This window comes from Streptococcus oralis (assembly GCF_019334565.1).
Taxonomy (GTDB): domain Bacteria; phylum Bacillota; class Bacilli; order Lactobacillales; family Streptococcaceae; genus Streptococcus; species Streptococcus oralis_CR.
The window spans coordinates 1,816,290-1,873,960 of record NZ_CP079724.1 but is presented as its reverse complement, the minus strand read 5'-3'; the positions used below and the strand labels follow the sequence as shown (position 1 = coordinate 1,873,960).

At 42.8% G+C, this 57,671-nt stretch carries 48 protein-coding genes and 2 pseudogenes; 39 read left to right on the top strand and 11 right to left on the bottom strand.

Annotation, left to right across the window (positions count from 1 at the left end; translation table 11 throughout):
• The first annotated feature begins 234 nt into the window (after positions 1–234).
• The 12 genes from KX728_RS09060 (at position 235) to KX728_RS09005 (ending at position 14,629) form a co-directional block, all read left to right on the top strand.
• Positions 235–525, top strand: a complete 291-nt coding sequence (locus KX728_RS09060; RefSeq protein ID WP_215804221.1) for a thiamine-binding protein — start codon at positions 235–237, stop codon at positions 523–525.
• On the top strand, positions 488–1,246 hold the full coding sequence (locus KX728_RS09055; protein ID WP_215804222.1) for an ABC transporter permease: 759 nt from the start codon (positions 488–490) through the stop codon (positions 1,244–1,246). The genes KX728_RS09060 and KX728_RS09055 overlap by 38 nt, the downstream gene beginning before the upstream one ends.
• A gap of 37 nt (positions 1,247–1,283) precedes the next feature.
• Positions 1,284–2,291 (top strand): ABC transporter substrate-binding protein, encoded by a 1,008-nt coding sequence (locus KX728_RS09050; protein WP_215804223.1) that lies wholly within the window; start codon positions 1,284–1,286, stop codon positions 2,289–2,291.
• Positions 2,291–3,019: an ABC transporter ATP-binding protein gene (locus tag KX728_RS09045; RefSeq protein WP_215804224.1), complete on the top strand. Its 729-nt coding sequence runs from the start codon at positions 2,291–2,293 to the stop codon at positions 3,017–3,019. The genes KX728_RS09050 and KX728_RS09045 overlap by 1 nt, the downstream gene beginning before the upstream one ends.
• Positions 3,020–3,222: 203 nt before the next feature.
• Complete coding sequence (locus tag KX728_RS09040; protein WP_223335667.1) at positions 3,223–7,008, top strand: Spy0128 family protein; 3,786 nt, start codon at positions 3,223–3,225, stop codon at positions 7,006–7,008.
• 171 nt (positions 7,009–7,179) lie between these two features.
• Positions 7,180–7,638 carry a CtsR family transcriptional regulator gene (locus KX728_RS09035; RefSeq protein WP_215804226.1) on the top strand — a complete coding sequence of 153 codons (459 nt, stop codon included), beginning with the start codon at positions 7,180–7,182 and terminating at the stop codon, positions 7,636–7,638.
• Position 7,639: 1 nt separating this feature from the next.
• The gene (locus tag KX728_RS09030; protein WP_215804227.1) at positions 7,640–10,072 is read left to right on the top strand and encodes an ATP-dependent Clp protease ATP-binding subunit; all 2,433 of its coding nucleotides are present in this window, start codon (positions 7,640–7,642) and stop codon (positions 10,070–10,072) included.
• 145 nt (positions 10,073–10,217) lie between these two features.
• Entirely contained in the window at positions 10,218–11,276 is a 1,059-nt protein-coding gene (locus KX728_RS09025) for an AAA family ATPase (protein WP_215804228.1), read from the top strand.
• Positions 11,277–11,285: 9 nt separating this feature from the next.
• Positions 11,286–12,065 carry a nicotinamide riboside transporter PnuC gene (gene pnuC, locus KX728_RS09020; RefSeq protein ID WP_215804229.1) on the top strand — a complete coding sequence of 260 codons (780 nt, stop codon included), beginning with the start codon at positions 11,286–11,288 and terminating at the stop codon, positions 12,063–12,065.
• 1 nt (position 12,066) lies between these two features.
• Positions 12,067–12,840: an NUDIX domain-containing protein gene (locus KX728_RS09015; protein WP_215804230.1), complete on the top strand. Its 774-nt coding sequence runs from the start codon at positions 12,067–12,069 to the stop codon at positions 12,838–12,840.
• Between the two features lie 292 nt (positions 12,841–13,132).
• On the top strand, positions 13,133–13,816 hold the full coding sequence (locus KX728_RS09010) for a hypothetical protein (RefSeq protein ID WP_084877196.1): 684 nt from the start codon (positions 13,133–13,135) through the stop codon (positions 13,814–13,816).
• 126 nt (positions 13,817–13,942) lie between these two features.
• The gene (locus KX728_RS09005; protein ID WP_215804231.1) at positions 13,943–14,629 is read left to right on the top strand and encodes a YoaK family protein; all 687 of its coding nucleotides are present in this window, start codon (positions 13,943–13,945) and stop codon (positions 14,627–14,629) included.
• 56 nt (positions 14,630–14,685) lie between these two features.
• Here the strand turns inward: KX728_RS09005 and dusB are convergent, their stop codons facing one another.
• Both dusB and hslO read right to left on the bottom strand, forming a co-directional pair.
• On the bottom strand, positions 14,686–15,666 hold the full coding sequence (gene dusB / locus KX728_RS09000) for a tRNA dihydrouridine synthase DusB (RefSeq protein ID WP_215804232.1): 981 nt from the start codon (positions 15,664–15,666) through the stop codon (positions 14,686–14,688).
• On the bottom strand, positions 15,653–16,525 hold the full coding sequence (gene hslO, locus KX728_RS08995) for an Hsp33 family molecular chaperone HslO (RefSeq protein ID WP_215804233.1): 873 nt from the start codon (positions 16,523–16,525) through the stop codon (positions 15,653–15,655). Before hslO ends, dusB begins: the two co-directional genes overlap by 14 nt.
• Before the next feature lie 286 nt (positions 16,526–16,811).
• On the opposite strand from hslO, the gene KX728_RS08990 reads away from it, so the two are divergent.
• The 11 genes and pseudogenes from KX728_RS08990 to KX728_RS08940 all read left to right on the top strand — a co-directional run bounded on the left by KX728_RS08990 (position 16,812) and on the right by KX728_RS08940 (position 29,273).
• Entirely contained in the window at positions 16,812–16,943 is a 132-nt protein-coding gene (locus tag KX728_RS08990) for a teichoic acid D-Ala incorporation-associated protein DltX (protein ID WP_008276434.1), read from the top strand.
• Between the two features lie 20 nt (positions 16,944–16,963).
• Complete coding sequence (gene dltA / locus KX728_RS08985) at positions 16,964–18,514, top strand: D-alanine--poly(phosphoribitol) ligase subunit DltA (protein WP_215804234.1); 1,551 nt, start codon at positions 16,964–16,966, stop codon at positions 18,512–18,514.
• A pseudogene (gene dltB, locus KX728_RS08980) lies at positions 18,511–19,754 on the top strand (D-alanyl-lipoteichoic acid biosynthesis protein DltB). The gene dltA and the pseudogene dltB overlap by 4 nt, the downstream one beginning before the upstream one ends.
• A gap of 13 nt (positions 19,755–19,767) precedes the next feature.
• The gene (gene dltC / locus KX728_RS08975) at positions 19,768–20,007 is read left to right on the top strand and encodes a D-alanine--poly(phosphoribitol) ligase subunit DltC (protein ID WP_000351972.1); all 240 of its coding nucleotides are present in this window, start codon (positions 19,768–19,770) and stop codon (positions 20,005–20,007) included.
• A pseudogene (gene dltD, locus KX728_RS08970) lies at positions 20,000–21,267 on the top strand (D-alanyl-lipoteichoic acid biosynthesis protein DltD). The gene dltC and the pseudogene dltD overlap by 8 nt, the downstream one beginning before the upstream one ends.
• 142 nt (positions 21,268–21,409) lie before the next feature.
• Complete coding sequence (nt5e, locus tag KX728_RS08965) at positions 21,410–23,461, top strand: cell surface ecto-5'-nucleotidase Nt5e (RefSeq protein WP_215804235.1); 2,052 nt, start codon at positions 21,410–21,412, stop codon at positions 23,459–23,461.
• Positions 23,462–23,610: 149 nt separating this feature from the next.
• Positions 23,611–24,051, top strand: coding sequence for a zinc-dependent MarR family transcriptional regulator (adcR, locus tag KX728_RS08960; protein ID WP_215804236.1), 441 nt, complete (start codon positions 23,611–23,613; stop codon positions 24,049–24,051).
• On the top strand, positions 24,051–24,755 hold the full coding sequence (locus KX728_RS08955) for a metal ABC transporter ATP-binding protein (RefSeq protein WP_215804237.1): 705 nt from the start codon (positions 24,051–24,053) through the stop codon (positions 24,753–24,755). The genes adcR and KX728_RS08955 overlap by 1 nt, the downstream gene beginning before the upstream one ends.
• Positions 24,748–25,554, top strand: a complete 807-nt coding sequence (locus KX728_RS08950; protein WP_000950023.1) for a metal ABC transporter permease — start codon at positions 24,748–24,750, stop codon at positions 25,552–25,554. The genes KX728_RS08955 and KX728_RS08950 overlap by 8 nt, the downstream gene beginning before the upstream one ends.
• Before the next feature lie 9 nt (positions 25,555–25,563).
• Positions 25,564–27,069, top strand: coding sequence for a zinc ABC transporter substrate-binding protein AdcA (locus tag KX728_RS08945; protein WP_215804238.1), 1,506 nt, complete (start codon positions 25,564–25,566; stop codon positions 27,067–27,069).
• Between the two features lie 524 nt (positions 27,070–27,593).
• Positions 27,594–29,273 (top strand): alpha-L-fucosidase, encoded by a 1,680-nt coding sequence (locus KX728_RS08940; RefSeq protein WP_215804946.1) that lies wholly within the window; start codon positions 27,594–27,596, stop codon positions 29,271–29,273.
• A gap of 36 nt (positions 29,274–29,309) precedes the next feature.
• Here the strand turns inward: KX728_RS08940 and KX728_RS08935 are convergent, their stop codons facing one another.
• Positions 29,310–31,397 carry a GH92 family glycosyl hydrolase gene (locus KX728_RS08935; protein ID WP_215804239.1) on the bottom strand — a complete coding sequence of 696 codons (2,088 nt, stop codon included), beginning with the start codon at positions 31,395–31,397 and terminating at the stop codon, positions 29,310–29,312.
• Between the two features lie 158 nt (positions 31,398–31,555).
• Between KX728_RS08935 and KX728_RS08930 the strand changes: the two genes are divergently transcribed.
• The 12 genes from KX728_RS08930 to KX728_RS08875 all read left to right on the top strand — a co-directional run bounded on the left by KX728_RS08930 (position 31,556) and on the right by KX728_RS08875 (position 47,215).
• Positions 31,556–32,902: a hypothetical protein gene (locus KX728_RS08930; RefSeq protein ID WP_215804240.1), complete on the top strand. Its 1,347-nt coding sequence runs from the start codon at positions 31,556–31,558 to the stop codon at positions 32,900–32,902.
• Between the two features lie 128 nt (positions 32,903–33,030).
• Positions 33,031–34,311, top strand: coding sequence for a glycoside hydrolase family 125 protein (locus KX728_RS08925; RefSeq protein ID WP_215804241.1), 1,281 nt, complete (start codon positions 33,031–33,033; stop codon positions 34,309–34,311).
• Positions 34,312–34,597: 286 nt separating this feature from the next.
• Positions 34,598–37,243: an alpha-mannosidase gene (locus KX728_RS08920; RefSeq protein WP_215804242.1), complete on the top strand. Its 2,646-nt coding sequence runs from the start codon at positions 34,598–34,600 to the stop codon at positions 37,241–37,243.
• A 96-nt stretch (positions 37,244–37,339) separates the two neighbouring features.
• A complete protein-coding gene (locus KX728_RS08915; protein WP_206283831.1) occupies positions 37,340–38,209 on the top strand; it encodes an ROK family protein in 870 nt (289 codons plus the stop codon).
• Complete coding sequence (locus KX728_RS08910) at positions 38,203–40,083, top strand: beta-N-acetylhexosaminidase (RefSeq protein ID WP_215804243.1); 1,881 nt, start codon at positions 38,203–38,205, stop codon at positions 40,081–40,083. The genes KX728_RS08915 and KX728_RS08910 overlap by 7 nt, the downstream gene beginning before the upstream one ends.
• Positions 40,084–40,440: 357 nt before the next feature.
• Positions 40,441–41,370: an ABC transporter permease gene (locus KX728_RS08905; RefSeq protein ID WP_000714584.1), complete on the top strand. Its 930-nt coding sequence runs from the start codon at positions 40,441–40,443 to the stop codon at positions 41,368–41,370.
• A gap of 13 nt (positions 41,371–41,383) precedes the next feature.
• A complete protein-coding gene (locus KX728_RS08900) occupies positions 41,384–42,307 on the top strand; it encodes a carbohydrate ABC transporter permease (RefSeq protein ID WP_000818344.1) in 924 nt (307 codons plus the stop codon).
• Between the two features lie 108 nt (positions 42,308–42,415).
• Positions 42,416–43,900, top strand: a complete 1,485-nt coding sequence (locus KX728_RS08895) for an ABC transporter substrate-binding protein (protein ID WP_049501074.1) — start codon at positions 42,416–42,418, stop codon at positions 43,898–43,900.
• A 160-nt stretch (positions 43,901–44,060) separates the two neighbouring features.
• Complete coding sequence (locus KX728_RS08890; protein WP_219108641.1) at positions 44,061–44,750, top strand: CPBP family intramembrane glutamic endopeptidase; 690 nt, start codon at positions 44,061–44,063, stop codon at positions 44,748–44,750.
• Between the two features lie 68 nt (positions 44,751–44,818).
• On the top strand, positions 44,819–45,115 hold the full coding sequence (locus KX728_RS08885) for a bacteriocin immunity protein (RefSeq protein WP_000188106.1): 297 nt from the start codon (positions 44,819–44,821) through the stop codon (positions 45,113–45,115).
• 131 nt (positions 45,116–45,246) lie between these two features.
• Positions 45,247–46,233 (top strand): oxygen-dependent tRNA uridine(34) hydroxylase TrhO, encoded by a 987-nt coding sequence (trhO, locus tag KX728_RS08880; protein ID WP_215804245.1) that lies wholly within the window; start codon positions 45,247–45,249, stop codon positions 46,231–46,233.
• A gap of 121 nt (positions 46,234–46,354) precedes the next feature.
• Positions 46,355–47,215: a DUF4299 family protein gene (locus KX728_RS08875; protein WP_215804246.1), complete on the top strand. Its 861-nt coding sequence runs from the start codon at positions 46,355–46,357 to the stop codon at positions 47,213–47,215.
• Between the two features lie 62 nt (positions 47,216–47,277).
• Here KX728_RS08875 and KX728_RS08870 read toward each other — a convergent pair whose 3' ends face one another.
• From KX728_RS08870 to KX728_RS08850, 5 genes are all read right to left on the bottom strand, one after another.
• Complete coding sequence (locus tag KX728_RS08870) at positions 47,278–48,240, bottom strand: DUF6574 domain-containing protein (RefSeq protein ID WP_215804247.1); 963 nt, start codon at positions 48,238–48,240, stop codon at positions 47,278–47,280.
• A gap of 62 nt (positions 48,241–48,302) precedes the next feature.
• Entirely contained in the window at positions 48,303–49,238 is a 936-nt protein-coding gene (locus tag KX728_RS08865) for a DUF4097 family beta strand repeat-containing protein (RefSeq protein WP_215804248.1), read from the bottom strand.
• Positions 49,231–49,824, bottom strand: coding sequence for a DUF1700 domain-containing protein (locus KX728_RS08860; RefSeq protein ID WP_049504588.1), 594 nt, complete (start codon positions 49,822–49,824; stop codon positions 49,231–49,233). The genes KX728_RS08865 and KX728_RS08860 overlap by 8 nt, the downstream gene beginning before the upstream one ends.
• Positions 49,811–50,137, bottom strand: a complete 327-nt coding sequence (locus KX728_RS08855) for a PadR family transcriptional regulator (protein WP_000273860.1) — start codon at positions 50,135–50,137, stop codon at positions 49,811–49,813. The genes KX728_RS08860 and KX728_RS08855 overlap by 14 nt, the downstream gene beginning before the upstream one ends.
• Before the next feature lie 135 nt (positions 50,138–50,272).
• Complete coding sequence (locus KX728_RS08850; protein WP_215804249.1) at positions 50,273–51,439, bottom strand: CynX/NimT family MFS transporter; 1,167 nt, start codon at positions 51,437–51,439, stop codon at positions 50,273–50,275.
• A gap of 221 nt (positions 51,440–51,660) precedes the next feature.
• On the opposite strand from KX728_RS08850, the gene KX728_RS08845 reads away from it, so the two are divergent.
• From KX728_RS08845 to KX728_RS08830, 4 genes are all read left to right on the top strand, one after another.
• The gene (locus tag KX728_RS08845) at positions 51,661–52,491 is read left to right on the top strand and encodes a glycosyltransferase (protein WP_001114305.1); all 831 of its coding nucleotides are present in this window, start codon (positions 51,661–51,663) and stop codon (positions 52,489–52,491) included.
• Between the two features lie 75 nt (positions 52,492–52,566).
• Positions 52,567–54,417: a nucleoside-diphosphate sugar epimerase/dehydratase gene (locus KX728_RS08840; RefSeq protein WP_198464284.1), complete on the top strand. Its 1,851-nt coding sequence runs from the start codon at positions 52,567–52,569 to the stop codon at positions 54,415–54,417.
• A 249-nt stretch (positions 54,418–54,666) separates the two neighbouring features.
• Positions 54,667–55,095 (top strand): DUF805 domain-containing protein, encoded by a 429-nt coding sequence (locus KX728_RS08835; protein ID WP_215804250.1) that lies wholly within the window; start codon positions 54,667–54,669, stop codon positions 55,093–55,095.
• Positions 55,070–55,285: a DUF805 domain-containing protein gene (locus KX728_RS08830; protein WP_215804251.1), complete on the top strand. Its 216-nt coding sequence runs from the start codon at positions 55,070–55,072 to the stop codon at positions 55,283–55,285. The genes KX728_RS08835 and KX728_RS08830 overlap by 26 nt, the downstream gene beginning before the upstream one ends.
• 87 nt (positions 55,286–55,372) lie before the next feature.
• On the opposite strand, the gene KX728_RS08825 is transcribed toward KX728_RS08830, so the two are convergent.
• The 3 genes from KX728_RS08825 to sdaAB are packed head-to-tail and all read right to left on the bottom strand — an operon-like array spanning position 55,373 to position 57,582.
• Complete coding sequence (locus tag KX728_RS08825; RefSeq protein WP_215804252.1) at positions 55,373–56,002, bottom strand: HAD-IA family hydrolase; 630 nt, start codon at positions 56,000–56,002, stop codon at positions 55,373–55,375.
• A gap of 27 nt (positions 56,003–56,029) precedes the next feature.
• Positions 56,030–56,902 (bottom strand): L-serine ammonia-lyase, iron-sulfur-dependent, subunit alpha, encoded by an 873-nt coding sequence (gene sdaAA / locus KX728_RS08820; protein ID WP_000500031.1) that lies wholly within the window; start codon positions 56,900–56,902, stop codon positions 56,030–56,032.
• Between the two features lie 8 nt (positions 56,903–56,910).
• On the bottom strand, positions 56,911–57,582 hold the full coding sequence (gene sdaAB / locus KX728_RS08815; protein WP_000555868.1) for an L-serine ammonia-lyase, iron-sulfur-dependent subunit beta: 672 nt from the start codon (positions 57,580–57,582) through the stop codon (positions 56,911–56,913).
• Positions 57,583–57,671: the final 89 nt, after the last annotated feature.

Sequence of the window (57,671 nt, the reverse complement as noted above, 5' to 3'; positions counted from 1 at the left end):
TTTCATAGTTTTCTGTAAGCAGTTTCCTTGACTTTTCCTTGTATTTGAGTTACTATATTTCCATATAAGATATGGGAGTCTGTGTACAGTCTGAGAGGAGGTGTTAAACTTCGACCGCACCTGATCTGGGTAATGCCAGCGTAGGGAACGATACTTAGCCGAATTCTGCACCTTTTCCATATATGGAAGGGGTTTTCTTTTTGTCAAAAGGAAACCGGAGAAAAGGAGGTTTTTATGAAAGCAAGCATTGCCTTGCAAGTCTTGCCCCTATCGCAGGGGGTTGATCGAATTGCTATTATCGATCAGGTTATTACTTATCTGCAAGCTCAGTCCGTGACCATGGTAGTGACACCCTTTGAAACGGTATTGGAAGGGGAGTTTGATGAGCTCATGCGCATTCTCAAAGAAGCGCTGAAAGTGGCCGGGCAGGAGGCAGATAATGTCTTTGCCAATGTCAAAATAAATGTAGGAGAGATTTTAAGTATTGATGAGAAACTTGAAAAGTATACTGAGACGACACATTAGTCTATTGGGTTTTCTAGGAGTCTTGTCAATCTGGCAGTTAGCAGGAATATTCAAACTTTTACCCAAGTTTATCCTGCCAACCCCTTTTGAAATTCTCCAGTCCTTTGTTCGTGACAGAGAATTTCTCTGGCACCATAGCTGGGCGACCTTGAGAGTGGCTTTGCTAGGTCTAGTCTTGGGAGTCTTGATTGCCTGTATCATGGCGGTGCTTATGGACAGTCTGACTTGGCTCAATGATCTTATCTACCCTATGATGGTGGTTGTTCAGACCATTCCGACCATTGCCATAGCCCCTATCCTGGTCTTGTGGCTAGGCTATGGAATTTTGCCCAAGATTGTCTTGATTATCCTGACGACAACCTTCCCTATCATCGTTAGTATTTTGGATGGATTTAGGCACTGTGACAAGGATATGCTGACCTTGTTCAGTCTGATGCGAGCAAATCCTTGGCAAATCCTGTGGCATTTTAAAATCCCGGTCAGCCTGCCTTACTTTTATGCAGGACTGAGGGTCAGTGTCTCCTACGCCTTTATCACAACAGTGGTATCTGAGTGGTTGGGAGGCTTTGAAGGACTAGGTGTTTACATGATTCAGTCCAAGAAACTGTTTCAGTATGATACTATGTTCGCCATTATTATTCTGGTGTCGATTATCAGCCTTTTGGGTATGAAGTTGGTCGATATTAGTGAAAAATATGTTATTAAATGGAAACGTTCATAGGACAAGAATGTTTTAAAAAAGAAAAGAGGAAATCAAAATGAAAAAAACATGGAAAGTGTTTTTAACGCTTGTAACGGCTCTTGTAGCTGTCGTGCTTGTGGCTTGTGGTCAAGGAACTGCTTCTAAGGACAACAAAGAAGCAGAACTCAAGAAGATTGACTTTATCCTAGACTGGACACCAAACACCAACCACACAGGGCTGTATGTTGCCAAGGAAAAAGGTTATTTCAAAGAAGCTGGAGTGGATGTTGATTTGAAATTGCCACCAGAAGAAAGCTCATCTGACTTGGTAATCAATGGCAAGGCACCATTTGCTATCTATTTCCAAGACTACATGGCTAAAAAATTGGAAAAAGGTGCAGGAATTACTGCCGTTGCAGCTATCGTTGAGCACAATACATCAGGAATCATTTCTCGTAAATCTGACAATGTCACCAGTCCAAAAGACTTGGTTGGCAAGAAATACGGTACTTGGAATGACCCGACTGAGCTTGCTATGTTGAAAACCTTGGTAGAATCACAAGGTGGAGACTTTGAAAAGGTTGAAAAAGTACCAAACAACGACTCAAACTCTATCACACCAATTGCCAATGGCGTTTTTGACACTGCTTGGATCTACTACGGTTGGGATGGTATTCTTGCCAAATCTCAAGGCGTAGATGCTAACTTCATGTACTTAAAAGACTATGTCAAGGAGTTTGACTACTACTCACCAGTTATCATCGCAAACAACGACTATCTAAAAGACAACAAGGAAGAAGCTCGTAAAGTCATCCAAGCCATCAAAAAAGGATACCAATACGCCATGGAGCATCCAGAGGAAGCAGCAGATATCCTCATCAAGAATGCACCTGAACTCAAGGAAAAACGTGACTTTGTCATCGAATCGCAAAAATACTTGTCAAAAGAATACGCAAGCGACAAGGAAAAATGGGGACAATTTGACGCTGACCGCTGGAATGCCTTCTACAAATGGGATAAAGAAAATGGCATCCTTAAAGAAGACTTGACAGACAAAGGCTTCACTAACGAATTTGTGAAATAATGACAGAAATTAGACTAGAACACGTAGGCTATGCCTATGGCGCTGAAAAGATTTTAGAGGACATCAACCTGCAGGTGACTTCGGGTGAAGTGGTTTCTATCCTAGGTCCAAGTGGTGTAGGAAAGACCACCCTCTTTAACCTAATCGCTGGGATTTTAGAAGTCCAGTCTGGGCGGATTGTGCTTGATGGTGAGGAGAATCCCAAGGGGCGCGTGAGTTATATGTTGCAAAAGGATCTTCTCTTGGAGCACAAGACGGTGCTTGGCAATATTATCCTGCCCCTCTTGATTCAAAAGGTGGATAAGGCGGAAGCTATTGCCCGAGCAGATGAAATTCTTGCGACCTTTCAGCTAACGGCGGTACGGGACAAGTATCCTCATGAACTCAGTGGAGGGATGCGTCAGCGTGTGGCCTTACTCCGGACCTACCTTTTTGGGCACAAGCTCTTTCTTTTGGATGAGGCCTTTAGCGCTTTGGATGAGATGACCAAGATGGAACTCCACGCTTGGTACCTTGAGATTCATAAGCAGTTGCAACTAACGACCTTGATTATCACGCATAGTATCGAAGAGGCCCTCAATCTCAGCGACCGCATCTATATCTTGAAAAATCGTCCTGGACAAATTGTTTCAGAAATTAAACTAGATTGGTCTGAAGGTGAGGACAAGGAAGTCCAAAAGATTGCCTACAAACGACAAATATTAGCAGAATTGGGATTAAATACGTAGCCTTTTAGGAAATTAGTATATATTAAATACAAGCGAAATTCTTGCTTGTATTTTTTGTTTCAAAGCTAATGAACATGCATGATTAGGCTTAATATTTAAAGAAATGGTAAGTTAATATAAAAATAATTAAATTTTAGTTGACATTTTGTAATGGAACTGTATAATATAATTGAACCATTATAGACAATAAGGAGGATAATGTGGTGAAAAAGAGAACTAGCAAACTCTTTCATGGCTTGATGGCCTTGCTACTGGTTGTGTCGGTCTTTTTGCCTGCACTTAAAGTTAGCAATGTTGTTAAAGCGGAGGAACTACCAGCGAGCAGTTACACAATGAAGACTGTTTCAAAAATCAACAATAACAAGCTTGTTGATGGCGCTAAGTACGGGGAAGGTAAATTCTATCTTCAACCAACTTATAGTTTCCCCAACGAAGTAACCCTTAAAGATGGGGATTACATGGTGTATCATGTTCCAAACGAATTTAAGATTGAAAAAGATTCTGTTACGGAATTGAAAGCACCAGATGGGCAAACAACTATTGCTGAATTGACAACTAGTAGAGCAGATAACACAGCTACTGTCAAAGTGACAAATGCTGCTTACTTTGCTAATTTGTCAGAGAACAAGGAGATTACTGCCCTATTTACAGTCGTTTGGGCAGATAGTGTTAAACTAAACACTCCTTATCAAATTAATATCCCAGGTGACCAAGTTTACACTTTGACTCGTATCGTCCCAGATGATGACCCAACTGGATTTACTAAATGGGGAGTTCAAGACTCAGACGATCCTAACTATGTAAACTGGCGTATCCGTGTTAACCGCTATGCAAAGTCTTACACAGGGGTTAAACTCGAAGATACTATTCCAGAAGGACAAGTTCTTGCAAGTGAAATTACTGGTTACTACTTTACTGAGTGGAACAAAGCTGAAGCTCGTCCAAGACTAGAAGCTGCCCATGTCAACGTTGTTGATGGAAATCACTTTACCATCACTCCAAACGGTGATGGTACAATGGACGGACAAGGTCTCTATATCCTATATAAAACTCGTCTAACTGCTCCAGTTGACAATGCAACTAAAAAAGCATTTAACGATGTTAAAGCGACAACAGATCAAGAAACATTTGATGTTCATGGATTTGCTCCTTTGACAACTACAGAAGGTATCGGTTCAGGTGCGAAGTCTGATGAGGTTGAATTCCAAGTTAAGAAAAAACTTGAAGGAAAAACTCTTGAGGCAGATGCATTTACTTTCCAATTGATTGCTCCAGATGGTTCTGTAACTGAAGCTAAAAACGATGCTGAAGGAAAAGTTAAGTTCCCAGCAGTTAAATTCTCTAATGAAGGTACATTCAAATACCAAATTAAAGAAGTAAATGACAACAAACCTGGCTATACATACGATGATTCAGTACTTGAAGCAGAAGTTACTGTAGCAAACGTGTATGGTCAAAAGATTGCAAGCGTTAAATATAAAGATTCTAAGAAAGAATTTACAAACTCGTACGCTGCTAAAGAAGCAAAACTTCAACTTGAAGCTAAGAAAGTCTTGAACGGTAAAGCTATCGAGGCTGGCCAATTTGAATTTGAGTTGAAAGAAAACGGAGCAGTTCTCCACACTGTTTCAAACGATGCAAACGGTAAGATTCAATTCCCAGAACTTACCTTCACAAAAGAAGAAACTCGTACATTCACTATCTCTGAAAAAGCTGGTGATGTAGCCGGAGTTGAATACGATCCAAATGCTTATGAAGTAAAAGTAGTCGTTAAAGATAACGGTCAAGGTCAACTTGTTGCAACACCAGATACAAAGAACATTACTTTCACGAACGTTTATAAAGCTAAACCAGATAAAAAAACTATCACAGCTACTAAAGTCTTGAACGGTAAAGAGCTTGAAGCTGATAAATACGAATTCGAACTTAAAAAAGATGAAGAAGTCGTTGCGACAGCTAAAAACGCTGCAGACGGAACTGTTACTTTCAAAGAAATTGAGTTCGCAACAGCAGGTGACTACACTTACACTATCACTGAAAAAGCAGGTAGCGAAAAAGGTGTGACATACGATACTGCTAAACACGAAGTTAAGGTAAAAGTTACAGATAACGGCCAAGGTCAACTTGTTGCAGCTGTTACAGGTAACAACCCAACCTTCACCAACACTTATAAAGCAGCTACAACAACAGCTACTATCACGGCTACTAAAGTCTTGAATGGTAAAGCTCTTGAAGCAGGTAAATATGAGTTTGAACTTAAAGAAGGTGACAAAGTAATCGGAACAGCGACAAACGCAGCAGACGGTACTGTTACTTTCGAAGATATCAAGTACGCAGCAGCAGGCAACCACACATACACTATCACTGAAAAAGCAGGTAGTGAAGCAGGTGTGACATATGACACTGCTAAACACGAAGTTAAGGTAGCAGTTACAGATAACGGTGCAGGCCAACTTGTTGCGACTGTAACTGATAACAACCCAACTTTCACCAACACTTATAAAGCAGCTAAAACAACAGCGACTATCACAGCTAAGAAAGTCTTGGATGGTAAAGCTCTAGAAGCTGACAAATATGAGTTTGAACTTAAAGAAGGTGACGAAGTAATCGGAACAGCTAAAAACGCAGCAGACGGTACTGTTACTTTCCCAGCAATCAGCTATGATGCTGCAGGCCCTCACACTTACACAATTACTGAAAAAGCAGGTAGCGAAGCAGGTGTGACATACGACACTGCTACACATGAAGTGACAGTAAACGTTACAGATAATGGTCAAGGCCAACTTGTTGCAACTGCAACTAACAACAACCCAACCTTCACCAACACATATAAAGCAGCTACAACAACAGCTACTATCACGGCTACTAAAGTCTTGAATGGTAAAGCTCTAGAAGCTGACAAATACGAGTTTGAACTTAAAGAAGGTGAAAAAGTCGTTGCGACAGCTAAAAACGCTGCAGACGGAACTGTTACTTTCGAAGATATCACGTACACAGTAGCAGGCAACCACACTTACACTATCACTGAAAAAGCAGGTAGCGAAGCAGGTGTGACTTACGATACTGCTAAACACGAAGTTAAGGTAGCAGTTGTTGATAACGGTGCAGGCGAACTTGTTGCGACTGTAACTGACAACAACCCAACCTTCACCAACACATATAAAGCAGCTTCAACAACTGTAAACATCACGGCTAAGAAAGTCTTGAATGGTAAAACTCTTGAAGCAGGTAAATATGAGTTTGAACTTAAAGAAGGTGACAAAGTAATCGGAACAGCTACAAACGCTGTAGACGGTACAGTTGCTTTCGCAGGTATCGAGTACAAAGAAGCTGGTGAGCACACTTACACTATCTCTGAAAAAGCAGGTAACGAAGCAGGTGTGACATACGATAAATCTACTCACAATGTAACAGTTAAAGTTGTTGATAACGGTGCAGGCAAACTTGTTGCGACTGTAACTGACAACAACCCAACCTTCACAAACACTTATGTTGCATCTTCAACACAAGTAATTTTCTCAGCTAAGAAAGTCTTGAAAGGTGATAAAAAGCTTGTAGAAGGTCAATTTAAGTTTGAACTTAAAGAAGGTGACAAAGTCGTTGAGACAGCTACAAACGCTGCAGACGGTACTGTTACTTTCAAAGCTATTAAGTACAACGAAGCAGGTAAGCACACTTACACTATTACTGAAGTAGATAGTAAGGAAGAAAATGTGACATACGATACTGCTAAACATGAAGTGACAGTTGAAGTGGTTGACAACGGTACAGGCCAACTTGTAACAACAGTTACAGGTAACAACCCAACCTTCACTAACACGTATACTGAACCGAAAAAAGAAGAACCTAAGGAAGGTCCTAAGGGTGAACAACCTAAGAAAGATTTGCCAAACACTGGTGGAGCAGACTTTACAGCATTCTCTACTATTCTTGGTCTAGTTCTTGCAGCTTTGGCAGGACTTGTATACCGTGCTAAAAAAGTTGACTAATCTTAACTTTGAATAAAGCAAAATGATGGTGACCGTTTTACGGTCCCATCTTTTTGTTTTGGATAGTTTATAATAATCTTCGCAACTCGTTCCCTTTTCCTTTAAAAAAATCAAAAATTTCGGTATAATAGTCAAAGATAGTCAAGGTTCAAAGAAGGAGTTTGATTTACTATGAGATTTAAAAATACATCAGATCATATCGAAGCCTATATCAAGGCTATTTTAGACCAATCTGGTATCGTGGAATTGCAACGGGGCCAGTTAGCAGATACCTTTCAGGTTGTACCGAGCCAGATCAACTATGTCATCAAGACCCGCTTTACGGAAAGCAGAGGTTACTTGGTTGAGAGCAAGCGTGGTGGCGGAGGCTACATTCGCATAGGGCGGATTGAATTTTCCAGTCATCATGAGATGCTCCGCGATTTGCTTTACTCGATTGGTGAGCGAGTTAGTCAGGAGATTTACGAGGATATTCTCCAGCTTTTGGTGGAGCAGGACTTGATGACCAAGCAGGAAATGACCTTGCTGACTTCAGTAGCAACGGATCGTGTCCTAGGAGAAGAATCCTCAGTTGTCCGTGCCAATATGCTCCGACAGCTATTACAAGAGGTAGATAGAAAAGAGAAGTAAGATGAACTATTCAAAAGCATTGAATGAATGTATCGAGAGTGCCTACATGGTTGCGAGCCATTTTGGAGCCCGTTACCTAGAGTCTTGGCATTTATTGATTGCCATGTCCAATCACAGTTACAGTGTGGCAGGTGCAACTCTAAATGATTATCCTTATGAAATGGATCGTTTAGAAGAGGTTGCGTTGGAACTGACTGAAACGGATTATAGCCAAGACGAAACTTTTACGGAATTGCCCTTTTCCCATCGTTTAGAAGTTCTCTTTGCAGAAGCAGAGTATGTAGCCTCAGTGGTCCACGCAAAGGTGCTAGGGACAGAACATGTCCTCTATGCGATCTTGCATGACGGCAATGCCTTGGCAACTCGCATCTTGGAGAGAGCAGGCTTTTCTTATGAAGACCAGAAAGATCAGGTCAGAATTGCTGCTCTTCGTCGTAATCTAGAAGAGCGTGCAGGATGGACAAGAGAAGATCTCAAGGCTTTGCGTCAACGTCATCGCACAGTAACTGACAAGCAAAATTCTATGGCCAATATGATGGGCATGCCTCAAGCTCAAAGTGGCGGTTTAGAGGATTATACTCATGACCTGACGGAGCAAGCGCGTTCTGGCAAGTTAGAGCCAGTTATCGGTCGTGACAAGGAAATCTCGCGTATGATTCAGATTTTGAGTCGGAAGACCAAGAACAATCCTGTCTTGGTTGGAGATGCGGGTGTCGGGAAAACAGCTTTAGCACTTGGGCTTGCCCAGCGTATTGCCAGTGGGGACGTGCCAGCTGAAATGGTCAAGATGCGTGTTCTAGAGCTTGATTTGATGAATGTCGTTGCAGGGACACGTTTCCGTGGTGACTTTGAAGAGCGTATGAACAACATCATCAAGGATATCGAGGAAGATGGCAAAGTGATCCTCTTTATCGATGAACTCCACACCATCATGGGTTCTGGTAGCGGTATTGACTCGACTCTGGATGCAGCCAATATCTTGAAGCCAGCCTTAGCTCGCGGAACTCTGAGAACAGTTGGTGCAACCACTCAGGAAGAATACCAAAAACACATCGAAAAAGATGCTGCCCTTTCTCGTCGTTTTGCAAAAGTGACGATTGAAGAGCCAAGTCTAGCTGACAGTATGACTATTTTGCAAGGTTTGAAGGCTACCTATGAGAAACACCACCGTGTGCAAATCACAGATGAAGCCGTTGAAACAGCTGTCAAGATGGCGCATCGTTACTTGACTAGTCGTCACTTACCAGACTCTGCCATCGATCTATTGGATGAAGCGGCAGCAACCGTTCAAAACAAATCCAAGCATGTGAAAGCAGACGATTCTGGTTTGAGTCCAGCTGACAAGGCACTTATGGATGGCAAGTGGAAACAGGCAGCCCAGCTAATCGCAAAAGAAGAGGAAGTACCTGTCTACAAAGACTTGGTGACAGAGTCTGATATTTTGACTACCTTGAGTCGCTTGTCAGGTATTCCAGTCCAAAAACTGACTCAAACGGATGCTAAGAAATACCTGAACTTGGAAGCTGAACTACACAAACGTGTCATCGGTCAAGATCAAGCTGTTTCAAGTATTAGCCGTGCCATTCGCCGCAACCAGTCAGGGATTCGCAGTCACAAGCGTCCGATTGGTTCCTTTATGTTCCTAGGGCCGACAGGAGTCGGTAAGACCGAATTGGCAAAGGCTCTGGCAGAAGTCCTCTTTGATGACGAATCAGCCCTTATCCGCTTTGATATGAGTGAATACATGGAGAAATTCGCAGCTAGCCGTCTCAATGGAGCACCTCCTGGCTATGTGGGCTACGAGGAAGGTGGGGAGTTGACCGAGAAAGTTCGCAACAAGCCATACTCCGTTCTCCTCTTTGATGAGGTAGAGAAGGCCCACCCAGATATCTTTAATGTCCTCTTGCAGGTTCTGGACGACGGTGTCTTGACAGATAGTAAGGGACGCAAGGTGGACTTTTCAAATACCATTATCATCATGACGTCAAACCTTGGTGCGACGGCTCTTCGTGATGACAAGACGGTCGGATTTGGCGCCAAAGACCTTCGTTTTGACCAGGAAAATATGGAAAAACGAATCTTTGAAGAGTTGAAAAAAGCTTATCGACCAGAGTTTATTAATCGTATTGATGAAAAGGTGGTCTTCCACAGCTTAGATAGCAAACACATGCAAGAAATTGTCAAGATTATGGTGAAACCATTGATTGCTAGCCTCGCTGAGAAGGGCATCGATTTGAAACTGCAAGCTTCAGCGTTGAAGTTACTAGCAAGCCAAGGATATGATCCAGAAATGGGAGCTCGCCCACTTCGCAGAACACTGCAAACAGAAGTGGAAGACAAGTTGGCAGAACTCCTCCTTAAGGGAGAACTGGTAGCAGGCAAGACCCTCAAGATTGGTGTCAAAGCAGGTCAGTTAAAATTTGATATTGCTTAAAAATGGAGAGTCAGGAGTAATCCTGGTTCTTTTTTGCTACTTTTTTATAAAAAATGATAAAAAACTATTGACAAAACAAAAATATAGTATATAATAAAAACATAGAAAATAAAAATATCAAAAATTATAAAAAGGTAAAACGTTTATGAAAAAGAAAACAGCAGTGGTATTTGGGACCTTTGCCCCTCTCCATCAAGGGCATATCGATCTGATCCAGCGAGCGAAGCGTCAGTGTGACCAGGTCTGGGTAGTCGTGTCAGGCTATGAGGGAGACCGAGGTGAGCAGGTAGGTTTAAGTCTGCAAAAACGATTTCGCTATATCAGAGAGGCTTTTCGTGATGACGAATTGACCTCTGTCTGCAAGCTGGATGAGACCAACCTTCCCCGTTACCCTATGGGCTGGCAGGAGTGGTTGGACCAGATGTTAGCGGAGATTTCCTATGATGAAACTCAGCAAGAACTGACTTTCTTTGTGGGAGAAGAAGAATACCAGCAAGAGTTATCTAAGCGTGGATTTGGCACTGTCTTGCAAGAAAGAAAGTTTGGTATCTCAGCGACTATGATTAGAGAAAATCCAAGCAAATATTGGAAATACATCGCTCAACCCTTCCGACGTCAGTTTACAAAGAAAGTCTTGATTATGGGAAGTGCCAGTAATGGGAAGACTACTCTAGCCAAGGATTTGGCAAGGTATTACGATGCGCCCGTTAGTCTGGAATACGCGCGTGAGTACCAGATCAAAAACAATGTCCGCGACGATGAATTGACTCCAAAGGATTATTATTATCTCCTTTTAGGGCAGTATGACCAGACCTCCAAGTTAATCGATAGCAATGCCAATCGAGGTCTAGTGATAGCCGATACCAACTCCTTGGTAACCAAGGGCTACTATGACTATTACATGGAGACTGAGGACCAAGGGGATTTATCAGGAGAAACCTTTGACAATCTCTTTGTTTCAATCTTGGCCAAGGAAAAATGGGACTTGATTCTCTTCGTGCAACCTGTCGGTTCCTATGTCAATGACGGATTTAGAGATATGACCATGGCAGAAGACCACATTCGCTACAGTTTTTCCCAGCATTTGGATCAGATGAGAGAGCGATATTTAACCACCATCCCACTAGTTTATCTAGCTGAGGATTATCTAGGTAATTATGAAGCAGCAAAAGTGGCTATCGATGCTATTTACCAAGCAGATTAGGAGAAAATTATGAAAACAGTAACTAAAAAAATCACACAATTTATCGAAAACTTTAACAATGTCCATGCCGAAGCCCGTAAGATTGGTTTTGCAGGAATCATGCGCTTGCTATGGAAAGATCTCTTTGTAGGCCGTAGCCTTTTCCAGTGGTTGTATCTCATCGCCTTGTCGAGTGTTCCCTTGATCTTGGAATTCACTCAAAATACGGAAAGCCATGACTGGTTGAGCTTGTTTGCATCCTGGACTGGGATTGTCTGTGTTATTTTAGTAGCAGAAGGTCGTGCAAGCAATTATCTCTTTGGGGCCATTAACTCAGCAATCTACTTGATCTTGGCCATGAATGCGACTTTTTATGGAGAAGTCTTGACGACTGTTTACTTCTTTGTCATGCAGCCGATTGGTCTCTATGCTTGGCTGTCAAATCGTATCAATGAACAGGAAAAACCAGAAGAATCCCACTTTGAAGCTAAGAAATTATCTGTGATTGACTGGCTCAAGTACTTAGCCTTGACTGCCATTATCTGGATTGGTATGGGCTTGGCTTATCAAAGTATCAATAGCGCTCGCCCTTTCCGTGATAGCGTTACTGATGCGACCAATGGTGTTGGTCAGCTCTTGATGACACGTCTCTACCGTGAGCAATGGATTTTCTGGATTGCAACCAATCTCTTTAGTATTTATCTCTGGTGGGGTGAAAATATTCACATCCAAGGGATGTACTGGGTTTACACACTCAATAGTCTAGTGGGTTGGTACCAATGGACTAAGGCAGTTCGAAAGGAGGCATAAGATGGCAGACATAAAGATTCCAGAAGGGATGACGGAAAAAGAGTATTATGAAATCCATGCCAGTCAGGAGGAGTTTTTAGACTGGTACTACAAGCAGGAACTCCCTCAATATGAAAAACCAAGTGTGACAGTGGATATGGTGGCCTACTGCTTTGTTGAAGGAAAGATCAAGCTCCTGCTGATCCGTCGCAAGGCTCACCCTTATCAAAACTGTTTGGCTTTGGTTGGAGGCTTTATGGATAAGGGAGAGGAAGCTGCGCATGCCTGTCAACGCGAGGTGAGAGAAGAAGTCAATCTCGATCTACCTTTGGAAAAAATCGAGCAATTGATGACGGTATCAACCCCCGGTCGTGATCCACGGGGGTGGACAGTGACCATTGCCCACTTGGTTTATCTGCCTAGTCGCGCATTAGACCTCGTTCAGGCTGGAGACGATGCTAAGGATGTGGTTTTTGTAGATGTGGATTTTCGGACGGGCAAGTGCTTCTTAGAGGGAGTAGAGTTGGAGGAGAGAGCCTTCGCCTTTGACCATTATGCTATTATCCAAGAGTCCATCAAACGAATCCAAGGCCGTCTCGATTGGAATCCGACCTTCCTTTATCTGCTGGAAGAGGAGTTCACTGTCTACGAAGGAACTGAACTAGTCAATCTCATCAACCCAGGTCGCCCAATCGTCAGCAATAACTTTCTCGTAAAATACGGCGAATATGTAGAAGAAGTCGGACTCAAACGAGTTCCCAAAAAGAAACCAAGAAAAACCTATCGATTGAAATAAAAAGTGAGGTCGGGAACTTTTCCCGACCTCTTTATGTACCATCATGAGATGGCTTTTTGTTGCGACTGTATTAGGGGTGGCTATCTTTCTTAGGATTACACAAGAGCGATGCAAAAATAGGGCTCTTATCTAAAAAATCTTCTATTTTTCTGTTTTATTACGAATAGAAATAGTAGAGAGAAATTTTTTTAAATAGTTTCTCTAAATAGTTGACAGATTCAAAGCCCGATGTTACAATTATATTACAAAAAGATTTCTTAACATTTCAAAAATGTTACAAAGGAGTAGAAAAATGAAAAAGAAAACCTATATCAAATTGATGGCAGCGACTGTATTGGCTTCTACCTTGCTACTAGGAGCTTGTGGAAATAAAAACGAAACCACTCAAACCAGCAGCTCTGCCAAGACAAGTCAATCATCCAGTTCTAAAGCAGCTTCTTCTAGCAAAGAAAGCAAGACACAAAAATCTTCAAGCTCAGCTTCATCTGAAAAGGCTCAGGCATCTTCTGGTCAGTCTTCTACAACGGCAGATCAGTCACAAGCGAAACCGACACCTGAATCAAGACAAGAACAAGCAGCTCCTAGTCAACAAGCTCCATCTCAGGCACCTTCAACTCAGCAAGGTTCTCAAGCTCAGTCTAACCAGTCAGGCTATGATCCAACAACTGACCGCCAACTTCAAGACAAGCAAGCAGAACACAACAAACGCTACAAGGGTGTTTTAACCATGGTCGATGGTGATTTCTCAGCAGCTGCAGGCAACTGGAAGGGAGCAAATGGCGAAACTATTACGGTTTCATCAGGGGGCCAGTTTACAGTAGAAACTGCAGATGGAAAGAAAGAAAACTATTCTATCAGAGGCTACTCTTATACTCTTGATGATGGCAAGTATAATGCCAAAATCGGTGGCGGAAAAATCATTCAAATTACAACAGGTGCGGATGGTAAAGTTTCGAGTGTTGCCTTGATTCAATAATAAAATTTGGTGCTTTAACTTTTACTAGAAATCGTGCTGTAAAAGAGTGAGCCAACTGTTTTTCACTTAGTTTCTCCAAGAGAAAGTGGTATAATCAAAAAATCAAAGGAAAACGAGTGATAGTACATGGCAGATAAATTAATCTTACCTCAAAACACACGACTGATGGGAGTATTTCTTGGGTTTGTAGGTGGTTCTTTGGATGTGTTTTGCCATATTCAATACCATAGTTTGGTAGCGACACAGACAGGGAATATTCTCCTACTTATATCTGACTGGCACGACTCAAATGTCATCAATACGATGCTGCGATTCTGCTCCATTATTTTCTTTTCTCTAGGATTTCTGTTTGCATTGCACATGAAAGAATACCGCAAAACGGCCTACTGGCGGGTTAAGATGTTGCTCCCCTTATTTATCGGGACCCTTATTTTGCCTTTCTTTTCACGATTTCCTCTATTAGAAGTTCCTTTTATTGCTTTTGGAACAGGAATGATGATGCTAACATTTACGGGTAGTTTGATAGAAGATCATCCCTATGTCATTTTTATGACGTCTGGAAATTACCGAAAGATGTTGACCGCTTTGTATCGCATCGCTAGAAGAGAAGGAAATATCCAAGAATACCGTCGTCAGGCCTTAAATTATGGGATTGTTGTGGGAAGTTTCATAGTGGGGGCAATCAGCTTGGCTGTATTGATGCATTTTCTTCATGAATGGTCTGTTTGGATTATCAGCCTCAATTTGTTTTTGATTATGTCCTACTATATAGCTAGAGTGAAGCGATTAGATTTACAAGATGAAAACATATAAAAAACGGCAAGACTCATTTTTGAGCTTTGCCGTTTTTGTAAGTTGTAGATGTGAGACTATACTTTGTCTAATTGCAAGAGGGCTTCAATCTCTGCCAGGGTGTTAGCTTGTGAAATGGCTCCACGAAGTTTGGCTGCGCCAGATGTACCCCGGAGATAGTGAGGAGCGAGGCCACGGAATTCACGAACGGCTACGTTTTCTCCTTTGAGGTTAATCAAGCGTTTCAAGTGCTCGTAGGCGATTTTCATCTTGTCTTCGAAAGTCAAGTCAGGGAGAATTTCTCCAGTTTCAAAATAGTGATTGATTTGGTTGAAGAGGTAGGGATTTCCCATAGCAGCGCGACCAATCATGACAGCGTCAGCCCCGACTTCTTCGATACGCTGTTTGGCTTCTTGGACCGTACGGATGTCACCGTTGGCGATGAATGGAATTTTTGTCAAAGCTTGAGCGACCTTGTGAAGGGTCTCAAGGTCTGCGTGGCCAGTATACATTTGTTCGCGGGTACGGCCATGCATAGCGAGGGCAGAGACACCTGCAGCCTCTGCAGCGAGGGCATTTTCCACGGCGAGGGATGGATCAGACCATCCTGTACGCATTTTGACAGTGAGGGGGATATCAAGGACAGATTGGACCTTGTTAATAATAGAGTAGATCTTGTCTGGGTCCTTGAGCCACATAGCGCCAGCTTCATTTTTCACGATTTTGTTAACTGGGCAACCCATGTTGATATCGACGATATCAGTCTTGGTATTTTCTTGTATGAATTCTGCTGCGCGTGCGAGGCTATCTTCGTCGCTACCAAAAAGTTGGATAGAAACTGGGTTTTCTCCTTCATCAATATGAAGCATGTGCAGGGTTTTTTCGTTGTTGTATTGGATTCCTTTGTCAGAGACCATTTCCATGACAACAAGTCCAGCTCCGAGCTCTTTTGCGATAGTACGAAAGGCTGAGTTGGTGACACCAGCCATGGGCGCTAGAACGGTACGATTGGGAATCTCAACATTGCCAATCATAAAAGGTGTATTAAGATTTGTCACGAATGAGTTCCTCCAGGTCGTTTTCATCAAAGTTATAAGTTGTTTGGCAGAATTGACAAGTGATTTCTGCCCCGTGGTCTTCCTCTTTCATTTCTTCAAGGTCTGAGCTTGGAAGGCTGGCAAGAGCGTTCATAAAACGGTCTTTGTTGCAGTCACATTGGAAACGGATTTCTTCTTCAGATAGACGTTTGTAAGATTCGTCACCATAGATGGCCTTGAGGAGGGCTTCGATATGGTCATCGCTTTCCAGAAGGGTTGAGATAGCGGGCATTTCTTGGATGCGTTTTTCAAAGCGGGCAATCTCTTCTTCCTTGGCCCCTGGCAATACTTGGAGAAGGAAACCTCCGGCAACTTTGACCTTGTCGTCTTTATCCAAAAGAACATTGAGGCCGACTGCTGAAGGGGTTTGTTGGCTTTCTGTCAGGTAGTATGCCAAATCTTCACCGATTTCTCCAGAGATGAGGGGAGTCATGGAGTTGTAAGGATTTCCAGTACCATAGTCTGTGATAACGAGAAATTGACCATTTCCGACAAAAGGACCGACTAGGACTTCACCCGTTGCAGTCTTTTTGATGTCAACACCAGGATTTTGAACGTAGCCTTTGACGTTACCCTTGGTATCTGCGACCGTGATGATGGCACCGAGAGAGCTGGTTCCAAGAACTTTAACTGTTAGCTTGGTATTTCCTTTTTCATTGGCTGCGAGAATTTGGCTAGCGATAAGGGTACGGCCAAGTGCAACAGTTGAACTAGCTTGAGTTTGATGTTTTTCTTGAGCAGTGCGGACGGTTTCAGTGCTATCAAGGACAAAAGCACGAAAGGCTCCGCTTTCTGATATAGTTTTAATAATTTTATCCATAGCTACTATTTTAGCATAAAAATGCCCAAAGGGGGAGCCGTGTGTTTGCTGTTAATTTTTTAACTGTTTAATTTGTGATAACTAGTATAGGGGATTTATAGTAATGGGATTTTTTATTGACGTCAACCATTAATATTTTAACTTATCTTAAAATAAGCTAAAACCAATTTTTAAGTTATGGTAAACAGTTGAAAAAAAGGTTGATAAAGTGGTAAAATGTTAGGAAGATAAGATGCTAACAATACATACTGATAGTTAATAGAAATAATATATTAATGGATAGCTTATGAAAAAACAACGAAATTTACATGTATTCTTAGGCCGGACGGCTCTATATTTTGTAATCTTACTTGGTTTGCTTTATTTTTTTAGTTACCTTGGTCAGAGCCAAGGCACCTTTATTTATAATGAGTTCTAGTTTAAAGGAGAAGAGGAACAGTGTCTAATAAACCGATAAAAGATATGATTGAAACGATTGAGCACTTTGCTCAAACGCAACCAACATATCCTGTCTACAATGTTTTAGGTCAAGAACATACTTATGGTGATCTGAAGGCTGATTCGGATAGTTTGGCTGCAGCTATCGACCAACTAGGTTTGCCTGAGAAATCTCCAGTCGTCGTTTTTGGTGGTCAGGAATATGAGATGTTGGCTACCTTTGTAGCGCTAACTAAGTCAGGTCATGCCTACATTCCAATTGATAGCCATTCGGCCTTGGAACGAGTTTCTGCTATCGTAGAAGTTGCAGAGCCAAGCTTGATTATTGCCATCTCAGATTTTCCATTAGAGCAAACTAGCACACCGATGCTGAATTTGGAGCAAGTCCATGAAGCTTTTGCTCAAGCTTCCAGCTACGATATGATCCATCCAGTCAAGGGAGATGACAACTACTATATCATTTTTACTTCTGGTACGACTGGTAAGCCTAAGGGGGTGCAGATTTCTCATGACAATCTCCTCAGCTTTACCAACTGGATGATTACAGATAAGGAATTTGCGACGCCAAGTCGTCCGCAAATGCTGGCTCAGCCACCTTATTCTTTTGACCTATCTGTCATGTACTGGGCACCGACTTTGGCACTTGGTGGCACGCTTTTCGCTCTTCCTTCAGACATTACTCAGGACTTCAAAAAACTCTTTGCAACTATCTTTTCACTTCCAATCGCTATCTGGACCTCAACGCCTTCTTTTGCAGATATGGCCATGTTGTCAGAAGACTTTAATAGTGAGAAAATGCCAGGAATCACGCATTTCTACTTTGATGGTGAAGAATTGACGGTCAAAACAGCTCAAAAACTGCGTGAGCGTTTCCCAAATGCTCGTATTATCAATGCCTACGGTCCAACAGAAGCGACAGTAGCCCTGTCAGCTGTTGCCGTGACAGACGAGATGTTGAAGACTCTCAAACGCCTGCCAATCGGCTATACCAAGGCTGATTCTCCGACCTTTATCATTGATGAGGAAGGTAAGAAAGTTCCTAATGGTGAACAGGGAGAAATCATCGTTTCTGGGCCAGCTGTTTCAAAAGGCTATATGAATAATCCTGAAAAAACAGCAGAAGCTTTCTTTGAGTTCGAAGGTCTTCCAGCCTACCACACAGGGGATGTAGGAACTATGACAGATGAGGGCTTGCTTCTCTATGGTGGACGCATGGATTTCCAGATTAAGTTTAATGGTTATCGCATTGAGCTTGAAGATGTCTCTCAAAACCTCAACAAATCTCGCTTTATCGAGTCTGCTGTTGCTGTCCCACGTTATAACAAGGACCACAAGGTACAAAATCTACTGGCCTATGTCATCCTAAAGGACGGTGTCCGTCAGCAGTTTGAGCGTGATATCGATATTACCAAGGCTATTAAGGAAGATCTAGCAGATATCATGATGTCTTATATGATGCCGTCTAAGTTTCTCTATCGAGACAGTTTACCGCTAACGTCTAATGGTAAGATTGACATCAAGGGCTTGATCAATGAGGTAAACAGCCGATGATGGAGCTTTATAAACAGCTACCTCATTTGGAACCTTATGGTGATCTTCAGTACTTTTTATACGTAATTGCTGCGACTTTACCTATCTTTATTGGTCTTTTTTCAAGAAACGTTTTGCCTTGTACGAGGTGCTCGTTAGTCTCTTCTTTATCGTCACCATGTTGGTCGGTGGAAAGACGAATCAAATAAGCGCTCTTATTCTTTATGTTATCTGGCAAGTACTTCTTGTATCTTTCTACAAAAGGTACAGGAAACAACGGGATAGTAAATGGATATTTTACCTGGTTAGTTTTCTATCCCTATTGCCTATCGTCTTTGTGAAAGTATCTCCTGCTATTCATGGACCTCAATCTTTGTTTGGATTTTTAGGGATTTCTTACTTGACCTTTCGTGCAGTTGGGGTTATCGTCGAGTTGAGAGACGGTGTCATCAAGGATTTAACGATTTGGCAATTCTTGCGTTTTCTTCTTTTTATGCCGACTTTCTCAAGTGGTCCCATTGATCGTTTTAAACGCTTCAATGAAAATTACGAGACCATTCCTGAACGGGATGAGTTGATGGACATGCTAGAAGAGGCTGTCAAATATATCATGCTTGGCTTCCTCTACAAGTTTATCTTGGCTCACATTTTAGGAGAGACATTATTGCCTCCGCTGAAAAATTTGGCCTTGCAGACAGGTGGTTTCTTTAACCTCTACGCTTTAGCGGTCATGTACACCTTTGGTCTGGAGCTCTTCTTTGACTTTGCGGGCTACTCTATGTTTGCCTTAGCTATTTCAAACTTGATGGGTATTCATAGTCCTATCAACTTTAACAAGCCCTTTTTGTCAAGGGATTTAAAAGAGTTTTGGAATCGCTGGCACATGAGTCTGTCTTTCTGGTTCCGTGACTTTGTCTTTATGCGGATGGTCATGGTGTTGACCAGAAAGAAGGTCTTTAAAAATCGCAATGTGACCTCAAGTGTAGCCTATATTCTCAATATGCTGATTATGGGATTTTGGCATGGTGTGACCTGGTACTACATCGCCTATGGACTTTTTCATGGGATTGGGCTGGTCATCAATGACGCTTGGGTTCGTAAGAAAAAAGCACTCAATAAAGAACGGAAAAAAGCTGGAAAGGGTTCCTTACCTGAGAATCGCTGGATTCAGTTGCTTGGCATGGTTGTCACCTTCCATGTCGTGATGGTTTCATTCTTAATCTTTTCTGGATTTTTGAATGATTTATGGTTTAAAAAATAAAAGGATATGAAAAATGGATATCAAATCAGAAGTTATTGAAATTATTGATGAGTTGTTTATGGAAGATGTTTCTGACATGATGGATGAAGATCTTTTTGATGCCGGTGTCTTGGATAGCATGGGAACGGTTGAATTGATTGTGGAGATTGAAAACCGTTTTGACATTCGTGTTCCAGTGACGGAGTTCGGTCGTGATGACTGGAATACGGCTAATAAAATCGTAGAAGGCATTACGGAGTTGAAGAATGCTTAAACGCTTGTGGCTGATCTTCGGGCCTATCTTCATTGCTGGATTTTTGGTTCTTCTACTCATTTTTTTTATCCAGGTACAACAAGCCATAATCTGACGGAGGAGAAATATTCGGCGGCTTCTGTTAGTGCAGAGAGTTTTAAAGAGAGAAGCCAGAAAGTAAGAGCTCTTACGGATCCAAATATGCGCTTTATTCCTTTTCTAGGGTCCAGTGAATGGATTCGATTTGATAGTGTACATCCAGCTGTTTTAGCGGAAAAATACCATCGTCCCTATCGTCCTTACTTTCTAGGTCAAGCAGGAGCAGCCTCTCTCAATCAATATTTTGGTCTACAGCAAATTTTGCCAGAAATAGAGAATAAGCAGGCTGTATTTGTGATTTCGCCTCAGTGGTTTACGGAGACAGATTATGAACCCGCAGCGTTTCAGAGATTTTTTAACAGTGACCAATTGACAGCTTTTTTGGGAAATCAATCTGGTGACATTGCTGCAAAGCATGCGGCTATTCGATTGTTAAAGCAGAATCCTAATGTTGCATTAAAAGGCATTGTTCAAAAACTGTCAAAGGGTGAAGAATTATCAGATGTTGATCAGGTTGCTATTGATATTTTTGCGCGATTCAACGAAAAACAATCCGCTCTCTTTGGACAATTCTCCATTCGAGGACAACTCAAGTACAAGGAACACGTGGAGAACTATTTAAAAGATCTTCCGGATCAATTTTCTTATGATGAGTTAGAAAAAATTGTTCGTAAGGATGCAGAGGCAAATACGACTAATAACGATATGGGGATGGAAAATCATTTCTATACGAGAGAGATTCAAAAGGATTTAAAAAAATGGGAAGGGTATCAAAAAAATTACAACTTCCTCAAGTCCTCTGAATACAATGATTTGCAGCTGGTCCTCAATCAATTTGCTAAGTCGAATGTCAATGTGCTCTTTGTCATCCAGCCGGTTAACAAGAAGTGGATGGAGTACACAGGGCTCAGCGAAGAGATGTACCAACATGCAGTGGAGAAAATTCGTTACCAATTAGAAAGTCAGGGTTTTACCAATATTGCTGATTTTTCAAAAAATGGAGGGGACCCTTATTTTGTTAAGGATACCATTCATCTAGGATGGTTAGGTTGGCTGACTTTTGATAAGGTTGTCAATCCTTTCTTGACGGATCCGAAACCAGCTCCAGACTACAAGATGAATGACCGCTTCTTTAGCAAGGACTGGGCGACCTATGATGGGAACATCAAAGATTTCCAATAAAATGAGCTAAAAGTTTGGGATTTAAACCCAAGCTTTTTTGTTTAAATGGCGAATATTTAAGATACAAATAGGTCAAAAGTTTCAAAATTTTTAGAAATAGCGTATAATATAAAAGAGAAAAAGAAAAGAAAGGGATTTTATAATGAACAAACGTTCTTTGTTACCTGTCTTGTCGACAGCCCTGTTAGCTCCAGCCTTCTTAGCTGGACAAGTCTATGCTGAAGAAGCAACGACTCCTGCAGAAAGTTCAGCTGTTGTAGCGACTCCTGCTATGTCGGCGACTCCAGCTCCTGTTGAGAGCCCTGCGGTACCGGAAACTTCGGCAACTTCAGAAGCAGATGCACCTGCAGAAGCTCCGTCAGCTCCTGCTGAATCTACTAAAGGCGAAGACAAGGACACCGTTATTTTACACACCAATGATGTCCATGGTCGTATTGTAGAGGAAAAGGGAGTAATTGGAGATGCCAAGTTAGCGACTGTCATTGAACAGGAGCGTGCGAAATCAAATCAAAATACTCTAGTTGTTGATGCGGGAGACGCTTTCCAAGGTTTACCGATTTCCAACTCTACTAAGGGTGAAGCGCGCGCTGAAATTCTCAATCAGATGCAGTATGATGCCATGGCAGTAGGAAACCATGAGTTTGACTTTGGTTTAGACGAAGCTAAGAAATACAAGGAAATCTTGAAATTCCCATTACTTAGTTCAAATACCTACGTCAATGGTGCTCGTCTCTTTGAAGCTTCTACAATCGTTGATAAAGATAAGACTGTGGAAGGTGATGAGTTTGTTGTAATCGGCGTGACAACACCTGAAACAGCTACCAAAACTCACCCTAAAAATGTCAAAGGGGTAACTTTTACAGATCCAATCTCTGAAGTCAATAAGGTCATCGAAGAAGTTCAAGCTAAGGCTCGTGCAGAAGGTAAGGACTACAAACACTACGTTGTGCTCGCTCACTTGGGTGTAGATACCACAACTCCAGTCGAGTGGCGTGGTTCAACCTTGGCAGAAGCTCTATCTAAAAATCCTCGTCTCAAAGGCAAACGTGTGACAGTTATTGATGGGCATTCTCATACAGTAGCTTCCACAACTTATGGCGACAATGTTACCTATAACCAAACAGGAAGTTACCTTCATAATGTTGGGAAGGTTATCTACAAATCACGTCAGCTTTTGGGCAATCCAACTCAGATTCCGGCTGCTGATGCTAAAAAATTACCAGCCAATCCAACAGTTGAAAAACTAGTCAAAGACATTAAACAAAAATACGATGCTGAAAATGCTGTTGAAGTCGTTTCAAACAGCCCTGTAGAACTCAACGGAGATCGTGAAAATGTTCGGGTTCGTGAAACCAACCTCGGAAACGTCGTAGCGGACTCCCTCTATCAGTACGGTCAGACAGGATTTAGCCATCCGACTGACATCGCTGTGACAAATGGTGGTGGCTTGCGTGAAACTATTGCAAAAGGCAAACCGATTACGAAAGGAAATGTCATTGCTGTTCTTCCATTTGGAAATACCATCTCACAAATCCAAGTGACGGGGCAACAAGTTTTGGATATGTTTGAAAAATCACTCGGATCTATCTTGCAGGTCGATAAGGATGGCAAGAAGGTCTTGGATGAGAACGGACAACCATTGCTAGAACCAAGTGGTGGATTCTTGCAAGTTTCAGGTGTGAAGGTCTACTATGATACCAACCTACCATCAGGTAAACGTGTCTTGGCCATCCAGGTTAAAAACCGCGCGACTGGTCGTTATGATCTCCTAGACCTCGCAAAAACTTACTATCTTGCAACCAATGATTTCTTAGCTGCGGGTGGTGATGGCTACACTATGTTAGGCGGCGCGCGTGAAGAAGGTCCTTCTATGGATGCAGCCTTTGAAGAGTATCTGAAAACCGCTGATTTGACCCAGTATGAAAAGATCAATCCGAACTCACGGACGATTTCTGTGGATTCTAAAAACTTTAGTCTACCAGTAGAAACACCTCAAACGAATGCGGCTGCTAACGATGCGACTACAAATGTGCCATTGACTTATGAGGTGGCAGGTCAATTTAGCAAGAAAGCAGTTGTCTCAGAAAAAGCCCTCCCAAATACAGGAAGCGAACAGTCCATCTTCTTGCTCTTAATGGGAATGGTAGCTGGTTTGGCAGGTATCTTGTCGAGTCGAAAACCAAAGCAAAAATAGGTTAAATTTCATATCTAGAAGAGTCTAGGGAAACGTTTTTACGCCTTTTTCCCTTGACTCTTTTTTGGTTTATGATATAATTAACCAGTAAAGAATCGGTGGCTATCTATGTTTTTTTACGAAAAAGATAGCTAGGGAAGGAGTAACACATGAGACAGCTTGCGCAGGAAATCGATAACTTTTTAAACGAGGTGATCTTGAGATCTGAGAACCAGCATGAAATTCTAATCGGGCATTGCACGAGTGACGTTGCCTTGACCAATACTCAGGAACACATCCTCGTGCTCTTATCAGAAGAATCCCTAACCAACTCGGAGTTGGCCCGTCGTCTCAATGTCAGTCAGGCGGCAGTGACCAAGGCTATCAAGTCTTTGGTCAAAGAGGGTATGTTAGAGACATCGAGAGATCCAAAAGATGCGCGTGTGATTTTTTACCAACTGACAGAACTAGCTCGACCAGTAGCGGCAGAACACCACCATCATCATGAACACACGCTCTCAGCCTATGAACAAGTGGCAAGTCAGTTTACTCCAAATGAACAAGAAGTTATCCAGCGGTTTTTAACTGCTTTAGTAGGAGAAATTAAATAATGCGGTATATTACAGTAGAGGACTTGTCTTTCTATTATGACAAGGAACCTGTCCTCGAGCATATCAACTACAGTGTTGATAGCGGGGAGTTTGTCACCCTGACTGGTGAAAATGGAGCTGCCAAGACGACGCTTATCAAGGCGAGTCTAGGCATCTTGCAGCCGAGATTTGGCAAGGTAACCATCTCAAAGATAAATACTCATGGAAAAAAGCTTAGGATAGCTTATCTTCCTCAGCAGATTGCCAGTTTTAATGCTGGTTTTCCAAGTACAGTTTATGAATTTGTCAAGTCTGGTCGCTATCCGCGAAAGGGCTGGTTCCGTCGCTTGAATGCCCATGATGAGGAACATATCAAGGCCAGTCTAGACTCAGTTGGTATGTGGGAACATCGTGACAAACGAATTGGCTCCCTCTCAGGAGGGCAAAAGCAACGAGCGGTTATTGCTCGGATGTTTGCTTCTGACCCAGATATCTTTGTCTTGGATGAGCCGACAACAGGGATGGATGCTGGAAGCAAAAATGAATTTTACGAACTCATGCACCACAGTGCTCATCATCATGGCAAGGCTGTTTTGATGATTACCCATGACCCTGAGGAGGTCAAGGACTATGCGGATCGCAATATCCATCTAGTCCGTAACCAAGACTCGCCGTGGCGTTGTTTTAACGTTCACGAAAGCGACCAGGAGGTGGACCATGCTTAGTTTGTTATCTTATGACTTTATGCAGCGGGCCTTCTTGGCTGTCATTGCCATGAGCCTCTTTTCACCAGTTCTTGGGACCTTCCTTATCTTACGTCGTCAGAGTTTGATGAGTGATACTCTTAGTCACGTTTCCTTGTCAGGGGTTGCCTTTGGTCTGGTTTTGGGGATTTCTCCAACTATTTCAACCATTGCTATTGTCCTGATCGCTGCTGTCTTTCTGGAGTATCTCCGTACAGTCTATAAGAACTTTATGGAAATCGGGACAGCTATCCTCATGTCAACAGGGCTTGCAGTCTCCCTTATCGTGATGAGTAAGGGGAAAAGTTCGAGTTCCATGAGTTTGGACCAATATCTCTTTGGGTCTATTGTGACTATTAGCCAGGAGCAGGTGATTTTCCTCTTTGCCATTGCTGCGGTCGTTTTGCTCTTGACTTTCTTGTTCTTGCGACCAATGTATATCCTGACTTTTGATGAGGACACGGCCTTTGTGGATGGCTTGCCAGTTCGTACCATGTCTATCCTCTTTAACATGGTGACAGGGGTGGCGATTGCCCTTATGATTCCAGCAGCAGGAGCTCTTTTGGTATCGACCATTATGGTCTTGCCAGCTAGTATTGCCCTTCGTCTGGGGAAAAACTTCAAATCCGTTATGTTACTAGCCAGCGCTATTGGCTTTTTGGGAATGGTGGCAGGACTTTATATTTCCTACTATGCGGAAACCCCTGCTAGCGCTAGTATTACCATTATCTTTGTAGCTGTCTTTTTGTTAGTCAGTCTACTGAAACGTTTTATCAAATAGGAGAATGAAATGAAAAAAATTAGCTTACTACTGGCTAGTCTATGTGCCCTGTTTTTAGTGGCTTGTTCCAATCAAAAACAGGCAGATGGGAAGCTAAATATCGTGACAACCTTTTACCCTGTCTACGAATTTACCAAACAAGTCGCAGGAGATACTGCTAATGTAGAACTTCTAATCGGTGCTGGTACAGAACCCCATGAGTATGAACCGTCTGCCAAGGCAGTTGCCAAAATTCAAGACGCAGATACCTTTGTCTATGAAAATGAAAATATGGAAACATGGGTTCCAAAATTGTTAGAATCCTTGGATAAGAAAAAAGTGAAAACTATCAAGGCAACAGGTGATATGCTCCTCTTGCCAGGTGGTGAGGAAGAAGAGGAAGGGCATGATCATGGCGGTGAGGGTCACCATCACGACTACGATCCCCACGTTTGGCTTTCACCAGCACGCGCCATCAAACTGGTAGAGCATATCCGTGACAGCTTGTCAGCAGATTATCCTGATAAAAAAGAGACTTTTGAGAAGAATGCGGCTGCCTATATTGAAAAATTGCAAGCCTTGGACAAGGCCTACACAGATGGCTTATCTCAAGCGAAACAAAAGAGCTTTGTGACCCAGCACGCTGCCTTTAACTACCTTGCCTTGGACTACGGTCTCAAGCAAGTATCTATCTCAGGTCTCTCACCAGATGCAGAACCATCAGCAGCACGTTTGGCAGAATTGACAGAGTATATCAAGAAAAACAAGATTTCTTATATCTACTTTGAAGAAAATGCCTCACAAGCCCTCGCCAATACACTTTCAAAAGAAACAGGTGTCAAACTAGACGTGCTCAATCCGCTAGAAAGTCTAACAGAAGAAGCAACCAAGGCCGGTGAGGATTATATCTCTGTGATGGAGAAAAACCTCAAGGCTTTGAAACAAACAACGGACCAAGAAGGACCAGAAATCGAGCCAGAGAAGGAAGAAAACACTAAGACAGTTCACAACGGTTACTTTGAGGATGCAGATGTCAAAGATCGTACCTTGAGTGACTATGTTGGCAACTGGCAGTCAGTTTATCCTTTCCTTGAGGATGGAACCTTTGATCAAGTCTTTGACTACAAGGCTAAGTTGACTGGTAAGATGACCAAGGATGAGTATAAGGTTTACTATAGAAAAGGCTATCAGACAGATGTGACTAAGATCAACATCTCGGACAACACTATGGAATTTGTTCAAGGTGGTCAAAGCAAGAAATTCACCTATAAGTATGTCGGCAAGAAAATCTTGACTTATAAGAAAGGCAATCGTGGCGTGCGCTTCCTCTTTGAAGCGACAGATGCGGATGCTGGACAGTTCAAGTATGTTCAGTTTAGTGACCACAATATCGCCCCAGTTAAAGCAGAACATTTCCATATCTTCTTTGGAGGTACCAGCCAAGAAGCCCTCTTTGAAGAGATGGATAACTGGCCAACCTACTATCCAGATAACCTATCTGGCCAAGAAATCGCCCAAGAAATGTTGGCGCATTGATGCAAGAGAGAATCCCGCAAATCTGCGGGATTTTTTGCTGGAAACGATTAGGTTGTTAGGTATTATAGTACCACAGTTGTGCTGTTCACAATGTGATAAAGAAGTCATTTCCTACTGACAGATTCTAACTAGCTGGCGAATGCAAAAGCTACGATTGTACAAATTATAGAATCTTTTCAGGGGATTTAGGAAGGAATCTTAGTCATATTGACGCTGCTATCGCTTTTTGTTATAGTCAAGGAGAGAGCGGTTTGGAACACTAGTTTATTCACAGTCTGTGGATAAGTCTAGGGGAAAATGACATATAACTCAGGGTGTTGAAGCATCCTGATAATAGTTCCGTACATTAGTAACTTGCTAGAGAGCTAGTAGAAACCCTAGTACAGAGCTGTTTGACAAAGGTATGTTTAGGGTGAAGGCTTCCAAGTCTAAGAGCTGGATTTTGGAGAAACTAGTTTTTAGGCATGTTTTCTTATCCACAAGTTGTGGATAACTTTGTGAACAAGAGAAAGAGATGTGAGATGATGACGAAAATAAAACCGCATGGACCATTACCAAGCCAGGCCCAGCTAGCTTATTTAGAGGATGAACTAGCTGCCTTTATCCATTTTGGTCCCAATACCTTTTATGACCAGGAATGGGGAAGTGGGCAAGAGGATCCCAAGCGTTTTAACCCGACCAAGTTGGATGCGCGTGAATGGGTTCGGGTGCTCAAAGAAACGGGTTTTAAAAAGCTGATTTTGGTGGTGAAGCACCATGATGGTTTTGTGCTCTATCCGACCGCATACACAGACTATTCGGTCAAGGCTAGTCCTTGGAGGAAAGGAGCGGGGGACTTGCTCCTTGAGGTTTCCAAAGCTGCGACTGAGTTTGACATGGATTTGGGAGTGTATTTGTCTCCTTGGGATGCTCACAGTCCCCTCTATCACGTGGACCGAGAAGCGGACTACAATGCCTACTATCTGGCTCAATTGAAGGAAATCTTGTCAAATCCTGCCTATGGAAATGCTGGTAAGTTCGCTGAGGTGTGGATGGATGGTGCTCGAGGCGAAGGGGCCCAAAAAGTCAACTATGAGTTTGAGACCTGGTTTGAAACCATTCGTGACTTGCAGGGCGATTGTTTGATTTTCTCAACTGAGGGAACTAGTGTTCGCTGGATTGGAAATGAACGAGGCTATGCAGGGGACCCCTTGTGGCAAAAAGTCAAGCCAGACCAGTTGGGGACAGAAGCGGAATTAGATTACCTGCAGCACGGAGACCCCTCGGGAACGCTGTTTTCAATCGGTGAGGCAGATGTTTCTCTTCGGCCAGGCTGGTTTTACCATGAGGATCAGGATCCCAAGTCTCTTGAGGAATTGGTCGAAATCTACTTTCACTCGGTGGGTCGGGGTACACCTCTCTTACTCAATATTCCTCCAAACCAAGATGGACTCTTTGACGAAAAGGATATTCAGCGTCTCTATGAATTTGCTGTCTACCGTGACGAGTTCTATAAAGAGGATTTGGCTTTGGGAGCCAAGGTATCTGGTCCTGCTCTATCACCAGACTTTGCTTGTCATCATCTGACAGATGGACGGAAGACCAGTTCATGGGCAAGTGATGCAGAGTTGCCAATCCAATTAGAGCTCGATTTAGGGACACCTAAAACTTTTGATGTGATCGAGCTGAGGGAAGATTTGAAGCTAGGACAACGCATCGCTGCTTTCCATGTTCAGGTAGAGTTGAATGGTACCTGGCAGGAGTTTGGCTCTGGTTATACTGTTGGCTACAAACGTCTCTTACGAGGATCAGTCGTTGAGGCGCAGAAGATACGTGTGACCATTACAGAGGCACAGGCTTTGCCTTTGTTGGCCAAAATTTCACTCTATAAAACACCTACCTTGTCGAGAAAAGAAGTCGTTCAGCAACTAGAGTTCTCAGAAAAAAGTCTGGCTGTGATCAAGGGAGAAAATGTCCACTTTACAGTGAAGCGCATAGAATCTAGCAGTCCTTTAGAAGCTAAGATTTCGATTCAACCAGGGACGGGTGTGCATGGTGTCGCCTATCGGGACGAGATTCAAGTCCTTACGTTTCAAGCTGGTGAGACTGAAAAAAGGCTAACGCTACCAACCTTGTATTTTGCAGGAGATAAAAGCTTAGATTTTTATCTGAATTTGACAGTAGATGGTCAGCTGGTTGACCAGCTTCAGGTCCAAGTTTCATAAAAGAAGAACCTTTGCGCGATGCAAAGGTTCTTTTGGTTATGAGTGATTTGGCAACCAGCTAAGTGTAAAGGTTAGTTGCTCAGCTTTCAAGAGGTCTTGGTGTTGAATGCTAGATACTATGGTCTTGTCCAATCGGCATTCTTTGACAAAGTTGAAATGGCTGTGGTTTTGCTCGGCATGGATATCCAGCCATTTATTTTCCTTAGCTAGGTAGATACGGAGATGGTCAAAGAGAGGAATTCCGAGATCGTAACTTGGTTTGCCTGGACAGGTCGGGTAGAATCCAAGAGCTGACCAGATATACCAAGCAGAGAGACTGCCATTGTCCTCATCGCCAGGATAAGCTTCCCAGCTTGGGTGAAAGGTCTTCTGACGTAGCGTCTTGATGAGAAGAGCGGTATAGTCAGGGTAGTCGCTGTAGCGGAAGAGATAAGGAATGTGGAAGCTAGGCTGGTTGGAAATGGCGATTTGCCCAAAAGGAGCGGTAGCCATCTCGCTCATCTCGTGAATCTCGTAACCATAGCCAGTCGTCTCAAAGAGGGGAGCATCTTGACAGGCTTTCAAAAGATAGTGGCTAAAGGTTTCCTTTCCACCCATAAGCTGGATTAAGCCTGGGATGTCGTGGAGGACGCCTAAGGTCGCTTGAATGGCAGAGCATTCGGCGTAGTCGCGTCCCCAACTATAAGGAGAGAAGTCGGGGCGGAAGTTGCCTTGGCTATCTCGCGCACGCATGTAGCCCGTCGCAGTGTCAAATAGATGGTGGTAATTTTGTGACGAAGTTCTATAAGTTTCCGCGATGTCATTCTGACCAAGCTTTTCGGCACAGCTGGCGATACAAAAGTCGCTATAGGCATAGTCAAGGGTGTGGCTGACGCTTTCGTGGTGGTCGGTAGAGAGATAACCTAATTCTTGGTATTGGGCTAGTCCGTGACGACCATTGATGCCGAGAGGGTCGGATTTAGTGGCTGTCTCCAGCATGACTTGGAGGAGTTCTTCTTCCAAGTCGGGAGCCATATCCTTGCAGGCGCTATCTGCGATAATACCGTCCAATAGAGTACCAGGCATCATGCCACGTTCATCTGGAGCCAGCCATTTTGGAAGGAATCCAGTATCGCGGTAGCTATTGAGGAAACCTTCTAGAAAGCGGTGATAGTGTTCCGGTATGACAAGCGCAAAGAGGGGGAAGGTGGTGCGGAAGGTATCCCAGAAGCCATTATTGCTAAAGAGGACGCCGGGCTTGACAGTACCAGTAGTCAGGTCCATATGGATGGCTTGCCCTGACTCGTTCACTTCATAAAAAGTCTGCGGGAAGAGGAAGAGTCTGTAGAGGCAGTGGTCAAAGAAGGTCCGGTCAGCCTCTCCTGTCTCTAGTATGTCAAAACGATGGAGGAGATTTTCCCAGTCCGCTTTCGCATTTACTTTACAGCTGTCAAAGTCCTTTTGAGGTAGATTAAGCAGAGCTTGAGAAGGCGATATGAAAGAAGTTGCTAGTTGAATCTCGGCTTGACTGCTTGCTAAGTCAATTCGCCAGTCTCCCTCTTCTTGTGTGATAGCAAGAATATCCGTATTCATTTGCAGGGCAGTGAATAGTTTTAGCGTATTTTTGTTTGTCTCTGTTTTTCCTTCTTGACGCAGGGCAAGAGTCCGCTTATCTATTTGTTCTACTGTCAGTTCATCTGCTGCGTGAAGATAGAGGGAGAGGGCTTTGCCTTGCTTTTGCTCCAAACGAATAGAAGCGCCATAGCAAGTCGGTGTGAGTTGGGTTCCAATCTGATAGCGCAGGGAGAAAATCTTCAGATAATGAGGCTGGAAAGAGGCCTTATCTAGGTCAAAGGAAGACTGACGATGGAAGAGGCTGTCTCCACCTAGCTGGCCTGTAACAGGTGTCAGAAGGAGCCAAGAGTAGTCCCCAATCCAAGGGCTGGGCTGGTGGGTTAATCGAATCCCCTGAAAAATGGGCAGATGCGGATCGAAAAACCAAGCTCCCTCCTGGTCACTGGTCTGAGGCACAAAATAATTCATCCCGAAAGGGACGCCCGTGTAGGGCAGGGTATTTCCTCGAGAAAAGGCGTGTTTGCTGGCAGTCCCAAAGCGGGTATCGATGGTTTCAAGTAGTGTTTTCATAAAAAAGCTTTCTGTTGGAGTTTTTGTTTAGTATAACATGAAATTGCCAATAACCGAATTTTAAAAAGTGAATGCACCTATAAATTTCGGTTAATAATTTACAAATATTCATTCTTTTGTTAGAATGGAGACAATAAAAAAGAAAAGGGGATTTTTTTATGAGTGATTCGGTAAATAATGTGAATAACGAAGAATCTGTAGAGAAGGTTGAAAACACGCCTGTAGAGGATGTGAAGTCAGTTGCTACTCAAGAACCAGAAACTGTGGAAGAAACTGCTTCTGAGCAAGCAAAAGATGACCAATCTGAAGAAGTGGTGGAAGAGAAAGATTCTAAATCAGAACAGAAAGAAGATGCAAAAGCTTCAGCTCAACAAGTAGTTGAAAAAACCAAAGGACTGTTTGCAACGAAACGCAAAGAAATCATTGCAGCTCTTGTGGCAGTAGCCGTTATTATTGTGGCATTTGTGGGATACAATGTTATCCAGTCACAACCAAAAAGCTTGATTGGCGACGTTAAAGTTGAGTTCTCAGGTTATGAAGAATCTGGAACGGTAACTTATAATAGTCAAGATATTGCTGAGAAAGTAGCAGAAATAGCATACCAAAAAGTAGGCTTTAATAAAGACCAGGCAGCTGGTTTGGCTAAAAAAGATCCTATTATTTACGCAGAAGTGTCAAGAGATGGCAAGTTGGCGTCTAAATTGATACAAGCAGAAGCGATGATTAGTAGTGTCCATTATGAATTTGACAAAACAAATGGTCTCAAAAATGGGGACGAAGTTACGTTCACTGTAACAACAAGCTCAAAAAACTCACCATTTAAAGCTGAAAAGAAAACTTTCAAAGTTGAAAACTTGAAAGAATATGAGAAGGTATCAGCGGCTGATTTGCTCAAAGAAACTCCTGTGACATTTACTGGATTTAATGGGTATGGCATAGCGTCTATTACAGAAAATCCTAATAAAGACGCCTATTTCAACTTTGAAGATAACAAACGTCCGACAAACTTGAAGAACGGAGATACAGTTACTCTTACTGTTAGTGTGACCTATATCAATGAGTTAAAATCAAAAGGAAAAGTTGTTGACAACAATAAGGTCGAGGTGACTGTTGAAGGGTTGAAAGACTTAAAAGATGTGAAGAACTTTGCGGATCTTCTGAAAAAGAATGATGACTATAGCAAGTCTGAAAATCAAAATAGTTCCTTTAGCACCTACACTTTAGAGTCGCAAGGCAGTTATTTGAAAGTCATCCCAGAAGAGAATAAAAAATCAAATGGAAAAGTTTCGTTGATAACAGTTTATAAAGTAACTTGGTCAAGTGGCAATTCAAAAGAAGTTCGTTACAAATACTATGGTTATCAAGCTTACCTGTTGAAAGATGGCAATCTAGATCTTGATGCTGCTTCTAAAGTATCAAGCTGGGGATCAAAAGATTTAGAAGGTCTAAAAGCTGAACTGGCTACCGAAGGTTATAAGGCTTACGAAGAAAAGAAAAGTGAATAGAAAAGTTGGGGGAGAGCCCCAACTTTTTTTCATAAGTTTGTTTCAAAACGCCTTTAGTTTGTGTATATCTTTTGGAGGCGTTTTTTTTATACTGAACATGAAACTTGTTTGAAAGAGGAAACTGCACGATGATTTATTCGAAAGAAATTGTTAGAGAATGGCTGGATGAAGTAGCAGAGCGGGCTAAGGACCATCCGGAGTGGGTGGATGTCTTCGAGCGTTGCTATACAGACACCTTGGACAATACAGTTGAAATCTTAGAAGATGGCTCAACTTTTGTCTTGACTGGGGATATTCCTGCCATGTGGCTTCGGGATTCGACAGCCCAACTCAGACCCTACCTTCATGTGGCTAAAAGAGATCCTCTCTTGCGTCAGACCATTGCAGGTTTGGTCAAGCGTCAGATGACCTTGGTGCTCAAAGACCCGTATGCCAACTCCTTTAACATTGAGGAAAACTGGAGGGGCCACCACGAGACTGACCATACCGACCTTAATGGCTGGATTTGGGAACGCAAGTATGAGGTGGACTCGCTTTGCTATCCTTTGCAACTGGCTTATCTCCTTTGGAAAGAGACTGGCGAGACCAGTCAGTTTGATGAGACTTTTGTTGCAGCGACCAAGGAAATTCTTCACCTCTGGACGGTAGAGCAAGATCACAAGAACTCTCCATATCGCTTTATTCGAGATATAGACCGTAAGGAAGATACTCTGGTAAATGATGGTTTTGGACCTGACTTTGCAGTGACTGGTATGACCTGGTCAGCCTTTCGCCCGAGTGATGACTGCTGCCAGTATAGCTACTTGATTCCGTCCAATATGTTTGCTGTAGTAGTCTTGGGTTACGTGCAAGAAATCTTTGCAGAACTAGACCTAGCTGATAGCGAGAGTATTATTGCAGATGCTAAGCGTCTCCAGTCTGAAATCCAAGAAGGAATCGAAAACTACGCTTATACCTCCAACAGCAAGGGTGAAAAGATTTACGCCTTTGAAGTGGATGGTCTAGGAAATGCTAGCATCATGGATGATCCAAATGTACCGAGTCTGCTGGCTGCGCCTTATCTGGGCTATTGCGACATTGAAGACGAAGTGTATCAAGCCACACGCCGTACCATTCTAAGCCCTGAAAATCCATATTTCTACCAAGGAGAATACGCTAGTGGTCTTGGAAGTTCCCATACCTTCTATCGCTATATCTGGCCAATCGCCCTTTCTATCCAAGGCTTGACAACAAGAGATAAGGCAGAGAAAAAATACTTGCTGGATCAGCTAGTTGCCTGCGATGGTGGCACAGGTGTCATGCACGAAAGTTTCCACGTGGACGACCCAACGCTTTACTCACGTGAATGGTTCTCTTGGGCCAACATGATGTTCTGCGAGTTGGTCTTGGATTACTTGGATATTCGCTAATACTCTTCGAAAATCTCTTCAAACCACGTCAGCTTCGCCTTGCCGTATAGATGTTACTGACTTCGTCAGTTCTATCTGCAACCTCAAAACAGTGTTTTGAGCTGACTTCATCAGTTCTATCCACAACCTCAAAGCAGTGCTTTGAGCAGACTGCGGCTAGCTTCCTAGTTTGCTCTTTGATTTTCATTGAGTATAAGGAGCGCGCTTTAGTTTCACCGATTCGTGTCAGAATCACACCTTTACATTTAAAACGTTAAAATTTAAATTTAGAATGAGGTTTTACTTCATGGAAAATGTTGTTGTACATATTATCTCACACAGTCACTGGGACCGTGAGTGGTACTTGCCTTTTGAAAGCCACCGGATGCAGTTGGTGGAGTTGTTTGACAATCTTTTTGATCTCTTTGAAAATGACCCTGAGTTCAAGAGTTTCCACTTGGATGGACAAACCATTGTCCTGGATGACTACTTGGAAATTCGCCCTGAAAATCGCGACAAGGTCCAACGTTACATTGACGAAGGCAAACTCAAAATTGGTCCCTTTTACATCTTGCAGGATGATTACTTGATTTCAAGTGAAGCCAACGTCCGCAATACCTTGATTGGTCAAGCAGAATGTGCAAAATGGGGCAAATCAACTCAGATTGGTTACTTCCCAGATACCTTTGGAAATATGGGACAAGCTCCTCAAATCCTTCAAAAATCAGGTATTCACGTAGCAGCTTTTGGTCGTGGTGTCAAGCCGATTGGATTTGATAACCAAGTCCTCGAAGATGAGCAGTTCACTTCTCAGTTTTCAGAAATGTACTGGCAGGGTGCGGACGGAAGTCGTGTCCTCGGTATTCTCTTTGCCAACTGGTACAGTAATGGAAATGAAATTCCGGTTGATAAAGACGAGGCCTTGACTTTCTGGAAACAAAAATTGTCAGACGTGCGTGACTATGCTTCGACCAACCAGTGGTTGATGATGAACGGATGTGACCACCAGCCTGTACAGCGAAATCTGAGTGAAGCCATTCGTGTAGCAAATGAACTCTTCCCAGATGTGACCTTTGTGCATAGTTCCTTTGATGACTATGTTCATGCAGTAGAAAGTGCTCTGCCTGAGCAACTATCTACGGTTACAGGTGAGTTGACCAGTCAAGAAACAGACGGTTGGTATACACTTGCTAACACTTCTTCATCCCGTATTTACCTCAAACAAGCTTTCCAAGAAAATAGCAACTTGCTAGAACAAGTAGTGGAACCATTGACTGTCATCACTGGCGGACATAACCACAAGGACCAGTTGACCTATGCTTGGAAAGTCCTTCTACAAAATGCGCCCCATGATAGTATCTGTGGTTGTAGTATTGACGAAGTTCACCGTGAGATGGAAACACGTTTTGCCAAGGTTAACCAAGTTGGAAACTTTGTTAAGACCAATCTTCTCAATGAGTGGAAGGGCAAAATCGCAACCCACGAAGCCCAAAGCGACCATCTCTTTACCGTCATCAACACAGGCTTGCACGACAAGGTTGATACGGTCAGCACAGTGATTGATGTAGCGACTTGTGATTTCAAGGAATTGCACCCAACAGAAGGCTATAAGAAGATGGCAGCCTTGACCTTGCCAAGCTACCGTGTCGAAGACTTGGAAGGGCATGCTGTAGAAGCGAAAATCGAAGATCTGGGAGCTAACTTTGAGTATGATTTGCCAAAAGACAAGTTCCGTCAGGCTCGTATCGCTCGACAAGTGCGCGTGACAGTACCTGTTCATCTGGCACCACTTTCTTGGACAACCTTCCAATTGCTCGAAGGAAAACAAGAACACCGTGATGGTATTTACCAAAATGGAGTAATTGATACGCCATTTGTAACGGTCAGTGTGGATGAAAACATCACGGTCTACGACAAGACAACTCATGAAGCGTATGAAGATATTATTCGCTTTGAAGACCGTGGTGACATCGGAAATGAGTACATCTATTTCCAACCAAAAGGAACAGAGCCTATCTACGCAGAGCTGAAAGGCTATGAAGTCCTGGAAAATACAGCACGTTTTGCTAAAATCTTGCTCAAGCATGAATTGACAATTCCAGTAAGTGCAGACGAAAAACTGGATGCGGAACAAAGAGGCATCATCGAGTTTATGACGCGTGAAGCAGGGCGCTCAGAAGAATTGACAAGCATTCTTCTGGAAACAGAGATGACCGTCTTTGTTGACAATCCACAAATCCGCTTCAAGACTCGCTTTACCAATACTGCCAAGGACCACCGTATCCGTCTCTTGGTTAAGACTCATAACACGCGTCCAAGCAATGACTCTGAAAGCATCTATGAGGTAGTAACACGACCAAACAAACCAGCTGCTTCTTGGGAAAATCCTGAAAATCCACAACACCAGCAAGCCTTCGTCAGCCTTTATGACGATGAAAAAGGGGTGACAGTGGCTAATAAAGGACTGCACGAGTATGAAATCCTTGGAGACGATACCATTGCTGTGACCATTCTTCGTGCCTCAGGTGAGTTAGGTGACTGGGGTTACTTCCCGACACCAGAGGCTCAGTGCTTGCGTGAGTTTGAAGTCGAGTTTGCACTTGAGTGCCACCAAGCAGGGGAACGCTTCTCAGCCTTCCGTCGTGCCAAAGCCTTCCAAACACCATTCACTAGTCTTCAGCTTGCTAAACAAGAAGGAAGTGTTGCTGCGACTGGTAGCCTCTTGAGTCATGTGGCACTCAGCTTACCACAAGTTTGCCCAACAGCCTTTAAGGTAGCTGAAAATGAAGAAGGATATGTCCTCCGTTACTACAATATGAGTCAAGAAAATGTGCGCATATCTGAACACCAACAAACTATTCTTGACTTACTTGAGCGACCATATCCAGTTCATTCAGGACTATTGGCTCCACAAGAAATTCGCACAGAATTGATCAAAAAAGAAGACATTTAAGACTTTTAAAGTGTTCTATAACTAATACTATGAGATAGAAAGGAGGGGCGAAAGGGTAAGGATTAACTACTGATTCGCCCCTTTTTTGGTGAAAATATGACCATTGCAACGATTGATATCGGAGGGACTGGGATTAAGTTTGCCAGTCTGACTCCTGATGGAAACATACTAGATAAGACAAGTACGCCGACGCCAGAAAATTTGGAGGATTTACTGGCTTGGCTAGACCAACGGCTGTCAGAGCAAGATTATAAGGGCATTGCTATGAGTGTTCCAGGCGCGGTCAATCAAGAAACAGGTGTGATTGAGGGAATCAGTGCCGTCCCTTACATCCATGGCTTTTCTTGGTATGAGGCCCTTGCTCATCATCAACTCCCTGTCCATCTAGAAAATGATGCCAACTGTGTTGGACTTAGTGAACTGCTGGCTCATCCAGAGATTGAAAACGCAGCCTGTGTCGTAATTGGGACAGGAATTGGCGGAGCTATGATTATCCATGGCAAGCTTCACCGTGGTCGCCACGGCTTAGGTGGTGAGTTTGGCTATATGACAACCATTGAACCAGCTGAAAAACTCAACAACTGGTCGCTACTAGCCTCTACAGGAAACATGGTTCGCTACGTAATTGAAAAATCTGGTCAGACTGACTGGGACGGTCGCAAGATTTACCAAGAAGCTGCAGCAGGCAATGCCCTTTGCCAAGAAGCCATTGAGCGCATGAACCGTAATCTGGCTCAAGGCTTGCTCAATATCCAGTATCTGATCGATCCAGATGTCATTAGTCTGGGAGGATCTATTAGTCAAAATCCAGATTTTATCCAAGGCGTCAAAAAAGCTGTCGATGCTTTTGTCGAAACCTACGAAGAATACACGGTCGCACCTGTCATCCAAGCCTGCACCTATCATGCAGATGCCAATCTCTACGGTGCCCTTGTCAACTGGTTACAGGAGGAAAACCAATGGTAAGATTTACAGGACTTAGTCCCAAACAAACTCAGGCAATCGACTTGCTGACAAAGCGTATCTCTTTACCAGATGTGGAAGTTGCAGTCGCTCAGTCTGACCAAACGTCTATCTCGATTATAGGTCAAGGTGGACACTATCAACTAACCTATCGCAAACCTCATCAACTCTACCGCGCCTTGTCCTTGTTGGCAACAGCTCTAGTAGAAGGTGATAAAGTAGCGATTGAGGAGCAGGCGGCTTATGAAGAGTTGGCCTATATGGCAGACTGTTCTCGCAATGCCGTGATCAATGTCGCATCTGCCAAGCAGATGATTGAGGTCTTGGCTCTCATGGGCTACTCGACCTTCGAGCTCTACATGGAAGACACCTATCAGATTGATGGACAACCTTACTTTGGTTACTTCCGTGGCGCCTACTCAGCAGAGGAGTTGCAGGAAATCGAAGCCTATGTCCAGCAGTTTGACATGACCTTTGTGCCCTGTATCCAGACATTAGCCCACTTATCGGCCTTCGTCAAATGGGGTGTCAAAGAAGTGCAGGAACTCCGTGATGTGGAGGACATTCTCCTTATTGGCGAAGAAAAGGTTTATGATTTGATTGATGGCATGTTTGCCACTCTATCTAAACTGCAGACTCGCAAGGTCAATATCGGGATGGACGAGGCCCACTTGGTTGGCTTGGGACGCTACCTCATCTTGAACGGCGTTGTGGACCGTAGTCTTCTCATGTGTCAACACTTGGAGCGCGTGCTGGATATTGCAGACAAGTATGGTTTCCATTGTCAGATGTGGAGTGATATGTTCTTTAAACTCATGTCAGCAGATGGTCAGTACGACCGCGATGTGGAGATTCCAGAGGAAACTCGTGTCTACCTAGATCGTCTCAAAGACCGTGTAACCTTGGTTTACTGGGATTATTATCAGGATAGCGAGGAAAAATACAATCGCAATTTCCGCAACCATCACAAGATTAGCCAAGATATTGCCTTTGCAGGTGGTGCTTGGAAGTGGATCGGTTTCACACCCAACAACCATTTCAGCCGTCTTATTGCTATGGAGGCCAATAAAGCCTGTCGTGCTAATCAGATCAAAGAAGTCATCGTGACGGGTTGGGGGGACAATGGTGGGGAAACTGCCCAATTCTCTATTCTACCAAGTCTGCAAATCTGGGCAGAACTCAGCTACCGCAATGACCTAGACCGTTTGTCTGCACACTTCAAGACCAATACAGGTCTATCAGTTGAGGATTTCATGCAGATTGACCTAGCCAACCTCTTGCCAGATCTACCAGGCAATCTCAGTGGTATCAATCCCAACCGCTATGTCTTTTATCAGGATGTTCTTTGCCCGATTCTTGACAGACACATGACACCTGAACAGGACAAACCGCACTTCGCTCAGGCCGCTGAAACGCTTGCTGCTATCAAAGAAAAAGCTGGTGCCTACTCTTATCTCTTTGAAACTCAGGCTCAATTGAACCAGATTTTAAGCAGTAAAGTGGATGTGGGACGACGTATCCGTCAGGCCTACCAAGTAAACGATAAAGAAAGTCTGGAAGAAATTACTAGACAAGAATTACCAAAACTCAGAAGCGAGATTGAAACCTTCCACAAACTCTTTAGCCACCAATGGCTGAAAGAAAATAAGGTCTTTGGCTTGGATACAGTCGATATCCGTATGGGCGGACTCTTGCAGCGTATCAAACGAGCAGAAAGCCGTATAGAGACTTATCTGTCTGATCAGATTGACCGCATCGACGAGCTAGAAGTTGAAATCCTACCATTTACTGACTTCTACGCAGACAAGGACTTTGCAGCCACAACAGCCAACCAATGGCACACTATTGCGACCGCATCGACGATTTATACGACTTAATACTCTTCGAAAATCTCTTCAAACCACGTCAGCTTCGCCTTGCCGTATAGATGTTACTGACTTCGTCAGTTTTATCTGCAACCTCAAAGCAGTGCTTTGAGCAGCCTGTGGCTAGCTTCCTAGTTTGCTCTTTGATTTTCATTGAGTATAAAAACAAGAACCGTGTCCCTTGTTCAGAGTGTTTCTCGTGAAACCTATTTCTTATAAAAAACTTCTCCACAAAAAATAATTTGTGGAGTTTTTTCTATAATTAGTAGTTTAACCTAACCATCAATTAGGAGTATACTAATAATGTAATCGTTATCAAACCTAAAAATTCGATGAAATCAGTTTTTAGGAATAAAAAGGGAGGAAATTATGAAAAAGTTTTCAAAGACCTTGAGAGATAACTGGATCTTTCTCTTGATGGTTTTACCAGGGGCACTCTGGTTGATTCTATTCTTTTACATTCCAGTATTTGGGAATGTGGTCGCCTTTAAAGACTACCATATGACCAGTAATGGTTTCATAGATAGTATTGTGAATAGTAAATGGGTCGGGTTAGATAATTTCAGATTCTTGTTTAGTTCAAAAGATGCCTTTATCATCACTCGAAATACCGTTCTCTACAATCTCGGCTTTATCTTTATCGGTTTGATTGTATCAGTAGGGATTGCCATTATCCTCAGCGAGCTTCGCTCTAAGAGAATGGTTAAGATTTTCCAAACGTCTATGTTGTTCCCTTACTTCCTGTCATGGGTTATCATCAGTTTCTTTACAGATGCCTTCCTAAACATTGACAAAGGGGTCTTCAACCATTTCCTAACATCCATTGGCATGAAGGAAGTCAACTTCTACGCTGACTTAGGCATTTGGCCATACCTTCTCCTTTTCCTAGGTATTTGGAAAGGCTTTGGATATAGCAGTGTCATGTACTATGCGACGATCATGGGAATTGATCCAACCTACTACGAGGCAGCAACAGTGGACGGGGCGAGCAAGTGGCAACGTATTCGCAACGTAACCATTCCTCAGTTGACTCCACTTGTAACAGTTTTGACCATCCTTGCAGTCGGAAATATCTTCCGTGCAGACTTTGGTCTCTTCTATCAAATCCCACATAATGCTGGTCAGCTTTACAATGTAACCAACGTTTTGGATGTATATGTCTTTAATGGTTTGACTCAGACAGCAGATATCGGTATGGCTTCAGCAGCCGGTCTTTACCAATCCGTTGTCGGTTTGATTCTGGTTATCCTATCAAACTTGCTTGCAAGACGAGTTGATCCAAACTCAGCTTTGTTCTAGAAAGGAGGAGAATATGGCAGAAAAGAAAATTAAAAAAGAAAAAATCGATAATGTCGGCATTCACTCCTTCAGTAAGAAAGCAGATATCTTCTTTAGTATCATCTCTGGTTTGATCGCTCTTTCTTGTATCTTGCCCTTTATCTTCGTTATTATCATTTCGGTGACAGACGAAAAGAGCATCCTCCAGTATGGATATAGCTTTTTCCCTTCGAAGTTTGGTGTAGATGGATTCCAGTTCCTAGCTCAGTTTAAAGATAAGATTCTCCAAGCGCTCTTTATCTCAGTTTTTGTAACTGTAGTCGGAACAGTGACCAACGTCTTCATCACAACTACTTATGCCTACGCCATCTCACGTACAACCTTTAAGTACCGCAGATTCTTTACGATTTTCGCTCTTCTTAGTATGTTGTTCAATGCTGGTTTGGTACCAGGCTATATCGTGGTCACTCGCCTGCTTCAACTTGGTGATACCGTTTGGGCCTTGATTGTTCCAATGCTTCTCTCACCATTCAACATCATCTTGATGCGTTCCTTCTTCAAGAAGACTATTCCAGAAGCCATTCTCGAATCTGCTCGTATCGATGGTGCCAGTGAAGCTCGGATCTTCTTCCAGATTTGTTTGCCATTGTCACTTCCAGGTATCGCAACCATCACGCTTTTGACAGCTCTTGGTTTCTGGAACGACTGGTTCAACGCCCTTCTTTATATCAAGAGTGATAACTTGTATCCATTGCAATATTTGCTTATGCAAATCCAGCAAAATATGGACTACATTGCAAAAGCAGTCGGCCTATCTGGTCAACTGGGAGTCGCTCTTCCAAAAGAAACAGGTCGTATGGCCATGGTTGTGGTTGCAACCCTTCCAATCGCGATTCTGTATCCATTCTTCCAACGTTATTTTGTTAAAGGGTTGACGATCGGTGGTGTGAAAGAATAGCACTTGCTGAGAAACATCGTTTCTCCCTTCCTAACTTCATCATAGCGATTGAAGTTAAAAATCATTAAATCGTTTATAAGTTTAAAAATAAAAAAAGGAGTTTTTATCATGAAAAACTGGAAAAAATATGCTTTTGCATCTGCTAGCGTAGTCGCTTTGGCTGCTGGTCTTGCTGCTTGTGGAAACCTTACAGGTAACAACAAAAAAGCTGCAGATACTACTTCAGGTGAAAAACCTGTAATCAAAATGTACCAAATCGGTGACAAACCAGACAACTTGGATGAATTGCTAGAAAATGCAAACAAAATCATCGAAGAAAAAGTCGGTGCTAAATTGGATATCCAATACCTTGGATGGGGTGACTATGATAAGAAAATGTCTGTTATCACATCATCTGGTGAAAACTATGATATCGCATTTGCATCTAACTATGTCGTAAATGCTCAAAAAGGTGCTTATGCTGACTTGACAGAATTGTATAAAAAAGAAGGAGCAGAGCTTTACAAAGCACTTGATCCAGCTTACATCAAAGGGAACACTGTAAACGGTAAGATCTATGCAGTACCAGTTGCAGCTAACGTTGCATCATCTCAAAACTTTGCCTTCAACGGAACACTTCTTGCTAAATACGGTATCGATATTTCAGGTGTCACTTCATACGAAACTCTTGAACCAGTCTTGAAACAAATCAAAGAAAAAGCTCCAGACGTAGTACCATTTGCGGTTACGAAGAACTTTATCCCATCTGATAACTTTGACTACCCAGTACCAAATGGACTTCCATTTGTTATTGACCTTGAAGGAGACACTACTAAGATCGTAAACCGTTACGAAGTACCTCGTTTCAAAGAACACTTGAAGACTCTTCACAAATTCTATGAAGAAGGATACATTCCAAAAGACGTAGCAACAAGCGACACTTCATTTGACCTTCAACAAGATACTTGGTTCGTTCGTGAAGAAACAGTAGGACCAGCTGACTACGGTAACAGCTTGCTTTCACGTGTTGCGAACAAAGATATCCAAATCAAACCAATCACTAACTTTATTAAGAAAAACCAAACAACACAAGTTGCCAACTTTGTTATCTCAAACAACTCTAAGAACAAAGAAAAATCAATGGAAGTGTTGAACCTCTTGAACACGAACCCAGAACTCTTGAACGGTCTTGTTTACGGTCCAGAAGGCAAGAACTGGGAAAAAATTGAAGGTAAAGAAAACCGTGTACGCGTCCTTGATGGCTACAAAGGAAATACTCACATGGGTGGATGGAACACTGGTAACAACTGGATTCTTTACATCAACGAAAACGTTACAGACCAACAAATCGAAGATTCTAAGAAACAATTGGCAGAAGCTAAAGAATCTCCAGCACTTGGATTCATCTTTAACACTGACAATGTGAAATCTGAAATCTCAGCAATTTCTAACACAATGCAACAATTCGATACAGCTATCAACACTGGTACTGTAGATCCAGATAAAGCTATTCCAGAATTGATGGAAAAATTGAAATCTGAAGGTGCCTACGAAAAAGTATTGAACGAAATGCAAAAACAATACGACGAATTCTTGAAAAACAAAAAATCATAAGCTCGATTGATTTCGTGTATTCATTCCTAATTCCTAAAAATGTGATCACTGCCTTCCTTAGTTCTCTAGGGGAGGTAGTGATTTTTAGGATGTAAACATGAAAAGAGTGGTTCTGAGGGTTTATGCGATGTGATACACATACATCTATAGGGGATTTATTATGAAAAAATATCGTCTTCTTTTCAAAATGAGCGCTGTCTGCTCTTACCTATTTTTCGTATTTGGTCTTTCTCAGCTGACGCTTATTGTCCAAAACTATTGGCAATTTTCTTCCCAGATAGGCAATTTCTTCTGGATTCAAAATATCTTGAGTTTGCTATTTATCGGAGTCATGATTTGGATTCTGGTTAAGACAGGCCATGGTTATCTCTTTCGCATTCCAAGAGAAAAATGGCTTTGGTATTCGATTTTGATAGTATTAGTGGTAGTGCTCCAGATCTCTTTTAACGTTCAGACAGCTAAACATGTCCAGTCAACTGCTGAAGGTTGGGCTGTATTGATTGGTTATAGTGGGACTAACTTTGCAGAGCTAGGTATCTATATAGCCCTGTTCTTTCTGATTCCACTGATGGAAGAGTTAATCTATAGAGGATTACTGCAACACGCCTTTTTTAAAGATTCGAGATTTGCTCTTGATTTGCTTCTTCCTTCTATTTTATTTGCTCTCCCTCATTTTTCAAGCCTGCCTAGTCTGTTAGATATCTTCGTCTTTGCAACATCTGGAATCATTTTTGCTGGTTTGACCCGTTATACCAAGAGCATTTATCCTTCCTATGCGGTGCATGTAATCAATAATATTGTAGCGACCTTGCCATTTTTGCTGGCTTTTTTACATAGGGTGTTTGGGTAAAATACTGGCTGGAGAGTTAGGAATTATAGTTTTTCAATTTATAAGCGAATTTCAGGAGGGAAATGAGTATGACACCATTAAAATGGTTTGCTGGAGGAAGTGAAAGACGTTGTGAAGCGATGACCATCATTGATCATCTATTGGAAGATATAAAGGTTGCGCCTCAACTTGCTCCCCTGAAAAATCAGTTAGTGATTTATCAAAAACGATTAAAGGACGATGGAACCTCTACTCCATTTATTCTGAGCCAAATGAACGTTGACATCTCACGTGTGTTGATTGATAACAAGCTGGGTTTGTCAGAAAGTCAAGCTAAGCAAATCAAAAAATTGAGAGAATTATCTGCGATTCGCTATGGTTACTGATGAAGTGCAGTGGTAGGTCTCTCTATATAATTTCCGGTCAAATAAATTGCATTCGTTTTCTCAAGTGGGTATACTAGTATAGTTGAATGAAAAATTCTGAAAATTTAAGAATAGAAAAGAGAACAAATCTTATGGCAAAAGATATTCGTGTCTTACTTTACTACCTCTATACTCCAATTGAAAATGCAGAGCAATTTGCGGCAGATCACTTGGCTTTCTGTAAATCAATCGGCCTCAAAGGTCGTATCCTAGTCGCTGACGAGGGAATCAACGGAACAGTTTCAGGTGACTATGAAACAACTCAAAAATACATGGACTACGTTCACAGTCTCCCAGGTATGGAAAACCTCTGGTTCAAGATTGACGAAGAAAATGAACAAGCCTTCAAGAAGATGTTTGTTCGCTACAAGAAAGAAATTGTCCACCTTGGTTTGGAAGACAATGACTTTGACAACGACATCAACCCACTTGAAACAACAGGTGCTTACTTGTCTCCAAAAGAGTTCAAAGAAGCCCTTCTTGACGAAGATACAGTGGTTCTTGACACACGTAACGATTATGAGTACGATCTAGGACATTTCCGTGGGGCTATCCGTCCAGACATCCGCAACTTCCGTGAGTTGCCACAATGGGTCCGTGACAACAAGGAAAAATTCATGGACAAGCGTGTTGTGGTTTACTGTACAGGTGGAGTTCGCTGTGAGAAATTCTCAGGCTGGATGGTCCGTGAAGGCTATAAAGATGTCGGCCAATTGCACGGAGGAATCGCAACTTACGGTAAAGACCCAGAAGTCCAAGGTGAACTTTGGGATGGGAAAATGTACGTCTTTGACGAGCGTATCGCAGTTGATGTTAACCATGTCAACCCTACCATTGTAGGGAAAGACTGGTTTGATGGAACACCATGTGAACGCTATGTTAACTGTGGAAATCCCTTCTGTAACCGTCGTATCCTAACATCAGAAGAAAATGAAGACAAGTACCTTCGTGGATGCTCACACGAGTGTCGTGTTCACCCACGCAACCGCTATGTTTCAGAAAATGAATTGACACAAGCAGAAGTAATCGAGCGCCTAGCAGCTATCGGTGAAAGCTTGGATCAAGTCGCTACTGTATAACATCAAACAGTCCTTAGGGGCTGTTTTTCTATGCTTTATATCTAAAAAACTAAAGTTTGTTTCTGTATCTTTCAGGAAAATAGATTATACTATATGTAAACGATTTCAAAGGAGGCCAGTTATGGCGAAAACATTTTTTATCCCAAATAAAGAAAGTATTCTAGGACAACAGGAGGTCTTGACTGCCAAGTCCATCTTGGCCTTGGTGGAGGGCTTGGAGTCACACAGTTATGATGCGGTCTATCTCCGTCAGCCCCTCAATCGTCTCGAGTATATCGAGTGTGGGATTGTAGGCCAGTCGCAATTTCTCTTCAAGGTGAACTATGCGGATAGTCGAAAAGGTTATCAAGTGGTGATTCCAGATTTTCTTACTAGAGCAGACTGGGAGATTGTAGAGACTCTCCTCCAGGCCCTATCTGGCAAGTTGGGGGAAGCGGTAGAAGGGCTAGAAGACTTTGACTTTGAAGCTTATTTCCGACAAACGGTCAAGCAATATTTAGCGGATAAGGCAGTTCGTTTAGTATATTGCCAAGGGCTCTTGTCACCTATCTATCTCAACAAGGAATACCTCGAGAGCTTTTTGGCTGAGGATGGATTGGCACATTTTGAAGAGTTGGTCAAGAAGGTTCAAGGCTCTGATGCCTACCTTGCCAGTGTGAAATTTTACCCAGATGCTCAAGGCAAGGTGCACGGTATCTATCACCTAGCCCAAGGAGTCAAGACGATTTTGCCAAAAGAACCCATTGTACCTGTGCCTTATACGGAGCAGCTGGCAGGTAAGGAGCTTGTTTGGGAGATTGATTTAGTGAAGATTTCTGGTGATGGGTCCAAAGCAGAAGACTATGAATCCATCGCTCGCTTGGACTATGCAAGATTCCTAGAGTCGCTACCAGAAGCATTTTATCAGCAACTAGATGCCAATCAATTAGAAGTACAAGCCATCCTAGGACAAGATTTTGAAGGATTGGCAACCATCAAGTAGACATTGTTCAAAAAAGAGTAAGCATAAAAATCCCTGTCATTAATAAATGGCAGGGATTTTGGTTAAAAGAATGTCAGGATGCGAAGGTAGTCAACTGTCAGCGTGAGCTCTGCAATGAAGAAGGGTAAGAGAATAGCACCATCAAGTAAGACAGCTAGCAGGAATCGATAAAATGGGTCGAGGCTACTGGTCTTACTTGGCTTGCTAATCACAAAGAGATTACCAAGGGCAAAGATGGCCATGCTTAGAAGGGTGAGGATACCAGCAAATCGTAAGCCGCCAAAGAGTGCAAAGAAACTTGCTAGAGCCGTTAGGACAAGTGGGATAGCAAAGAGTCTGCTATACCGATCAAAGGCTTCTTGGAATGTGAAGTCACTCTCCTGATCCAGCACACGTCGGACAGTAAAGCCTCCCAGAATGATGGAAAAGTAAAATAGAGCGCTAGCGACCAAGATGGAGAGTCCAGCAAAGAGATTTAAAGGTGGGAGCTGGTTAGGTAAACTATTGGCAATAGAGGCCATATAGCCATAGTAGAGGTGCTTGATATGATAGATACTAAAGAAAAGATTAATAGAAGACAGCAAGGTGAGTAGGGCAAAGACACTGTAACGATGCTTTTGGTCCGTATTCTTGCTGGCAGTTGGTTCTTGGATAGCGTCCAGCAGCCAAGTCCAAAATAGTGCGATTTCTTCTTTGAATCGGGCAGTTTTGCGGGGGTCAATATCTGGGATATAGGGGCTTTCTAAAGCCTTGCTGAGGATACTTTTCTCTTTTGCAGGGTTTTCTTGCTTGTGCTCCTCTTCAGCTTTTACTTCTTCCTCTTCCTCGGTTTGGGCTTCTTCTATCGTTTCGGGAGTTTCCTCCTCATGCATTTCCAACTTTTTAGGTGAGACAGGTGTTTCTTCGCTTGCTTGTGGTTCAGTTTCCACAGTTTCCGAAGTCTCTGGTTGGTCGGGCTGGATTTCCGATTTCGTCTGAGCTGATTTCTTCTCAAGATCGGCGCTTTCAAACCATTCTTGTGTCATGGTGGAACCTCCTTTTTTATGGTCGTTTTCTATCTTTAGACTAGCAGATGAAAGCGTTTTTGTCAATGATTTCTAGGTGGAGCAGAGTATTCTTCTTCTTCCTTAGATAGGTAGATATCCTGATTGGCTTTTATAATGAGCAGGTCCTTGACATCTGCTTTGTCTGTCTTGTATGGGTTGGCAAGTTCATTCTCTCTTTGTCGAGGGTGTTCTCTTTGTGCATTATGATAAATACCGCCATGCTTAGAAGACATATCTAGATTGATACGATCGAATTCTGTCTTAGAAAGAAAGAGTCTTAAGTGGTTATGAGAGTCTAGCTCAACCTTACCGTGAACCTGAATATTTTCAGCATAGATGTGTCCCCCCTCCGTCTTGACCTGACTATCTGTCAGTTCTGTTTTAAAGATATTGATGATATTGGGTGTTGTGAATTTGCTATTTTTAATACGACTTCCTTCAATTCGGAGGAGATATCCGTTTGTATTGAGGGTCGCATTTTCAAGGGTAGCATTAATGATAGTGGTCTGTCGACGATTAGCTGAAACGGTGATTGCTTTCAGAGTTCTTCCTTTAGGGAGGGAGAGAATGACTTCGTCAAAACGGTGAGAATAACTGCTGGCAATACGAAGTAGGCTTTCGATTCCTGAACCGAGAAAACGATGTTGGGAGGCTTGTTTGTCAGTGACGCTCAGTGTTTTGTCACTCATGCCAGTAGTCAGATCGTGACGACCAGACACGGAAGGATGATAGGTGATATGGATCTTGTCATCTACAGACTCTGTGATGGTTAGGCTATGTTCCTCAAGGGTCAAATCAAGTTTTTCCACTTCGCTTCCAAAGGTTACTTCTTCGATACGATTGTCATAGACGGGATCTTTTGACATGGCAAGCAAACTTTGAATACCATTGGACTGGGCGCCTACAATAATCATGATAAAACCAAGGATTGTAGAAACCACACCAAAAATGAGAAATCCTTTCGTCAATTTACGCATGTCTGTCACCTCTCTTTCCTTTTTTAAGAATCCATTGCACCAAGCGGACGATTAGGAGGCCAAAGAAACGGGCTACATAGGAGATACCTAGTAGAACAAGAGAAGAAGCACCAATAGCAAGCAAACCGGCCCCGAAAATCAAGATAAAGGCAGATTTGGCTTCGACTAGAACACTAAAGCTCTCTACGATAAAGAGTCCGCCCAGCAGGATACCTGTCACAGAGACGGTAAAGAATGCTAGAATGACGGAGGCGGCTGCGATAAAAAGCCCGATAATGGTTAAGATAATTGCAATTCCAACAGGAATGCCGATAGGGGCTGCTAGTAAGGCCAAGAGGGCAATGTGTAGCAGTTGACGGTCATTCTTTTGAGCAGGGGCTTCATTGACTTTTTTGTCGAGGAGGTTAGAGAGAACATCATGGGCCGCTTCTTTTGGTGTTCCTAGACTAGCAATGAGTTCTTCTTCGCCCTCTGGACCTGCATCGTCAAATAGTTCCTTAAAGTAGTCCATGGCTTCGATGCGGTCAGCTTCAGGTAGTTTATGGAGATAGGTTTCTAACTGAGTCAGATAGTCAGTTCTTGTCATGGCGGATACTCCCTTCTATGATGCCGTTGACGGTGTCGGTATAGAGCGTCCACTCTTCCTTTAGAGTAACGAGCTGCTCTACGCCCCGATTGGTCAAGGAGTAGTATTTGCGCATACGCCCCTGAAACTCTCTAGAGTAGGTGGTCAGAAAGCCACTGGCTTCCAATTTTTTGAGAATGGGATAGAGCGTAGATTCTTTGATATTGGCGATGAGTTTAATGGTTTGGCTAATCTCATAACCATAAGAATCCCCCTGCTCCAGTACAGCCAAGATGAGAAATTCGATCAAGGCAGAGGATGTTGGGAAGTACATGGGAAACCTCCTTTATATTATATAAAAATTTTATATATACTCTTTTCAAATATATTGTATCTCAAGTTGAAAGCCCTGTCAAGAAATATGTGTAAAAATTTTACATATAAAAAACTCCTAGTAAAAACTAGAAGTTTAGAGGATTTTTTCAGCCCGATCCACCATAAAGAGTGAGATAGTCATGATGATATCGATGACTAGAAGGGCAAGAACCGCTGGAACCCAAGATTGGAAAAGTTCAAAACTATAACCAAACAAGGCAGGTCCAAAAGCAGCCAAGATGTATCCCCCTGTTTGCGCTAGTCCTGATAGCTGAGCTGTCTTTTCAGGAGAACTGGTTTTAAGAGAAAAGCAAACCATGAGGTAGGGGAAGAGGGCACTGCAGGCCGTTCCAATCAAGAGATGGACGACTAACCAGTAGAGGAAATTATTGGCTGGATACAAGAGCATGGCAATTCCCATCATACCAGCGATAGAGATAGTTGCCAGCATGATTCGACGATGACCATCTGACAGACGAGTGGTCAGACTTGGAACAGTCATCGAAAAAGGAATGCTGATTAGTGAGAAGATAGAAGCCAGAAGAGCCGCATCACTATTAGAAATACCAGCACTAACAGCCATAGTTGGCAACCAGGTCATACTTGTATAAAAGAGCAAGGACTGAAGCCCGCCAAAGATAATGATAGCCCAGACATCTTTACTTTTTAGAATATTCTCTTTGACTTGCTTTTCTTTTTGGCTTTCTAGGTGGTGGTTGTGGCGATGATTTGGCAACCAGACTAGCAGAGTGACCAGACAGAGAAAGCTGAGAACGAGGATAAGTCCCTTCCAAGAACTAGCTTGGGTGATAGGGACCGAAAGATAAGAAGCGATGGCTGTCGAAATTCCCATGGCAGTGACATAGAGAGTTGTTAGGAAGCTAATCTTTTGAGGCTGATTTGCCTGAATCATACTTGGGAGGAGTACATTGAAGATCGCAATGCTTGCTCCCACAATTAGGGTTCCTAGATAAAGAAGGGGAAGATTGAGAATCCGAATGACAGAGCCAACAGTTAAGAGGAGGAGACAGTAAGTAAAGAGATGTTCCAACCCGATTTTTTGTGCCAAGCGGCTTGCAAAAGCAGAGAAAAGAGCAAACATCAAGAGAGGGAGACTGGTTAAAATCCCAAGAGAGCTAACCTCCACTCCTAGTCCCTGAGCGATATCTCCTAAAATAGTTGGAAGAGCAGTAAAGGGAGATCGTAAAACAGTCCCGATTAAGACAATTCCTAGAACAAAAAAGAGTGATTGTTTTTTCATAAAAACCTCGATAGGATGATTTTAATAACAGCTTATTTTAAGGTTTTTTCCTTATAATGTCAAGTAATGACAGCCAAGACAGTTCAATCAATGGAAGTGAAAATATAGTGAAAAGTGACAGATTTCTTTACTAGAATTTTCCTTGATTTGATATAAAAATAGGAAACTAGGAAATTTTGTGATAAAATAGTGGAAGGAAATCTATACATTGGAGAAAAACTGTGCCTGAAAAGCAAAAAATCAGCGTCTTGATGTCGGTCTATGTAAAGGAAAATCCGACGTTTTTAAGAGATGCTATCAAAAGTGTTCAAAACCAGACCTTGAAACCGAGCGAACTTGTTCTTGTTGAGGACGGCCCGCTCACACCCGAACTCTATCAGGTGCTAGATGAAGTGGAAGCTCAGTCAGACATTCCAGTTAAACGGTGCCCCTTAGAACAAAACCAAGGTTTAGGCTTGGCTCTTCGATACGGTGTTTTACAGTGCCAGTATGATATTATTGCCCGCATGGATACGGATGATTTAGCCGTTCCGGATCGTTTTGAGAAACAGCTTCAGCTAATGGAGAAAGAAGATCTCGACCTCTTAGGTGGGCATATCGCAGAGTTCATTGACAATCCAGATGAGATTGTGTCTTATCGTCGTGTTCCAACTCAGCATGCAGACATTGTGGCTTATCAGAGAATGAGAAGCGCCTTTAACCATATGACAGTCATGTTTAAAAAGGACATGGTCCTCAAGGCGGGCAACTATGAAGATGGCCTTTACATGGAGGATGACCTCCTTTGGCTCAATATGATTGCTGCAGGTGCCAAGACTGGGAACCTAGATCAAATCTTGTGTAAGGTTCGTGTCGGTGCAGGGATGTTTGAGCGTCGAGGTGGCTTGCGTTACCTTAAACTCTATCGTCAAGCTCGCCAGCGCATGCTTGAGCGAGGGCAAATTTCTTACATGGAATATGCTAAAAGTGTAGCCATTCAGGCAATTGTTGCACTTTGTCCAGGCTTTGTACGTCAGTTTATCTTCGTCAAACTTTTAAGAAAGAGAAAGTAAGCCCCGATAGACTGAATGATTCAGGTTATCATAACAACAGTATCATCTGACTCTTTTAAGGGGGAGTAAATTCCTATGAATAAAAAACTAACAGATTATGTGATTGATCTGGTTGAAATTTTAAATAAACAGCAAAAACAAGTGTTTTGGGGGATATTCGATATTTTGAGTATGGTGGTTTCCATCATCGTATCTTATATCTTGTTTTATGGCCTTATAAATCCTGCGCCTGTGGATTACGTGATCTACACTCTTTTAGCCTTCCTCCTCTATCAAATCATGATTGCGTTTTGGGGGCTAAATGCTAGTATCAGTCGTTATAGCAAGATTACGGATTTCATGAAAATCTTTTTCGGAGTGATGCTCAGCAGTGTTCTTTCTTATGGAATCTGCTATGCCTTCCTTCCATTGTTTTCTATCCGTTTCATCGTACTCTTCATTTTGTTGAGTACCTTCCTCATCTTGCTTCCTCGTATCACTTGGCAGTTGATTTATTCTAAACGTAAAAAAGGTAGTGGAGATGGAGAACACCGTCGGACCTTCTTGATTGGTGCTGGTGATGGTGGTGCCCTCTTTATGAACAGCTACCAACACCCAACTAGCGACCTTGAGCTAGTGGGGATTTTGGATAACGATGAAAAGAAAAAGGGACAAAAACTAGGTGGAATCCCAGTTTTGGGCTCTTATGATAATCTGCCTGAATTAGCTAAACGTCACCAAATCGAGCGTGTTATCGTAGCAATCCCTTCGCTTGACCCATCAGAGTACGAACGCATCTTGCAGATGTGTAATAAGCTAGGCGTCAAATGTTACAAGATGCCTAAGGTTGAGACAGTCGTTCAAGGACTCCATCAATCAGGCAGCGGCTTCCAGAAAATTGATATCACAGACCTTTTGGGCCGTCAGGAAATTCGTCTCGACGAATCGCGTCTGGGTACTGAGATTACAGGCAAGACCATCTTGGTGACAGGAGCCGGTGGTTCGATTGGTTCGGAGATTTGTCGTCAGGTTAGTCGCTTCAATCCCGAGCGTATCGTCTTGCTTGGACATGGTGAAAACTCAATCTATCTCGTTTATCATGAATTGATCCGTACATACCAAGGGATTGATTATGTGCCAGTTATTGCAGATATTCAAGACTATGACCGTCTCTTGCAGGTGTTTGAGCAGTACAAACCAGCCATCGTTTACCATGCTGCAGCCCACAAACACGTTCCGATGATGGAGCGCAATCCAAAAGAAGCCTTCAAGAACAATATCCTCGGTACCTACAATGTTGCCAAGGCTGTTGATGAAGCCAAAGTACCTAAGATGGTCATGATTTCGACTGACAAGGCGGTCAATCCACCGAATGTTATGGGTGCGACTAAGCGCGTGGCAGAATTGATTGTCACTGGCTTTAACCAACGTAGCAAATCAACCTACTGTGCAGTCCGTTTTGGGAATGTTCTCGGTAGTCGTGGTAGTGTGATTCCTGTCTTTGAACGTCAGATTGCTGAAGGCGGTCCTGTAACAGTAACAGACTTCCGTATGACACGTTACTTCATGACCATTCCAGAGGCTAGCCGTCTAGTAATCCATGCTGGCGCTTATGCTAAGGACGGAGAAGTCTTTATCCTCGATATGGGCAAACCAGTTAAAATCTATGACTTGGCTAAGAAAATGGTCCTTCTAAGTGGGCACACGGAAAGTGAAATTCCAATCGTTGAGGTTGGTATTCGTCCGGGTGAAAAACTCTATGAAGAACTCTTGGTTTCGACCGAATTGGTTGATAACCAAGTCATGGACAAGATTTTCGTTGGTAAGGTAAATGTCATGCCGCTAGAAGCTATTGATCAAAAGATTGAAGAGTTCCGTTCACTCAGCGGAGATGAGCTCAAAGAAGCAATCATTTCCTTTGCAAATGAGACAACTCATGCTGAGTAAGAGTGTCCATCTACCTTCATAATGAAACAACTATCGCCAGTTTTCTGAGGAAATCAGAAAGCTGGTTTTTATAAATAGAGAGTAGAGAACATCGGATATTTCAAAGGTTTAATAAGCACAACTATTCAAGGGACGATGTTATGTGATCTATCAGGAGAGTGATTTCAGACAATCTAAAAACTACCTCTTTTTTAAGCTGGTAACATAACTTTGCGAAATAAGTATTAAAATCAAAAGGAGATTTTTTGTATGCTGAGTGCTATTAGGAGTTTTTTCAAAGGCTATGCAAATTTTTCTGGTCGTTCCAACCGTCCAGAATTTTGGTGGGTTTGGCTACTAAATATGGTGATTTTCTTGCCCGCCTACTACTCACTTTTTACTGGAGTAGAATCTGATAAAGCCATCAGGAATATTGCGGTCTTCAGTATGTGTATTATTTTGTTTATAGTAGAGTTTGTTCCTCTACTAGCACTGATAGTACGTCGCTTACGAGATGTGGGTATCCATTGGGCCTATATCTTTATTGTACTTGTCCCTTTGGGTGCAATAACACTGCTCGTTATGCTCGCTATGCCAAGTCAACGATTTGGAGAAAAAGTGATAGAGAATAGTGAAAAAGATAAAGATAAAGAGAATACGGAAGACTCTCGGTTTGAAGAAATGGTACGAAAATATTAAGATATTTCTACTTCATTTAAAAACGGCTGAGTCGCTTCGCCGCTTACGAGACGCTGGTTTCCACTGGGCCTTTATTTTCATAGCTTTGGTTCCTATCGTTGGACCGATTGCTCTTATTGTGATGCTTGCTTGGCCAAGTAAGAAGGATGAAGATGCAGATACTGAAGAACAGGATCAAATTACTGCTTAAGCATGGAGTTGATTCCTTCTGATAGTAACAACATATAAAAAATACTCCTCAACCTAGTTCACTAGTGTTAGGAGTATTTTTGTATGGTTAGAGCTGGCTAATGATATCGTCAATGGTACGGGCAATCCAGTCAGGCTGATAGCTGAGTAAATCAGCCTCTTCTCCAAATCCCCAAGTAACAGCAAACTTTTTAATGCCAGTTTCTTGAGCTCCGATCATATCAAACTTGGTGTCCCCAATGATGAGGACTTGGTCTGCAAGGAGTTGATGCGTTTGCAAGGCGTAACGGATGACATCCGCCTTGTGTGGTGTTTCAGGACTAGAACCATAAATGCCATCAAAGAAATGATGGATTCCCAGATTTTTAGTCATATCATGAGCAGTAGGAGTATTCTTTGTTGTAGTGATGTAGAGAGGGTAGTTTTGCGAAAGCTCTTGAAGCAATTCCGTTATTCGGGGGAAGAGTTGGGCTTCGTGGATTCCTTTTTCCTTGTAGTAAGAGCGGTATATCTGCACAGCCTCTGGGATTTGTTTCTTGGGAAGGCATGTTGCAAAACTACTTTCAAGTGGTGGCCCCATGAAACCACGAATGGTTTTGGCATCAGGACTCGGAACTCCTAGTTGTTCAAAGGTATAGGTAAAGGCATTGTGGATCCCGATGGAACTGTCAACCAGGGTTCCGTCTAGATCAAAAAAGATTGCTGAGATAGAGGGCATAGTTTCTCCTAATAGATATAGATAAGCTTATTCTCCGAAGATTTCTTTTTGTAGGCGGCGACCAGTAGGTGTAGCGGCGAGTCCACCCTCAGCTGTTTCACGAAAGGCAGTTGGAAGACTCGATCCGACTTGGTACATGGCATCGATGACTTCGTCAACAGGGATCTTAGACTCGATACCTGCCAAGGCCATGTCTGCTGCGATAAAGGCAAAGCTGGCTCCCATGGCATTGCGTTTAACACAGGGAACTTCGACCAAACCAGCGACGGGATCGCAGATGAGGCCCAGCATATTTTTAATGACAAAGGCGATGGCTTGGCTAGCCTGATAGGGGGTTCCACCTGCAGCCAAGGTTAAGGCTGCGGCACTCATGGCAGAGGCAGAGCCAACTTCGGCCTGACAGCCACCTTCAGCACCTGAGATAGAGGCATTGTTTGCGATAACCAATCCAAAGGCACCAGCAGCAAAGAGGAAATCCAGCTGTTCTTCGTGGCTAAGGTCTAATTTTTGGATAGCAGCAGTGAGAACGGCTGGCAGACAGCCAGCACTTCCTGCGGTTGGAGTGGCGCAGACCAAGCCCATCTTCGCATTGTGTTCATTGACCGCGATGGCATTACGGGCTGCTGATAGGATGGTAAAGTCAGACAAGGCCTTGCCACTTTTGAGATGGCGGTCTAGTTTGGCCGCGTCTCCACCCGTTAAGCCACTACGGGATTTATTTTCACTGAGACCGAGCTCGACAGAGGCTTTCATGACTTCTAGATTGCGTTCCATGAGGAGGAGAACTTCTGGACGTTCCCGACCGGTTAGTTGATATTCTGTCGCAATCATGAGTTCTGCGACATTTCCTTGGAAGTCTAGATCCGCCTGCTCGACCAATTCTTTGATAGAATAAAACATGTTTCCTCCTACTTAAAGAAATTGACATTGTGGAGATGAGGGATTTTTCGGATTTCTTCAATCGCCTCTTCGCAACTTCGACTATCAACTTCGATAATCATGATGGCTTTTTCTCCAGCTTTTTCCCTAGTCACATTCATCTGAGCGATATTGATATCAAAACGAGAGAGGGCTTCAGTAACATGGGCAATCATACCTGGAACATCCTGATGTACGATGATAATGGTTGGTGTGTTCATGTTGAGAGAGACAGCAAAGCCGTTAAGTTCCGTAACTTGGATATTTCCTCCACCGATGGAAATTCCTGTCACACTGATGGATTTGTGTTCATTCTTCACAGTAATTTTAGTGGTATTAGGATGAGGAGCGTTGCTGTCTTTCTGAATGGTCCAGACAATCTTGATGCCACGTTTATGGGCAATCTCAAGGCTATTTGGAATGTCGGGATCGTCCGTATCCATACCTAATATACCAGCTACGAGAGCAAGGTCGGTTCCATGACCACGGTAGGTTTTGGCAAATGAATTAAATAATTGGAATTCGACTTCTGTCGGCGTATCATCAAAGATGGAAGAGACGATTTTCCCGATGCGAACAGCTCCAGCAGTATGGCTACTTGATGGGCCAATCATAACTGGTCCGATAATGTCAAAGACAGATTGAAAACGAAGTGAGTGCATCTGTTTCCCCTTACAAAGATTCTTGTATCTATTATATCAAAGAATGGACCTCTGCGCTTATTTCCCTTATCAAAAGCTTAAAATGATTA

Coding starts and splice junctions, on each gene's coding strand:
- KX728_RS09060 (WP_215804221.1), top strand. CDS start 235: ATGAAAGCAAGCATTGCCTTGCAAGTCTTGCCCCTATCGCAGGGGGTT.
- KX728_RS09055 (WP_215804222.1), top strand. CDS start 488: ATGAGAAACTTGAAAAGTATACTGAGACGACACATTAGTCTATTGGGT.
- KX728_RS09050 (WP_215804223.1), top strand. CDS start 1,284: ATGAAAAAAACATGGAAAGTGTTTTTAACGCTTGTAACGGCTCTTGTA.
- KX728_RS09045 (WP_215804224.1), top strand. CDS start 2,291: ATGACAGAAATTAGACTAGAACACGTAGGCTATGCCTATGGCGCTGAA.
- KX728_RS09035 (WP_215804226.1), top strand. CDS start 7,180: ATGAGATTTAAAAATACATCAGATCATATCGAAGCCTATATCAAGGCT.
- KX728_RS09030 (WP_215804227.1), top strand. CDS start 7,640: ATGAACTATTCAAAAGCATTGAATGAATGTATCGAGAGTGCCTACATG.
- KX728_RS09025 (WP_215804228.1), top strand. CDS start 10,218: ATGAAAAAGAAAACAGCAGTGGTATTTGGGACCTTTGCCCCTCTCCAT.
- pnuC (WP_215804229.1), top strand. CDS start 11,286: ATGAAAACAGTAACTAAAAAAATCACACAATTTATCGAAAACTTTAAC.
- KX728_RS09015 (WP_215804230.1), top strand. CDS start 12,067: ATGGCAGACATAAAGATTCCAGAAGGGATGACGGAAAAAGAGTATTAT.
- KX728_RS09010 (WP_084877196.1), top strand. CDS start 13,133: ATGAAAAAGAAAACCTATATCAAATTGATGGCAGCGACTGTATTGGCT.
- KX728_RS09005 (WP_215804231.1), top strand. CDS start 13,943: ATGGCAGATAAATTAATCTTACCTCAAAACACACGACTGATGGGAGTA.
- hslO (WP_215804233.1), bottom strand. CDS start 16,525: ATGGATAAAATTATTAAAACTATATCAGAAAGCGGAGCCTTTCGTGCT.
- KX728_RS08990 (WP_008276434.1), top strand. CDS start 16,812: ATGAAAAAACAACGAAATTTACATGTATTCTTAGGCCGGACGGCTCTA.
- dltC (WP_000351972.1), top strand. CDS start 19,768: ATGGATATCAAATCAGAAGTTATTGAAATTATTGATGAGTTGTTTATG.
- nt5e (WP_215804235.1), top strand. CDS start 21,410: ATGAACAAACGTTCTTTGTTACCTGTCTTGTCGACAGCCCTGTTAGCT.
- adcR (WP_215804236.1), top strand. CDS start 23,611: ATGAGACAGCTTGCGCAGGAAATCGATAACTTTTTAAACGAGGTGATC.
- KX728_RS08955 (WP_215804237.1), top strand. CDS start 24,051: ATGCGGTATATTACAGTAGAGGACTTGTCTTTCTATTATGACAAGGAA.
- KX728_RS08950 (WP_000950023.1), top strand. CDS start 24,748: ATGCTTAGTTTGTTATCTTATGACTTTATGCAGCGGGCCTTCTTGGCT.
- KX728_RS08945 (WP_215804238.1), top strand. CDS start 25,564: ATGAAAAAAATTAGCTTACTACTGGCTAGTCTATGTGCCCTGTTTTTA.
- KX728_RS08940 (WP_215804946.1), top strand. CDS start 27,594: ATGACGAAAATAAAACCGCATGGACCATTACCAAGCCAGGCCCAGCTA.
- KX728_RS08935 (WP_215804239.1), bottom strand. CDS start 31,397: ATGAAAACACTACTTGAAACCATCGATACCCGCTTTGGGACTGCCAGC.
- KX728_RS08930 (WP_215804240.1), top strand. CDS start 31,556: ATGAGTGATTCGGTAAATAATGTGAATAACGAAGAATCTGTAGAGAAG.
- KX728_RS08925 (WP_215804241.1), top strand. CDS start 33,031: ATGATTTATTCGAAAGAAATTGTTAGAGAATGGCTGGATGAAGTAGCA.
- KX728_RS08920 (WP_215804242.1), top strand. CDS start 34,598: ATGGAAAATGTTGTTGTACATATTATCTCACACAGTCACTGGGACCGT.
- KX728_RS08915 (WP_206283831.1), top strand. CDS start 37,340: ATGACCATTGCAACGATTGATATCGGAGGGACTGGGATTAAGTTTGCC.
- KX728_RS08910 (WP_215804243.1), top strand. CDS start 38,203: ATGGTAAGATTTACAGGACTTAGTCCCAAACAAACTCAGGCAATCGAC.
- KX728_RS08905 (WP_000714584.1), top strand. CDS start 40,441: ATGAAAAAGTTTTCAAAGACCTTGAGAGATAACTGGATCTTTCTCTTG.
- KX728_RS08900 (WP_000818344.1), top strand. CDS start 41,384: ATGGCAGAAAAGAAAATTAAAAAAGAAAAAATCGATAATGTCGGCATT.
- KX728_RS08895 (WP_049501074.1), top strand. CDS start 42,416: ATGAAAAACTGGAAAAAATATGCTTTTGCATCTGCTAGCGTAGTCGCT.
- KX728_RS08890 (WP_219108641.1), top strand. CDS start 44,061: ATGAAAAAATATCGTCTTCTTTTCAAAATGAGCGCTGTCTGCTCTTAC.
- KX728_RS08885 (WP_000188106.1), top strand. CDS start 44,819: ATGACACCATTAAAATGGTTTGCTGGAGGAAGTGAAAGACGTTGTGAA.
- trhO (WP_215804245.1), top strand. CDS start 45,247: ATGGCAAAAGATATTCGTGTCTTACTTTACTACCTCTATACTCCAATT.
- KX728_RS08875 (WP_215804246.1), top strand. CDS start 46,355: ATGGCGAAAACATTTTTTATCCCAAATAAAGAAAGTATTCTAGGACAA.
- KX728_RS08870 (WP_215804247.1), bottom strand. CDS start 48,240: ATGACACAAGAATGGTTTGAAAGCGCCGATCTTGAGAAGAAATCAGCT.
- KX728_RS08865 (WP_215804248.1), bottom strand. CDS start 49,238: ATGCGTAAATTGACGAAAGGATTTCTCATTTTTGGTGTGGTTTCTACA.
- KX728_RS08860 (WP_049504588.1), bottom strand. CDS start 49,824: ATGACAAGAACTGACTATCTGACTCAGTTAGAAACCTATCTCCATAAA.
- KX728_RS08855 (WP_000273860.1), bottom strand. CDS start 50,137: ATGTACTTCCCAACATCCTCTGCCTTGATCGAATTTCTCATCTTGGCT.
- KX728_RS08850 (WP_215804249.1), bottom strand. CDS start 51,439: ATGAAAAAACAATCACTCTTTTTTGTTCTAGGAATTGTCTTAATCGGG.
- KX728_RS08840 (WP_198464284.1), top strand. CDS start 52,567: ATGAATAAAAAACTAACAGATTATGTGATTGATCTGGTTGAAATTTTA.
- KX728_RS08835 (WP_215804250.1), top strand. CDS start 54,667: ATGCTGAGTGCTATTAGGAGTTTTTTCAAAGGCTATGCAAATTTTTCT.
- KX728_RS08825 (WP_215804252.1), bottom strand. CDS start 56,002: ATGCCCTCTATCTCAGCAATCTTTTTTGATCTAGACGGAACCCTGGTT.
- sdaAA (WP_000500031.1), bottom strand. CDS start 56,902: ATGTTTTATTCTATCAAAGAATTGGTCGAGCAGGCGGATCTAGACTTC.
- sdaAB (WP_000555868.1), bottom strand. CDS start 57,582: ATGCACTCACTTCGTTTTCAATCTGTCTTTGACATTATCGGACCAGTT.